The sequence below is a fragment of the Priestia sp. Y58 genome (genome assembly GCF_029522095.1).
Classification (GTDB): domain Bacteria; phylum Bacillota; class Bacilli; order Bacillales; family Bacillaceae_H; genus Priestia; species Priestia megaterium_E.
The window spans coordinates 1-54,119 of sequence record NZ_JAKWFL010000001.1 but is presented as its reverse complement, the minus strand read 5'-3'; the positions used below and the strand labels follow the sequence as shown (position 1 = coordinate 54,119).

At 37.9% G+C, this 54,119-nt stretch carries 71 protein-coding genes, 1 pseudogene and 1 riboswitch (1 of these 73 running past the window's edge); of the genes and pseudogenes, 46 read left to right on the top strand and 26 right to left on the bottom strand.

Features of this window, described 5'->3' with window-relative positions:
• Both MMB68_RS00355 and spoIIP read right to left on the bottom strand, forming a co-directional pair.
• Positions 1-53 carry the 5' end (the start) of a hypothetical protein gene (locus MMB68_RS00355; protein WP_260506658.1) on the bottom strand. 127 nt of this gene lie to the left of the window's left edge, so 53 of the gene's 180 nt are visible here — the first part of the coding sequence; the start codon lies at positions 51-53; its stop codon lies beyond the left edge, outside the window.
• Positions 54-186: 133 nt separating this feature from the next.
• Positions 187-1,371, bottom strand: coding sequence for a stage II sporulation protein P (gene spoIIP / locus MMB68_RS00350; RefSeq protein ID WP_025750039.1), 1,185 nt, complete (start codon positions 1,369-1,371; stop codon positions 187-189).
• A gap of 190 nt (positions 1,372-1,561) precedes the next feature.
• Here spoIIP and MMB68_RS00345 point away from each other — a divergent pair, with 190 nt between their 5' ends.
• Positions 1,562-1,714 carry a hypothetical protein gene (locus MMB68_RS00345; protein ID WP_221783749.1) on the top strand — a complete coding sequence of 51 codons (153 nt, stop codon included), beginning with the start codon at positions 1,562-1,564 and terminating at the stop codon, positions 1,712-1,714.
• Positions 1,715-1,740: 26 nt separating this feature from the next.
• Here MMB68_RS00345 and MMB68_RS00340 read toward each other — a convergent pair whose 3' ends face one another.
• The gene (locus MMB68_RS00340) at positions 1,741-2,127 is read right to left on the bottom strand and encodes a VOC family protein (RefSeq protein ID WP_221783751.1); all 387 of its coding nucleotides are present in this window, start codon (positions 2,125-2,127) and stop codon (positions 1,741-1,743) included.
• Positions 2,128-2,299: 172 nt separating this feature from the next.
• On the opposite strand from MMB68_RS00340, the gene MMB68_RS00335 reads away from it, so the two are divergent.
• On the top strand, positions 2,300-2,827 hold the full coding sequence (locus tag MMB68_RS00335; RefSeq protein ID WP_221783753.1) for a YcxB family protein: 528 nt from the start codon (positions 2,300-2,302) through the stop codon (positions 2,825-2,827).
• Between the two features lie 58 nt (positions 2,828-2,885).
• Here MMB68_RS00335 and MMB68_RS00330 read toward each other — a convergent pair whose 3' ends face one another.
• The 3 genes from MMB68_RS00330 to pruA all read right to left on the bottom strand — a co-directional run bounded on the left by MMB68_RS00330 (position 2,886) and on the right by pruA (position 6,418).
• Positions 2,886-3,689 (bottom strand): YwqG family protein, encoded by an 804-nt coding sequence (locus tag MMB68_RS00330; protein WP_269871364.1) that lies wholly within the window; start codon positions 3,687-3,689, stop codon positions 2,886-2,888.
• A gap of 173 nt (positions 3,690-3,862) precedes the next feature.
• Positions 3,863-4,777, bottom strand: coding sequence for a proline dehydrogenase family protein (locus MMB68_RS00325; protein WP_221783756.1), 915 nt, complete (start codon positions 4,775-4,777; stop codon positions 3,863-3,865).
• A 72-nt stretch (positions 4,778-4,849) separates the two neighbouring features.
• On the bottom strand, positions 4,850-6,418 hold the full coding sequence (gene pruA, locus MMB68_RS00320) for an L-glutamate gamma-semialdehyde dehydrogenase (protein WP_221783758.1): 1,569 nt from the start codon (positions 6,416-6,418) through the stop codon (positions 4,850-4,852).
• Positions 6,419-6,948: 530 nt separating this feature from the next.
• Here pruA and MMB68_RS00315 point away from each other — a divergent pair.
• From MMB68_RS00315 to MMB68_RS00305, 3 genes are all read left to right on the top strand, one after another.
• Positions 6,949-8,343 carry an amino acid permease gene (locus MMB68_RS00315; protein ID WP_013058507.1) on the top strand — a complete coding sequence of 465 codons (1,395 nt, stop codon included), beginning with the start codon at positions 6,949-6,951 and terminating at the stop codon, positions 8,341-8,343.
• 40 nt (positions 8,344-8,383) lie between these two features.
• Positions 8,384-9,772: an amino acid permease gene (locus MMB68_RS00310; protein ID WP_016765133.1), complete on the top strand. Its 1,389-nt coding sequence runs from the start codon at positions 8,384-8,386 to the stop codon at positions 9,770-9,772.
• Positions 9,773-10,145: 373 nt separating this feature from the next.
• The gene (locus MMB68_RS00305; RefSeq protein ID WP_098999647.1) at positions 10,146-10,259 is read left to right on the top strand and encodes a YjcZ family sporulation protein; all 114 of its coding nucleotides are present in this window, start codon (positions 10,146-10,148) and stop codon (positions 10,257-10,259) included.
• A gap of 40 nt (positions 10,260-10,299) precedes the next feature.
• Here the strand turns inward: MMB68_RS00305 and MMB68_RS00300 are convergent, their stop codons facing one another.
• Positions 10,300-10,650 carry a hypothetical protein gene (locus tag MMB68_RS00300; RefSeq protein ID WP_277547997.1) on the bottom strand — a complete coding sequence of 117 codons (351 nt, stop codon included), beginning with the start codon at positions 10,648-10,650 and terminating at the stop codon, positions 10,300-10,302.
• 6 nt (positions 10,651-10,656) lie between these two features.
• Positions 10,657-10,974, bottom strand: a complete 318-nt coding sequence (locus MMB68_RS00295; RefSeq protein ID WP_277547995.1) for a hypothetical protein — start codon at positions 10,972-10,974, stop codon at positions 10,657-10,659.
• Between the two features lie 106 nt (positions 10,975-11,080).
• Between MMB68_RS00295 and MMB68_RS00290 the strand changes: the two genes are divergently transcribed.
• From MMB68_RS00290 to sigH, 4 genes are all read left to right on the top strand, one after another.
• A complete protein-coding gene (locus MMB68_RS00290; protein WP_260506659.1) occupies positions 11,081-11,632 on the top strand; it encodes a histidine phosphatase family protein in 552 nt (183 codons plus the stop codon).
• A gap of 327 nt (positions 11,633-11,959) precedes the next feature.
• Positions 11,960-12,160: a cold-shock protein gene (locus MMB68_RS00285; protein WP_013058502.1), complete on the top strand. Its 201-nt coding sequence runs from the start codon at positions 11,960-11,962 to the stop codon at positions 12,158-12,160.
• 77 nt (positions 12,161-12,237) lie between these two features.
• Positions 12,238-12,393 (top strand): DUF3934 family protein, encoded by a 156-nt coding sequence (locus MMB68_RS00280; RefSeq protein WP_162837669.1) that lies wholly within the window; start codon positions 12,238-12,240, stop codon positions 12,391-12,393.
• A 385-nt stretch (positions 12,394-12,778) separates the two neighbouring features.
• Positions 12,779-13,429, top strand: coding sequence for an RNA polymerase sporulation sigma factor SigH (gene sigH / locus MMB68_RS00275; RefSeq protein WP_013058500.1), 651 nt, complete (start codon positions 12,779-12,781; stop codon positions 13,427-13,429).
• A 21-nt stretch (positions 13,430-13,450) separates the two neighbouring features.
• On the opposite strand, the gene MMB68_RS00270 is transcribed toward sigH, so the two are convergent.
• The gene (locus MMB68_RS00270) at positions 13,451-13,879 is read right to left on the bottom strand and encodes a hypothetical protein (RefSeq protein WP_260506660.1); all 429 of its coding nucleotides are present in this window, start codon (positions 13,877-13,879) and stop codon (positions 13,451-13,453) included.
• A gap of 253 nt (positions 13,880-14,132) precedes the next feature.
• Here MMB68_RS00270 and MMB68_RS00265 point away from each other — a divergent pair, with 253 nt between their 5' ends.
• From MMB68_RS00265 to MMB68_RS00255, 3 genes are all read left to right on the top strand, one after another.
• On the top strand, positions 14,133-14,585 hold the full coding sequence (locus MMB68_RS00265; RefSeq protein ID WP_221783764.1) for a MarR family winged helix-turn-helix transcriptional regulator: 453 nt from the start codon (positions 14,133-14,135) through the stop codon (positions 14,583-14,585).
• A complete protein-coding gene (locus MMB68_RS00260; protein ID WP_221783766.1) occupies positions 14,554-15,753 on the top strand; it encodes an MFS transporter in 1,200 nt (399 codons plus the stop codon). Before MMB68_RS00265 ends, MMB68_RS00260 begins: the two co-directional genes overlap by 32 nt.
• Before the next feature lie 179 nt (positions 15,754-15,932).
• Positions 15,933-17,183 carry a C40 family peptidase gene (locus tag MMB68_RS00255; protein ID WP_221783767.1) on the top strand — a complete coding sequence of 417 codons (1,251 nt, stop codon included), beginning with the start codon at positions 15,933-15,935 and terminating at the stop codon, positions 17,181-17,183.
• A gap of 39 nt (positions 17,184-17,222) precedes the next feature.
• On the opposite strand, the gene MMB68_RS00250 is transcribed toward MMB68_RS00255, so the two are convergent.
• Positions 17,223-17,762 (bottom strand): DUF2199 domain-containing protein, encoded by a 540-nt coding sequence (locus MMB68_RS00250; protein WP_221783769.1) that lies wholly within the window; start codon positions 17,760-17,762, stop codon positions 17,223-17,225.
• Between the two features lie 152 nt (positions 17,763-17,914).
• On the opposite strand from MMB68_RS00250, the gene MMB68_RS00245 reads away from it, so the two are divergent.
• The 4 genes from MMB68_RS00245 (at position 17,915) to MMB68_RS00230 (ending at position 20,255) form a co-directional block, all read left to right on the top strand.
• Positions 17,915-18,580: a sigma-70 family RNA polymerase sigma factor gene (locus MMB68_RS00245; RefSeq protein ID WP_264408432.1), complete on the top strand. Its 666-nt coding sequence runs from the start codon at positions 17,915-17,917 to the stop codon at positions 18,578-18,580.
• A gap of 29 nt (positions 18,581-18,609) precedes the next feature.
• Positions 18,610-19,191 carry an ATP-dependent Clp endopeptidase proteolytic subunit ClpP gene (gene clpP / locus MMB68_RS00240; RefSeq protein ID WP_221783772.1) on the top strand — a complete coding sequence of 194 codons (582 nt, stop codon included), beginning with the start codon at positions 18,610-18,612 and terminating at the stop codon, positions 19,189-19,191.
• Positions 19,192-19,336: 145 nt separating this feature from the next.
• The gene (locus MMB68_RS00235) at positions 19,337-19,981 is read left to right on the top strand and encodes a Bax inhibitor-1/YccA family protein (protein ID WP_014458757.1); all 645 of its coding nucleotides are present in this window, start codon (positions 19,337-19,339) and stop codon (positions 19,979-19,981) included.
• Positions 19,982-20,120: 139 nt separating this feature from the next.
• A complete protein-coding gene (locus MMB68_RS00230; protein WP_255256922.1) occupies positions 20,121-20,255 on the top strand; it encodes a hypothetical protein in 135 nt (44 codons plus the stop codon).
• 83 nt (positions 20,256-20,338) lie between these two features.
• Here MMB68_RS00230 and MMB68_RS00225 read toward each other — a convergent pair whose 3' ends face one another.
• Positions 20,339-20,581, bottom strand: a complete 243-nt coding sequence (locus MMB68_RS00225; protein ID WP_025750022.1) for a hypothetical protein — start codon at positions 20,579-20,581, stop codon at positions 20,339-20,341.
• Between the two features lie 118 nt (positions 20,582-20,699).
• Here MMB68_RS00225 and MMB68_RS00220 point away from each other — a divergent pair, with 118 nt between their 5' ends.
• Positions 20,700-21,152 (top strand): hypothetical protein, encoded by a 453-nt coding sequence (locus MMB68_RS00220; protein WP_221783774.1) that lies wholly within the window; start codon positions 20,700-20,702, stop codon positions 21,150-21,152.
• Positions 21,153-21,289: 137 nt separating this feature from the next.
• Positions 21,290-21,973, top strand: coding sequence for a hypothetical protein (locus MMB68_RS00215; RefSeq protein ID WP_260507765.1), 684 nt, complete (start codon positions 21,290-21,292; stop codon positions 21,971-21,973).
• 335 nt (positions 21,974-22,308) lie between these two features.
• Here MMB68_RS00215 and MMB68_RS00210 read toward each other — a convergent pair whose 3' ends face one another.
• Both MMB68_RS00210 and MMB68_RS00205 read right to left on the bottom strand, forming a co-directional pair.
• Positions 22,309-23,625 (bottom strand): CitMHS family transporter, encoded by a 1,317-nt coding sequence (locus tag MMB68_RS00210; protein ID WP_034267599.1) that lies wholly within the window; start codon positions 23,623-23,625, stop codon positions 22,309-22,311.
• Between the two features lie 296 nt (positions 23,626-23,921).
• On the bottom strand, positions 23,922-24,782 hold the full coding sequence (locus MMB68_RS00205; RefSeq protein ID WP_221783778.1) for a LysR family transcriptional regulator: 861 nt from the start codon (positions 24,780-24,782) through the stop codon (positions 23,922-23,924).
• Positions 24,783-24,966: 184 nt separating this feature from the next.
• Between MMB68_RS00205 and MMB68_RS00200 the strand changes: the two genes are divergently transcribed.
• The 3 genes from MMB68_RS00200 to MMB68_RS00190 all read left to right on the top strand — a co-directional run bounded on the left by MMB68_RS00200 (position 24,967) and on the right by MMB68_RS00190 (position 27,693).
• Complete coding sequence (locus MMB68_RS00200; RefSeq protein WP_277548361.1) at positions 24,967-26,094, top strand: 2-methylaconitate cis-trans isomerase PrpF family protein; 1,128 nt, start codon at positions 24,967-24,969, stop codon at positions 26,092-26,094.
• Between the two features lie 94 nt (positions 26,095-26,188).
• The gene (locus MMB68_RS00195) at positions 26,189-26,854 is read left to right on the top strand and encodes a cyclase family protein (protein WP_221783780.1); all 666 of its coding nucleotides are present in this window, start codon (positions 26,189-26,191) and stop codon (positions 26,852-26,854) included.
• Entirely contained in the window at positions 26,851-27,693 is an 843-nt protein-coding gene (locus MMB68_RS00190; RefSeq protein WP_277547987.1) for a GNAT family N-acetyltransferase, read from the top strand. Before MMB68_RS00195 ends, MMB68_RS00190 begins: the two co-directional genes overlap by 4 nt.
• Before the next feature lie 27 nt (positions 27,694-27,720).
• Here MMB68_RS00190 and MMB68_RS00185 read toward each other — a convergent pair whose 3' ends face one another.
• Entirely contained in the window at positions 27,721-28,299 is a 579-nt protein-coding gene (locus tag MMB68_RS00185) for a YjgB family protein (RefSeq protein ID WP_277548357.1), read from the bottom strand.
• A gap of 416 nt (positions 28,300-28,715) precedes the next feature.
• Here MMB68_RS00185 and MMB68_RS00180 point away from each other — a divergent pair, with 416 nt between their 5' ends.
• From MMB68_RS00180 to MMB68_RS00170, 3 genes are all read left to right on the top strand, one after another.
• Positions 28,716-30,326, top strand: a complete 1,611-nt coding sequence (locus tag MMB68_RS00180; protein WP_277547985.1) for a putative polysaccharide biosynthesis protein — start codon at positions 28,716-28,718, stop codon at positions 30,324-30,326.
• A gap of 19 nt (positions 30,327-30,345) precedes the next feature.
• On the top strand, positions 30,346-30,714 hold the full coding sequence (locus MMB68_RS00175) for a hypothetical protein (RefSeq protein ID WP_277547982.1): 369 nt from the start codon (positions 30,346-30,348) through the stop codon (positions 30,712-30,714).
• A 144-nt stretch (positions 30,715-30,858) separates the two neighbouring features.
• Positions 30,859-30,965, top strand: a riboswitch (SAM riboswitch).
• Between the two features lie 75 nt (positions 30,966-31,040).
• On the top strand, positions 31,041-31,703 hold the full coding sequence (locus MMB68_RS00170; protein WP_221783837.1) for a sulfite oxidase-like oxidoreductase: 663 nt from the start codon (positions 31,041-31,043) through the stop codon (positions 31,701-31,703).
• Positions 31,704-31,736: 33 nt separating this feature from the next.
• Here MMB68_RS00170 and MMB68_RS00165 read toward each other — a convergent pair whose 3' ends face one another.
• Positions 31,737-32,249, bottom strand: a complete 513-nt coding sequence (locus tag MMB68_RS00165; RefSeq protein WP_221783790.1) for a MogA/MoaB family molybdenum cofactor biosynthesis protein — start codon at positions 32,247-32,249, stop codon at positions 31,737-31,739.
• Positions 32,250-32,261: 12 nt separating this feature from the next.
• Positions 32,262-32,750, bottom strand: coding sequence for a cyclic pyranopterin monophosphate synthase MoaC (gene moaC / locus MMB68_RS00160; protein WP_277547981.1), 489 nt, complete (start codon positions 32,748-32,750; stop codon positions 32,262-32,264).
• 114 nt (positions 32,751-32,864) lie between these two features.
• On the opposite strand from moaC, the gene MMB68_RS00155 reads away from it, so the two are divergent.
• Positions 32,865-34,130: a molybdopterin molybdotransferase MoeA gene (locus MMB68_RS00155; protein WP_277547980.1), complete on the top strand. Its 1,266-nt coding sequence runs from the start codon at positions 32,865-32,867 to the stop codon at positions 34,128-34,130.
• 14 nt (positions 34,131-34,144) lie between these two features.
• On the opposite strand, the gene MMB68_RS00150 is transcribed toward MMB68_RS00155, so the two are convergent.
• On the bottom strand, positions 34,145-34,264 hold the full coding sequence (locus MMB68_RS00150) for a YvrJ family protein (RefSeq protein WP_308123116.1): 120 nt from the start codon (positions 34,262-34,264) through the stop codon (positions 34,145-34,147).
• A 446-nt stretch (positions 34,265-34,710) separates the two neighbouring features.
• The gene (locus MMB68_RS00145) at positions 34,711-35,142 is read right to left on the bottom strand and encodes a terpene synthase (RefSeq protein ID WP_221783796.1); all 432 of its coding nucleotides are present in this window, start codon (positions 35,140-35,142) and stop codon (positions 34,711-34,713) included.
• Positions 35,143-35,293: 151 nt separating this feature from the next.
• Here MMB68_RS00145 and MMB68_RS00140 point away from each other — a divergent pair, with 151 nt between their 5' ends.
• The 3 genes from MMB68_RS00140 (at position 35,294) to MMB68_RS00130 (ending at position 37,123) form a co-directional block, all read left to right on the top strand.
• Positions 35,294-35,821: a GNAT family N-acetyltransferase gene (locus MMB68_RS00140; RefSeq protein ID WP_277547977.1), complete on the top strand. Its 528-nt coding sequence runs from the start codon at positions 35,294-35,296 to the stop codon at positions 35,819-35,821.
• A gap of 81 nt (positions 35,822-35,902) precedes the next feature.
• Positions 35,903-36,685, top strand: coding sequence for a GNAT family N-acetyltransferase (locus MMB68_RS00135; RefSeq protein WP_277547974.1), 783 nt, complete (start codon positions 35,903-35,905; stop codon positions 36,683-36,685).
• Between the two features lie 252 nt (positions 36,686-36,937).
• Positions 36,938-37,123, top strand: a complete 186-nt coding sequence (locus tag MMB68_RS00130; protein ID WP_277547972.1) for a hypothetical protein — start codon at positions 36,938-36,940, stop codon at positions 37,121-37,123.
• A 124-nt stretch (positions 37,124-37,247) separates the two neighbouring features.
• Here the strand turns inward: MMB68_RS00130 and MMB68_RS00125 are convergent, their stop codons facing one another.
• Positions 37,248-37,625 (bottom strand): winged helix-turn-helix transcriptional regulator, encoded by a 378-nt coding sequence (locus MMB68_RS00125; protein ID WP_277547969.1) that lies wholly within the window; start codon positions 37,623-37,625, stop codon positions 37,248-37,250.
• A 119-nt stretch (positions 37,626-37,744) separates the two neighbouring features.
• Between MMB68_RS00125 and MMB68_RS00120 the strand changes: the two genes are divergently transcribed.
• From MMB68_RS00120 to MMB68_RS00095, 6 genes are all read left to right on the top strand, one after another.
• Complete coding sequence (locus tag MMB68_RS00120; protein WP_277547967.1) at positions 37,745-38,338, top strand: NAD(P)H-dependent oxidoreductase; 594 nt, start codon at positions 37,745-37,747, stop codon at positions 38,336-38,338.
• A gap of 160 nt (positions 38,339-38,498) precedes the next feature.
• Positions 38,499-38,690, top strand: a complete 192-nt coding sequence (locus MMB68_RS00115; protein ID WP_221783802.1) for a hypothetical protein — start codon at positions 38,499-38,501, stop codon at positions 38,688-38,690.
• A gap of 120 nt (positions 38,691-38,810) precedes the next feature.
• On the top strand, positions 38,811-39,677 hold the full coding sequence (locus MMB68_RS00110) for a pentapeptide repeat-containing protein (protein WP_048019289.1): 867 nt from the start codon (positions 38,811-38,813) through the stop codon (positions 39,675-39,677).
• Positions 39,678-39,827: 150 nt separating this feature from the next.
• A complete protein-coding gene (locus MMB68_RS00105) occupies positions 39,828-40,286 on the top strand; it encodes an AraC family transcriptional regulator (RefSeq protein ID WP_269871372.1) in 459 nt (152 codons plus the stop codon).
• A gap of 445 nt (positions 40,287-40,731) precedes the next feature.
• Entirely contained in the window at positions 40,732-41,301 is a 570-nt protein-coding gene (locus tag MMB68_RS00100; protein WP_064472004.1) for an MEDS domain-containing protein, read from the top strand.
• A gap of 249 nt (positions 41,302-41,550) precedes the next feature.
• The gene (locus MMB68_RS00095) at positions 41,551-42,423 is read left to right on the top strand and encodes an AraC family transcriptional regulator (RefSeq protein WP_269871373.1); all 873 of its coding nucleotides are present in this window, start codon (positions 41,551-41,553) and stop codon (positions 42,421-42,423) included.
• 236 nt (positions 42,424-42,659) lie between these two features.
• Here the strand turns inward: MMB68_RS00095 and MMB68_RS00090 are convergent, their stop codons facing one another.
• Entirely contained in the window at positions 42,660-43,001 is a 342-nt protein-coding gene (locus MMB68_RS00090) for an SPW repeat protein (protein ID WP_264408419.1), read from the bottom strand.
• Between the two features lie 193 nt (positions 43,002-43,194).
• On the opposite strand from MMB68_RS00090, the gene MMB68_RS27505 reads away from it, so the two are divergent.
• Positions 43,195-43,461 carry a DUF3973 domain-containing protein gene (locus MMB68_RS27505; RefSeq protein WP_014458786.1) on the top strand — a complete coding sequence of 89 codons (267 nt, stop codon included), beginning with the start codon at positions 43,195-43,197 and terminating at the stop codon, positions 43,459-43,461.
• Between the two features lie 43 nt (positions 43,462-43,504).
• Here MMB68_RS27505 and MMB68_RS00085 read toward each other — a convergent pair whose 3' ends face one another.
• Positions 43,505-44,146, bottom strand: coding sequence for a DUF1232 domain-containing protein (locus MMB68_RS00085; protein ID WP_182421240.1), 642 nt, complete (start codon positions 44,144-44,146; stop codon positions 43,505-43,507).
• A gap of 119 nt (positions 44,147-44,265) precedes the next feature.
• Here MMB68_RS00085 and MMB68_RS00080 point away from each other — a divergent pair, with 119 nt between their 5' ends.
• A complete protein-coding gene (locus MMB68_RS00080) occupies positions 44,266-44,847 on the top strand; it encodes a manganese efflux pump (protein WP_208733001.1) in 582 nt (193 codons plus the stop codon).
• A 116-nt stretch (positions 44,848-44,963) separates the two neighbouring features.
• Here the strand turns inward: MMB68_RS00080 and MMB68_RS00075 are convergent, their stop codons facing one another.
• Entirely contained in the window at positions 44,964-45,416 is a 453-nt protein-coding gene (locus tag MMB68_RS00075) for a DUF4288 domain-containing protein (RefSeq protein WP_209367526.1), read from the bottom strand.
• Positions 45,417-45,584: 168 nt separating this feature from the next.
• Here MMB68_RS00075 and MMB68_RS00070 point away from each other — a divergent pair, with 168 nt between their 5' ends.
• From MMB68_RS00070 to MMB68_RS00060, 3 genes are all read left to right on the top strand, one after another.
• The gene (locus MMB68_RS00070; protein ID WP_277547963.1) at positions 45,585-46,082 is read left to right on the top strand and encodes an ankyrin repeat domain-containing protein; all 498 of its coding nucleotides are present in this window, start codon (positions 45,585-45,587) and stop codon (positions 46,080-46,082) included.
• 101 nt (positions 46,083-46,183) lie between these two features.
• Complete coding sequence (locus tag MMB68_RS00065; RefSeq protein ID WP_221783841.1) at positions 46,184-46,678, top strand: DUF3267 domain-containing protein; 495 nt, start codon at positions 46,184-46,186, stop codon at positions 46,676-46,678.
• A 426-nt stretch (positions 46,679-47,104) separates the two neighbouring features.
• Positions 47,105-47,506: a hypothetical protein gene (locus MMB68_RS00060; RefSeq protein ID WP_140451118.1), complete on the top strand. Its 402-nt coding sequence runs from the start codon at positions 47,105-47,107 to the stop codon at positions 47,504-47,506.
• 85 nt (positions 47,507-47,591) lie between these two features.
• Here MMB68_RS00060 and MMB68_RS00055 read toward each other — a convergent pair whose 3' ends face one another.
• Positions 47,592-48,026: a hypothetical protein gene (locus tag MMB68_RS00055; protein WP_140451119.1), complete on the bottom strand. Its 435-nt coding sequence runs from the start codon at positions 48,024-48,026 to the stop codon at positions 47,592-47,594.
• A gap of 109 nt (positions 48,027-48,135) precedes the next feature.
• Between MMB68_RS00055 and MMB68_RS00050 the strand changes: the two genes are divergently transcribed.
• The 7 genes from MMB68_RS00050 to MMB68_RS00020 all read left to right on the top strand — a co-directional run bounded on the left by MMB68_RS00050 (position 48,136) and on the right by MMB68_RS00020 (position 51,165).
• Positions 48,136-48,321 (top strand): hypothetical protein, encoded by a 186-nt coding sequence (locus tag MMB68_RS00050; RefSeq protein ID WP_221781048.1) that lies wholly within the window; start codon positions 48,136-48,138, stop codon positions 48,319-48,321.
• 71 nt (positions 48,322-48,392) lie between these two features.
• On the top strand, positions 48,393-48,674 hold the full coding sequence (locus MMB68_RS00045; RefSeq protein WP_277547956.1) for a DNA-binding protein: 282 nt from the start codon (positions 48,393-48,395) through the stop codon (positions 48,672-48,674).
• Between the two features lie 209 nt (positions 48,675-48,883).
• Positions 48,884-49,183: a DUF2089 family protein gene (locus MMB68_RS00040; protein ID WP_063247138.1), complete on the top strand. Its 300-nt coding sequence runs from the start codon at positions 48,884-48,886 to the stop codon at positions 49,181-49,183.
• On the top strand, positions 49,183-49,473 hold the full coding sequence (locus tag MMB68_RS00035) for a hypothetical protein (RefSeq protein WP_063247137.1): 291 nt from the start codon (positions 49,183-49,185) through the stop codon (positions 49,471-49,473). The genes MMB68_RS00040 and MMB68_RS00035 overlap by 1 nt, the downstream gene beginning before the upstream one ends.
• A gap of 27 nt (positions 49,474-49,500) precedes the next feature.
• Complete coding sequence (locus MMB68_RS00030; protein WP_063247136.1) at positions 49,501-49,776, top strand: hypothetical protein; 276 nt, start codon at positions 49,501-49,503, stop codon at positions 49,774-49,776.
• A gap of 216 nt (positions 49,777-49,992) precedes the next feature.
• On the top strand, positions 49,993-50,526 hold the full coding sequence (locus MMB68_RS00025; protein WP_277547952.1) for a hypothetical protein: 534 nt from the start codon (positions 49,993-49,995) through the stop codon (positions 50,524-50,526).
• Positions 50,527-50,646: 120 nt separating this feature from the next.
• Positions 50,647-51,165: a YfiT family bacillithiol transferase gene (locus tag MMB68_RS00020; RefSeq protein ID WP_221783819.1), complete on the top strand. Its 519-nt coding sequence runs from the start codon at positions 50,647-50,649 to the stop codon at positions 51,163-51,165.
• A gap of 204 nt (positions 51,166-51,369) precedes the next feature.
• On the opposite strand, the gene MMB68_RS00015 is transcribed toward MMB68_RS00020, so the two are convergent.
• From MMB68_RS00015 to MMB68_RS00005, 3 genes and pseudogenes are all read right to left on the bottom strand, one after another.
• Positions 51,370-51,840 carry an inorganic phosphate transporter gene (locus MMB68_RS00015; protein ID WP_221783821.1) on the bottom strand — a complete coding sequence of 157 codons (471 nt, stop codon included), beginning with the start codon at positions 51,838-51,840 and terminating at the stop codon, positions 51,370-51,372.
• 4 nt (positions 51,841-51,844) lie between these two features.
• Positions 51,845-52,633: a hypothetical protein gene (locus tag MMB68_RS00010; protein ID WP_221783823.1), complete on the bottom strand. Its 789-nt coding sequence runs from the start codon at positions 52,631-52,633 to the stop codon at positions 51,845-51,847.
• A gap of 354 nt (positions 52,634-52,987) precedes the next feature.
• Positions 52,988-54,119 (bottom strand): annotated as a pseudogene (locus tag MMB68_RS00005) (IS3 family transposase); the annotation flags it as partial.

Genomic DNA, 54,119 nt, shown 5'->3' with positions numbered 1-54,119 from the left:
GTCTCATCTGTTCCGCTTTTCCCGCAGGAGTCTTCGCCTTGCCCTCCAATCAACCGCTAGAAGTACCTACATACATGAAACCTATGTTCACCATGACAACAAAAATACGAACTATTAATAAATAATCGCGATCAATATTTCGTATTTCAATTTAACTAAAATACTTTTGTCCCAGCCTCTTTTTATTTACTGCGCATTCACTTTTTCAGCTTGCCAATAATACTCGCTGAACACATCAGAAAAGGCTTTGACAGTGTTTGTGAGTTCTTCCATATTGTTATCGACGCCGCCGACTTCAATTAAAATGGAGCGGTCGGATAAGTCTTGATTATATAACCCATTATTGCCGCTTGTTTTCTTTTTGCTTAATACTCCGCGGCTAAGGCCTGGATATTTTTCCTCTAACTTTTCATGAATCGCTTTGGCCATTTTCACGTTTTCATCAAATTTCGGGTTCGCTTCGCCTAATACAATCATCATTTTAGCGTATGATTTGCCGTTAATAGCAGCCGTTGTTTTTTCTTGGCGCAGTGAATCGCGATGAATATCAATTAAATAATCGACGTCTTTGTTTTGCTGAAGAGCCGTTTCCACCACGCTGCGAGACATCATATAGGCTCGTCCTGTACCCCAGCCTTTTTCATTCAGCTTTTGTGTCATATTAGTTGTATCTACTTCCGAACCGATTCCGTCTGCTTTTAATTCCATTCCTAGCATTTGACCAACGAGCGTGATGTTGGTTTTGTTATCAACTGCTTTATTTTCGTTTGCTTCACCTTGCATACCAAGCAAAGGGAAATAAGATTCCCAGCTGTGCGTGTGGTAGATGTACACAACTTTTCTGTCTCCCGTGCTTTGCTTGGCCTGTGTTTGAGACTGTTTTTTGCTTTCTTCGTACGTTTTGCTTTCAGCAGGATCCAAATCACGCTCTCCTGAAATGCTTTCGAGCGGAGGAGCCGATTCATGGGGAATTGTGGTATAATCCGTTCCTTCACCGGCTAACAGAATGTGGGAATCAAAAATAGAAAAGCCGGGCAGTTCTGATCCAAATAGACTTCTTGTATCTGCCACACGAATGTTCGTCGCCAGCTGCAGAGCGACAGAAGAGAGAGGAGGCGGAGAGAAATCTTCTTCAAAGGCATGAGAGAAATGATGATTTTCCGTATGCATGAAGTAGAACAAGCTTTGGGCTTTATAATTTGATAGTGCTTGATAGACAACGTTCGAGCGCAGCGTATGCTGAAGAGTTGAATACGTGACGGTAAAAATAGCGGCAGATGTTAAGAGAACAAATAGTATAGCGATAATTAATGATTTATAAGAAAGAATCCAAAAAAGCTTTTTAGGCTTTTCAGTGAACTTGTTTTTCATAGAGTAAGCCTCCTCTAATAAAATTTTGAAATCAGCGGATGAGAACTCTAAGAGGAGAATGTTATGTATCTACTATTTACTCTATTAAAAAGAAATAGAAATATGATAGAAACCATAATATTTAACACAATATAAAAAAGGTTATAGTAGGGCATACTATAAAAAAACGGTGCGTATTGGAGCTGGTTAGATGAATGATTCATGGATCTATCATCATTTTATTAATACATTTTTATTTCCTTTAACGATGTTTGGCGTGGCATTTTGTTTGCTGGGGCTATTGCTGTACATGCTGTGGAAAGAAAAGCAAAAAGAAGGACCAAAAGAAAACAAGAGCTCTTAAATAAGAGCTCTTGTTTTGTCAAACATTCAGTTAGAAAAAGGGAGATTTACTTTCTCTAAGAACTCCATTCGGTTGTCAAAAGGATCCGCCACGTAAATTCTTTCGACGCCGGGAATGTTTTGGTCTTCTATAAAAGAAATACCGAAGCTAGTCAGATGATCTTTGAACGCAGGTAGATTTTTAACGTGAAAGCCTGGATGCGCTTTTTTTGCAGGTGAAAAGGCAGGTTCAACACCAATATGCAGCTGATAAGAACCAAATTCAAACCACACGCCGCCGCGCTTTTTTAGTCTTTCCGGCTTTTCGACTTCTGTTAATCCAAGAACAGTTCCGAAAAAGTGTCGTGCTTCGCTTTCTGAATTCGGTGGTGCAGCTAGCTGAATATGATCAATATGCGTCAGTGTAAAAGTCATAAACATTCCTCCCTAAATGGTAGAGTACTAGTTAAGTTTACGTGATGTATAGCTGTAAATAAATGATAAAAAGTTGATGTGTTTCATAAGAAAAACTTATTATTTTATATACATATAACACCAAATGAGGTATATTTTATTTTGTTGTTATTTAAGAGAATTGGAGATTAATATGGAATATCACTATACGTTAACCAAAGATGATTACGTAGCTTTTAACATGCATCACGCTCAACATTCGGAAAGAGTACAAAAAGTGCTGAGAGTTCAGCGATGGATGTCGCTTATTTTTCTTCTTATTCCTTTGCTTGTTTCGTGGATTGAAGGAGAGTTTTTAGTTGGCATGTTCGCAGCGTTTGCGCTGCTTACGGTGCTGTGGTTTTTATTTTATCCGAAGTATTTTTACGGCAGTATTAAAAAGAACATTATAAAGGTGATGAATGAAGAAGGTAACAGCAGTCTGACGGGTGAGCATACTATAATGGTTACGGAAGATGGCTTGGTAGAGAAAAGCTCAAAAGGAGAAGTGAAGACTCCTTGGTCAAGCATCACTCAAATTAGAGAAACCGATGAACATATCTTTATCCTTGTTAATGCAATGAGCGGATACGTTATTCCTACAAGCGCATTTGCAGATGTAAAAGCGCTAAAGCAGTTTAAAGAAACGCTGAATGCTGCAAGAGCCGAAAAAACAGGCTGAATAGAAATAATAATGTGAAAAAAAGCCCTCCTAGATACTTTTCTAAGAGGGCGTCTTTTTAACAGCAGTCCCAGTTGTACAAAACATCTCTAAAGTTACGGTTGCGAAGGTCTTCTTCTTTAATGAAGAAGTTGGCCACTCCCGCATCACCAAACATAATATCCGCTTCGTCGTCCATGGCGAATTGAAGAAGCAAAACGTTGTATGCTCGCAGTGCTTCATCGTAGTCTCGAGGATCGCTTTGAGTGAAAAAAGCGTATCCGCCCATTTTATGATACTCACCCGTAAGCTCATCCCAGTAGATTTCTTCCGTTTCTTCATCGTCAAATAAACCTGATTCTATATCATTATATCGATAGTCAGTAGGGGAAACGGGTTCGATTCTTATTTCAAACTGTAAACCTACTTCTTGAGGAATAGGGAACATATCTCGGTCAACGTCCTCTAGGTACGTAAAATCGGTTGTTAACTTGTTTTCGTCGGTTGTTACGTCTTCATAAAAAACGACGCGAAAGTCTTTTTGAGCCGTAGGATGGTCGAAATCAAGACCGTACACATCACCGCTGCTTTTGTTATCAGCCCCGCAAATGAAAAATTGAAGCATGCCTTGAATGGGCATATTTTCATAGGAAGGAACTTCAGAAAAATTGATTTGTGCCATCAGGAGCATCGGCTTGCCCTGAGAATCAAGAGGATGATTTGCTTCTAGGGGAAGGTAAGGGTTGCCGCCAAACTTGCTTTCATATAATTTTGGACTGTTCATGACCGTATTGATGTGGATGTAAGGCTTACATGTTTTTTCGATTTCTTTTCGGTAAGGTTCTAGCTTAGGAGGCAGTGCTAATTTTGACAGAGGATTCATATGTACTCTCCTTTTTGGTTGGAATAAAAAGAACGTTTGTTCGTATCTTTATTTTACCTTACTACATACTGAAAGGGAAGAGAAATCGTATAAAAAAATCCCTTTGCAGAAGCATCTACAAAGGGCACAAAGAAATGATAGCGTTTTCATTACGAAACTTACTAAATGAATGCTTATTTAGAAAAGAAACCTTTTAAAGCAAATGCGACGTTTTGCGGTCTTTCTGCTAAGCGGCGCATAAAGTAGCCAAACCAGTCGTTGCCAAATGGAACGTATACGCGCATTGTATAGCCTTCTTTTGCAAGGCTAAGCTGCATATCCGTTCGGAATCCGTATAGCATTTGAAATTCAAACTGCGTGCGCGGGATGTTGTTTTTGTGAGCGAACTCTTTTACTTTTGCAATAATATTGTGGTCGTGAGATGCGATGGCCGTGTATGTTCCGCTCAGCAAATGCTCTTCAATAATTCGCATATAGTTCTCGTCAATTTGGGCTTTGTCTTGAAACGCCACGGTTGGTGATTCTTGATACGCGCCTTTTACCAATCGAAGAGGAATGCCTTTTAACTCTTTTACATCTTGTTCAGCGCGGAAAAGATAAGCTTGAATAACCGTTCCGACATTATCAAACGTCTCGCGAAGCTCTCGTAAAATATCTAGCGTCATTTGACAGTGGGCATAGTCTTCCATGTCAATTCGAACAAAGTTATCGTATTTTTTCGCTGTTTCAACAATACGGCGCATGTTCTCAACGCAAAAATTGCGGTCAATATCTAAACCAAGCTGCGTCATTTTGACAGATAAGTTGCACGTTACACCGGCTTGGCCCATAGCTTCTAGCGTTCTGACATTATATTGAGTCGCTTCAATGGCTTCTTCTCTGCTTGAAACAAATTCCCCTAAATGATCAAGCGTACAAACAAGTCCTTTTTCATTCAGTTCCCGTACTTTTTTGATCGCATGTTCAATTGTGTCGCCAGCTACCACTTGAGCTGCACCAAAGCGAAGACCCCATTTTTTCGCCGCTTTGTTTAGCGCTTTATTTTGGGAAGCGTGAAGAAACACATTTTTAGATACCTCTGCTAACATAAATATCTCCCCCTATAGAAAAAATCCCTTGTTGTTTTAAGATAGAGCAGCCTAAGGCTGCTCTACTGAGTATTAAAGCGTTGTGCTTGTTGTTTTTGCTTGTAAGTGCAGAATCAAGTAATCAGGACCGCCAGCTTTTGAATCTGTTCCTGACATATTAAATCCGCCAAACGGCTGGTACCCAACGATGGCACCTGTACAACCGCGATTGAAGTAAAGGTTTCCGACGTGGAACTCTTCTTTTGCTCGCTCGATGTGCTCAGGCGTATTTGAAAGAAGGGCACCTGTTAAACCGTAGTCTGTGTTGTTCGCAATTTCCATCATATGATCGAAGTCGCGCGCTTTGCAGAATGCTACGACTGGGCCGAAGATTTCTTCTTGCATTAAACGTGCTTTTTCATCTACATCTGCAATGATCGTAGGCTGAATGAAGTAGCCTTTTGAATCATCTGCTTCTCCGCCCGTCATTAAACGGCCTTCTTCTTTACCGATTTCAATGTACTTTGTAATTTTGTTGAAAGAAGCTTGGTCAATCACAGGTCCCATATACGTGTTCACATCTTCAGGGCTGCCCATTGTTAATGTTTTTGTCAGCGCAACTGCTTTTTCAAGAACGATATCGTACACGTCTTGGTGAACAACTGCACGAGAGCCCGCTGAACACTTTTGTCCAGAGAAGCCAAATGCTGAATATACAATAGAAGAAGCAGCTAAATCTAAATCAGCATCTTTATCTACAACGACCGTGTCTTTTCCGCCCATTTCAGCAATAACGCGTTTTAGCCAGATTTGACCAGGCTGTACTTTTGCTGCGCGTTCATAGATGCGGCAGCCTACTTCACGAGAGCCCGTAAATGAAACAAAGCGTGTTTTTGGATGATCTACTAAATAGTCGCCAATTTCGCTTCCGCTTCCCGGTACGTAGTTCAGTACGCCGTCTGGAAGGCCAGCTTCTTTCATTACTTCTACAAACTTTGCTGCGATAACCGGTGTGTTGTTAGCCGGTTTTAATAGAACCGTATTTCCTGCTACGATTGCTGCTGCTGCTGTTCCTGCCATGATCGCTAGCGGGAAGTTAAACGGTGAAATAATAACGCCGACACCAAGCGGAATGTAGTTAAATTTATTTTCTTCACCTTCGCGGCTCTCAACAGGCGCGCCGTCCTTTAGCTGCACCATTTGGCGAGCGTAGTATTCAAGGAAGTCAATTGCTTCTGCTGTATCAGCATCTGCTTCTTTCCACGGTTTTCCTGCCTCTTTTACAAGATAAGCTGAAAATTCATGCTTGCGGCGGCGAATGATGTCCGCTGCACGGAAAAGAATGTCAGCGCGAGCTTCTGGCGCTTCTTTTTTCCACGTATTAAAGGTAGAAAGTGCTGCTTGCATTGCTTTTTCAGCCAAGTCTTGATCTGCTTTTGACACGCGGCCAATAACTTCTGCTTTATTAGCTGGATTAATTGACTGGATTTGCTCTTCTGTTGTAATTAATTCTTCGCCAATTACAAGAGGATAGTCCTTTCCAAGCTCTGATTGTACAAGTTCTAGTGCTGATTCAAACGCATCTTTGTTTTCTGCAATCGTAAAGTCTGTGAAAGGTTCGTGTTTGTATTGTTTGATTTCGTTAATATTCATTGTGTTCATTTTCATTACCCCTTTTTTAGAAAATTTTCAACATAATTAATATTCCAACACCCTATACCTGTATTATAATCACCTTATTCTCGTTTTGTACATAGTTTTTTAACAAAAATGTTCAAAAATTTTAAAAAATAAACACTTTTGTTTAAAGATCCAATGAATCTATGGTTTTTATAGTGATTTTGAACAAAACGAAAGAAAGGAGTGTTGGTAAAGTATAATAAAAGATGTTTTGAAGTAAAGATTTACGATAGAAGAAAGAGTTTATCGTTAGTAAATGAAAATGATCTTCCTTTCAAAAAAACAATAGACAAAGTTGTTCAAAATAAATTATCATATAATTCGAAAAGTAATTTTGTCGAATGAAGCTATCTTTTGCGTTAAGTGAAGGCTTCATTTGAATGTACAGATAGAGGGAGGGTAGGAAAACGGCAGTTATTTGTCCACAATATTGTAAGGGCTTACATATTTAACGCGCGATGCGAAGAACGTGTAATTCTTTAAATGACGGTTTTTATGAGGAGGATTTTAACATGAGTCATCAACCGCCTGAGTTAAAAAAAGAATTAAAAATTCGACACATAACCATGATTTCTTTAGGAGGAATCATTGGTGCCGGTTTGTTCATTGGAAGCGGATCACTCATTAACGCAGCAGGTCCTGGTTCCATTTTTTCGTACGCGTTTGCCGGTTTGCTGGTGATTTTAGTTATGCGAATGCTGGGGGAAATGTCTACGGCTAATCCTTCAAGTGGATCGTTCGCGACCTATGCGAGAGAAGCTCTTGGGCCGTGGGCTGGCTACACAATCGGCTGGCTGTACTGGTTTTTCTGGGTAATTGTTATTGCTGTTGAAGCGATTGCCGGCTCAACAATTATTCAATATTGGTTTCCATCTCTACCGTCTTGGGGCGTGAGTCTCATCCTGACGTTTTTATTAACACTAACGAACTTATACTCTGTTAAATCATTTGGTGAATTTGAATACTGGTTTTCGCTTATTAAAGTAGTTAGTTTAGTGCTGTTTTTACTTTTAGGAGGAGCGATCATCCTCGGTTTAATACCGGGAGTAGAGTCTCCGGGAGCATCGAACCTTCTTCACAGAGGCGGATTTCTTCCAAATGGAATCAGCTCCGTCTTTTTAGGAGTGGCGATTGTGATGTTTTCTTTTATGGGAACAGAAATTGTCGCAACAGCCGCTGGAGAATCGGCTCAGCCTGAGCGAGCGATCACTATCGCAACAAATACCGTTATTTATCGTATTTTAATTTTTTATCTTGGGTCGATTTTAATCTTAGTAACGATCCTTCCGTGGGATTCTTCAAGCTTGATGAAAAGTCCGTTCGTTTCGATATTAGAGTTGGTAAACGTTCCGGCAGCGGCTCAAATTATGAACTTTATCGTACTGACTGCCGTTTTGTCTTGCTTAAATTCAGGTCTATACACGAGTTCTCGTATGCTTTACTCAATGGCGCAAAAAGGAGACGCGCCGCGCATGTTTTTGAAAGTGAATAAAAAAGGCATTCCGTTCAATGCCATTGTAGGATGTACCGTGATTTCTTACATCAGCGTTGGTTTTAACTATCTTTCACCCGATAAAATCTTTTTATTTTTAGTAAACGCATCGGGAGGCGTAGCGCTTCTTGTGTACCTTGTTATTGCTTTTTCACAGCTTCGCATGAGAAAGAAATACGAAAAAGAAAAGCCGGAAGCCTTAAAAATCAGAATGTGGCTGTTTCCTTATTTAACGTATGGAACGATTGCGGCAATCACAAGTATCTTTATTGCGATGGCATTTATTGATTCACTTCGCACTCAGTTTTATCTCACGCTGCTGATTGCTGTATTTGTGGTATGTTCGTACTTCTTTATGAAAAAGAAAAAAGATGATAGTTCTCTATCAGGACAGGGGAATAAAAGAATTTCTTAATAGAATAGAAAATCATCACGAGGGGCTAGGGGGAAGTAAATTGGCAAACAAAGAGTTAAAAAGAGGGCTTGAATCTCGTCATATCCAAATGATTGCTCTTGGAGGAACGATTGGGGTAGGGTTATTCATGGGTTCAGCAAGCACCATTAAATGGACGGGGCCATCCGTCCTGCTTGCGTATGCTATTTGCGGCGTTTTTATTTTCTTTATTATGCGTGCAATGGGGGAAATGCTTTACTTAGAGCCAAGTACGGGTTCGTTTGCGACATTTGGTCATAAATATATTCATCCGTTAGCTGGTTACATCACGGCTTGGAGCAACTGGTTTCAATGGGTAATTGTCGGCATGGCAGAGATTATTGCAGTCGGAGCTTATATGCAGTACTGGTTCCCGCATTTACCGGCGTGGGTTCCGGGAATTGTCGCCATGGTCATTCTGGGTGGGGCCAATTTAATTTCGGTGAAATCGTTTGGAGAGTTTGAGTTTTGGTTTGCAATGATTAAAATTGTTACGATTGTTCTCATGATTATTGCCGGTCTTGGCCTTATTTTCTTTGGTCTTGGAAACGGCGGCGAAGCGCTTGGTCTGTCGAATTTGTGGGCAAACGGCGGTTTCTTTACAGGCGGATGGTCAGGCTTTTTCTTTGCCCTGTCGCTTGTTATTGCTGCCTATCAAGGAGTAGAGCTTATTGGAATTACAGCAGGAGAAGCAAAAGACCCTAAAAAAACGTTAACAAGTGCAATTCAAAGTTTAATTTGGCGTATTTTAATTTTTTATATCGGCGCCATCTTTGTGATTGTAACGGTGTATCCGTGGAACGAGCTGGATTCGCTTGGCAGTCCTTTTGTCTCTACATTTGCTAAAGTAGGAATTACAGCAGCGGCGGGCATTATCAACTTTGTTGTCATCACAGCGGCAATGTCTGGGTGCAACAGCGGAATTTTTAGTGCGGGACGTATGCTTTACACGCTAGGTGTAAACGGTCAGGCTCCGGCTTTTTTTACAAAGGTTTCTCGAAACGGTGTGCCTATTTATAGTACTGTTGCGGTAATGATTGGCTTAGCTGCGGGCGTTGTCTTAAACTATATTGCACCGCCAAACGTTTTTGTGTACGTGTACAGTGCGAGCGTGCTTCCAGGTATGATTCCGTGGTTTGTGATTCTTATCAGTCAAATTCGTTTTCGAAAAGCAAAAGGAGCGGCGATGGACCAACATCCATTTAAAATGCCTTTTGCTCCTGTGACGAACTACGTAACCATCGCATTTTTACTTATGGTGCTTGTAGGCATGTGGTTTAATGATGAAACGCGCATATCGCTGATTGTCGGCATTATCTTTTTAGCTATTGTTGTGCTGAGCTACTATGTACTAGGTATCGGTAAACGTACGGAAGTACGGTCTTCTGAAAGGCGTAAGCTAGTGAAATAAATGATTTTGTAAGAAAGGCTGAAAAGCGTTTTAGTTTAAGGAGAAGATCCGAACGATGAATGTAACGCGTTCGGATTTTTTTATTGGTATGGTGAACGTAAGTTTCAGCTCATGTATCTTATTTGTTCGTCTTTAGATTGGGTTGATTTAATTATGTCTTAATCTCTTTTGGACAGAGGAGAAGAAGCGAAGTCAGCGCTTTTCTTAGGGTGTTTTCTTCTTTTATTGATGAGGTGCATGGCAAGAAGGAAAAAGAAAAAAGAAAAAACCAGAGTCAAATCGGCGTGTTCAGGCATAAGATAATCCAACTCAAGCGAAATGCAAGCTGCATTTTTCTTGAGGAAAGAGTAAATAAAGAAAAGGAAGTGTTCTTATGTCTGGAAACGCTGGATATGGTCATGGATCTGGTTTTGCTTTATTAGTTGTATTATTTATTTTATTAGTGATCATCGGCTGCAGCTGCTACGGCGGAGGCTTGGGCTGGTAATTCACTCATTTCAAAAGCCCTATAAGGGCTTTTTCTATGCTTATAAATAACGTTTTTTTCCGTTTTGATAAATGTTGATGTGAAAGACGTTTACTTCACTCATAAAGATTTTAGAAGGAAAGTCTGCTGCTTTGACAGATGAAGTGATTTCGACAGTTTGATACGTTTTTGGTTCCAACCTAACAGTATGAAGCTTAGGCTTATTCATCATCACTAAAAAAGGGGTATCTTCTTTAAAATAGGAGCGTTCATCTAGTGCTACTTCAAATGTAATAGGCTTTGAGCTGTGATTTTCAAATGAAAGGTCACAGGTGCCCGTTAATACGGTTTCTTTTTTATTTCTCTCAAATGTACAAATGCTGTTTTCCGCATCGTAAGAAACGGCATACATACCTGGTCATACGGTCTTTTGCATCGCTTCAACCATATGACCAGGACCCGATATGACAATAAACGCAGCTAAAATTGTAAGTTTTAAACGATGCCGATTTAAACTTTTGTAAAGGGCAAAAAGACCAAGTAAAAGTATAATTCCCCACGCATTGCTAGCATATTGAATTCCCGTCATTGTATCTTCATTTCCATAGAGGGGAAGACCTAAAAAAGAAAAGACAGAATGACTGAGCGGCGTTGAGTTAGGAAAAGGGATGTTTAAAATAAAAACAGCTAGTAAAAAGGTGAGTCCTTTTATTAAAAGTGATCGTTCACGAATCATGTGGTTCCTCCTTAGCTATAAATCACGTATCATTATATACTATTATTATCTTATTTTGTAATTAATGGTTATTTTTCTGTGCGTGGAGGGAAGATGAATAAAAACTTTGTTATTAGTTAGGCATTGTGAAGCAGAAGGGCAAGAAGCAAAAGCATCATTGACGGAACAAGGCATACAGCAGGCCCAGCAGTTAATAGGTTATTTGAACAAGCTGAGTTATCCCATTGATAAAATTATTTCAAGTCCGTACAAACGAGCCGTTCAAACAATTGAACCTTATGCAAAAGATACCGGTCTGCCTCTTCATATAAATATAAGGCTAGAAGAAAGGCGTTTAAGCGGACAGCCTCTTTTCAACTGGATAGAAGTATTGAAAAAAACTTTTGATGACATAGACTTTAAGGTAGACGGAGGAGAATCGACGAAAGAAGCCACGGCCCGCGTCTTGGAGCTGCTTGAAGAAGTAATGAATGAAAAAGAGAAAACGACTCTGTTTGTTACGCACGGCAATTTGATGACGTTAATCCTCAGATATTTTGATCCGAAGTTTGGGTTTAGTGAATGGTCGCGTTTAACAAATCCCGATGTATATCAAATTGATCTCCAAAAGAAGAACGTTTCCATTACAAGGCTTTGGAACGAGCAGAAAACAAATTGATGAAATAAAAGATTTTTTGTGCATTTGTGCAGACGATAAGTTTAGCTCAATATAAAAACCTTCTGCCGCATCATAATTCAGAAATGTTGGTAACCTCAAAGCTGCCCCGTAGGCTTTTAGCAGATACATAATTAGGATATAGCCTGTCTTAGAACAGAAACTTGCTATTTCTAAATTGATATGTTACACTAAGGTTAATTATTTTTGTTCGGTATGAAATTGAAAGAAGAGAAATATTCTTCAATAGAAATTTTTATCTGGAAATAGTACGATTGAGCAAGGGTAGTAATATATGCGTGGAGTAATTCCACCACTGGAGGAAATAGTATGACTGAAGGTACAGTAAAATGGTTTAATGCAGAAAAAGGTTTCGGTTTCATCGAAATTGAAGGCGGAGAAGATGTATTCGTACATTTCAGCGCAATTCAAGGCGACGGATTCAAATCTTTAGATGAAGGTCAAAAAGTGACTTTCGACATCGAGCAAGGTCAACGCGGTGCACAAGCTGCTAACGTTGTAAAAGCATAATTTTATGCAATCCAAAAAAGACTCCGACTTTGGACGGGGTCTTTTTTTATTGTAGCAAACACGCAGGTAACGGAGGAATACGTATGAGTAAAGCAAAAGGTAAAGGCGGCACGGGGCGAGGCACCGGCAAAAAAGGGTGGAACCGCTGGCAGGCCAGTGCAAAAAAGAAGAAAAATGCAAAGCCTTATAAAAGCAAGGGAACAAAAAATGCTGATAAGCCGGAAGGCAACTAATCCTATATGCGCAGTATCATCTGCAACTTCGACTTACTCTGCTTGAGTAAGTTTATTTAATATGGAATTATTTTTTTATTGCTTTTTTGACAGATTGCTGTCACTATATGAAATAATAAAGTGATTTGTGTGAATTTTCTATAAAAATTGATTTTTTTTGCAAACACTTTCATATTTCGACAACCTTTTTGATTTTTATCGGTTATACTTCTTTATAATAGATTATAGAAAGATGCAGGGGAGCATAAAGTGAGAGAGGAAAGCGACAGTTTACTCTGTACGCTTTTTACGTTTCTGGACCGTATTGCAGTAGCGTCGTAACAAGTAGATCATGCATCAGTTTAGAACACATCAAAACTCAACTAAGTGTAACGGGGGGATATGAGTGAGCGTAGGCATCGTAATTGAAAAAGTTCAAAATTATGCTATGTTAGAAGATCATGTTTTGGTTGAAATGGTTCACAGCGGAGACGAAAAATCATTGGAGTATTTAATCAACAAGTATCAAAATCTTGTGAGGGGTAAAGCAAGAAAATACTTTTTGATTGGTGCTGAAAAAGAAGATATCGTCCAAGAAGGAATGATTGGACTGTACAAAGCAATTCGCGACTTTAATGAAGACAAGCTAACATCTTTTAAAGGTTTTGCGGAGTTATGTATCACAAGACAAATTATTACGGCGATTAAAACGGCTACTCGTCAAAAGCACGGTCCGTTAAATTCGTACATTTCATTGGACAAGCCTCTGTATGATGAAGAATCAAACTATACGCTGATGGATATGATTCCTGGCGATCAAATTGCTAATCCGGAAGCGGTGCTGATTCATCAAGAAAAAGTGGAAGACCGCGAGTTAAAAATTGCGGAAACACTTAGTGAATTGGAAAGAAAAGCATTGACGCTGTATATGGATGGCCATTCATACGCTGAAATTTCGAAAGAATTAAATACGCACGTCAAGTCAATTGACAACGCGCTGCAGCGTATCAAAAGAAAGTTAGGTCGAGACGTAGAAAGCAGACAAGCTATTTCATAATAGGCAAAAAACAGCCGGACCTCAAAGGGGTTTCGGCTCTTTTTCACGGTCTTTTAAAATGTCTTGAATAATTTCAATATGAACAGAAGCCCACGATTGTTCACGGAAATGAAGAAACACGCTTGGAATGAGAATAAAAACATACAGCACGACAAAAATAATCCAAAGCCAGCTGCCGTCTTTAAATAAAAATTGCTGCAGCCGCTGCGAAAATAAAAAAAAGAGCCAAGGCAAGGCAGAAACAAGGATAGGGATGACGCCGGAGCCGTTTTTTTCTTTGGTCATTCGGTAATACACCTTTCGCAAAGTAGCGCTGTCGAGCGTAAGGTAAAGCTGCCGGATTTCTTCCATTTCCGCTAATTCATCAATTTCTTCTGCGTTTTGGTTTTGATGAGCCGCTTTTTTCAATTTAAGGTAGACTTTATGAGCATCGCCGCGCAGTGAAAACATATACCAGCCTCCCGCATATTGTTTCGTCTTCTTTAACAGAGTTTGCAGGTGCATGTAAATATATACAAAAAGTTTCGTGATGCAAAAGAATAAGAAAACAGAAGTGAAAGCGTAAATCATTAGTAGAAAAAGAGAGAAAAAAGCTGGTTTTCGCTCTTTTTAGCCGCCTTTACACATCAAGCAGCAGCACATATACTAATAAAAGAACAATTAGTTACCTAGGTAAATAAAATGAAAAGGTGAGGTGGGAAAAGTGAATAACTTGGTGTTTCATGAGCTTCATCAAAAGTCGAGATTGTCTATTAAAGAAGTAAATGAAGTGTTAAAAGCGTACGGGCTATACAGCTCACAGTATTCAATTTTATTTTGTTTAAAGCGATTCGGCTCAATGACGCAAACGGAGATTTGGCAGTATTTAAATGTCGAAGCGCCAACGGTGACCCGCACGTTAACAAGGCTTGAAAAAAGCGGATGGATCGTTCGAAAAGCAGGCAGTGATAAACGAGAGCGCATCGTTTATTTATCTCCTCAAGCGAAGAAAAAGCTTCCGGAAATTCAGCAAGAAATTGAGCGTTTAGAAGAAAATTTGCTGATTGCTTTATCCGACAGCGAACAAGATCAGCTTATTTCGTTATTAAAGAAAATTTGTAAATCTACAGAAAAGGGTGAAATGAATGAAGAACCAGCAGGAGCCAATCTGGACTAAAAGCTTTATCAGCATTGCAATTACCAACTTTTTTATTTTTGTCGTGTTTTATGCATTGCTAACGCTGCTGCCGATTTATGTATTAGACGCCTTAGAAGGCACGAGTACGCAGGCAGGGCTTGTTGTTACCATCTTTTTATTATCTGCGATTATTGTTAGACCATTTTCAGGGAAAGTCATTGAAAACATTGGAAAGAAAAAAACGCTTGTATTTAGTACCCTCATTTTTGCGCTTTCTTCCTTCTTATATATGTTCATCCACCATTTTAACGTGCTTTTATTACTGCGCTTCTTTCAAGGAATTTCATTCAGCTTAGCAACAACCGTCACCGGAGCGATTGCAGCGGATTTAGTTCCCGCTAAACGACGAGGAGAAGGGCTTGGCTACTTCGGAATGTCAATGAACTTAGCCGTTGTTGCAGGGCCGTTTTTAGCATTAACGCTTCATCAATACATGGCATACAACATTATTTTCCTTGTATTTGGCGTGATTATGCTCGTTGGCTGGCTGTGCGGAATGATGGTCAAAAATCTTCAAGAAAACGCTGCTCCGTCAGTAAAGAAATCATTTTCACTGAGCGATTTGTTTGAAAAGAAATCCATGCCGATTTCATCTGTAGGTATTCTCGTTTCTTTTTCGTATGCAAGTATTATTTCTTTTATTTCTGTGTACGCACAGTCGCTTGGATTGATTAAAACAGCAAGCTTTTTCTTTGTCGTATTCGCAGCTGCGATGCTGATTTCACGACCGTTTACAGGAAGATTATTTGATAAATCTGGACCAAACATTGTGATTATTCCATCGTGTATTGTCTTTGCGATTGGTCTATTTAGCTTAAGCTTTACACATTCTTCTTGGATGCTGCTGTTTTCAGGTGCGTTAGTAGGGCTGGGCTACGGAACGCTGCTTCCTAGCTTCCAAACGCTTGCAATTCAAGCGGCGCCTGCTCACCGAAGCGCATATGCAACTGCCACGTTCTTTACGTTTTATGATAGCGGTATTGCGGTTGGTTCATTTGTATTAGGAATTGCAGCAGGTGCTTTAGGGTATTCAAAACTATACTTTGCGCTTGGTATTTTTGTTCTCTTGATTACACTTTACTACAAGTGGATTGCAAATTTACGTCAAAAACAAAAAGCAGCAAATATCCAAGTGGGCATGAAATAAAAAAGCTCGGCGTAATATGCGCCGAGTTTTTTTATGGATTTTTTACAGGACTTTGGAAGGGAAGCATATTTAAGTCAAAAGGTACTAGCCAATTCTTATCCATCTGCACCATACTTTAACAGAGGAACCATTTACATATAAAACTTCTTGGATGAAATAAAAAACAAAGGAGAACAAAGATGAAAGTAATGAAACCTCTTATGGTCACAGCGTTAGGGCTTAGTCTTGCCACTTTTTATGAAGGCGCTTTTCCTGCAGAAAAAGCTGTGCAAGTACAGGCTGCCACAGATGAAAACGTGATTGCTGACAAAGCAAAAACGTATGAAGGAGCCGATTATACACCTGGAGGAGAGACGCTAAGCGAAGGGTTTGACAGCTCTGGCTTCGTTCAATATGTGTTTAAGCAAGCGCTTGACACAACGCTGCCTCGTTCCGTGAAAGAACAGTCAGAGCTTGGAACAGACGTCGATAAAAACGAGCTGCAGGCAGGCGATGTATTGTTTTTTGACACGGATGAAAACGGTGAAGTGAACGTAGCCGCTATTTATATCGGAGACGATGAGATGATTTATGCATCTTCTTCAGACGGAAAAGTCGTGGTGAAAAACATTTCAAGCAGTGCCTATTGGTCATCACATTTTGCCAAAGCAAAGCGCATTACAGGAGCACCGGAAATTGCAAAAGATAATGAAGTGATTGCAGAAGCGCTAAAGCATCTCGGCACGCCATATGTATTTGGAGGCGATTCTCCAACGGACGGTTTTGACTGCTCTGCATTTGTGGCGTATGTATTTCAGCACGCATCGGACGTCTACCTTCCGAGATCAACCGATCAGCAGTGGCAAGTTGGAGAAAAAGTTGCTCGCACAGATTTAAAGCCAGGAGACGTTATCTTTTTTAAAGATACGTATCGTGAAGGGATTTCACACGTCGGCATTTATGCAGGCGGCAATCAGTTTATTCATGCCAAGCGCAGCGAAAATGTGACGGTGGATTACCTGACAAGCAGCTACTGGACGTCTAAGTACGCAGGAGCAAGGCGCTACGATGACTTATCGCTGTCAAAAGACAATCCATTTGTGACGGAATCTCTTAAATATGTAGGAGAAGTACCTTACGCACAAGGTGGGACAAGTCCTTCTACAGGCTTTGATACGGCTGGTTTTGTTCGATACATTTATAAAGAAGCAGCTGGAAAAGACATTCCGCGCTATGCGAGTCAGCAGTGGGAAGCAGGAGAAACCATTTCACAATCTGACTTGAAGCCAGGAGATCTCGTCTTTTTTGAAGGAAGTTCACTTATTCCATCTATCTATATTGGAAATGACTATGTCGTTCACGTATCCACATCTGAGGGTGTGAAAATTACAAACTATAAAGTAGACAGCTACTGGGCGCCTAAATACTACGGAGCAAAGCGCATGCCATAAAGGTAAAAAACCAAGACAGTCTGGGGCTGTCTTGGTTTTTTAATAGGTAGCCAATTGTTTTTGTATGTCTTTGATTCGCTCTAGCGTTATCCCTTCCCGCTGCTCGACGGCTAAAGGGTGATCGGTTGGCTCTAACTCGATGAGCGGTCTTGTTCCAACAGGTCTTGTATGCACATTTGTTTTCAAATTTAACGTTTCGGGATAGCCTGGAATTGAAACTGAAAACCAGCCGAAATAAGGCGGTTCATTTTCTCTTTTGTCACTTTCCCATAAATCGATCATTCGATGAAAATTTTCTTCGCTTAAAGAAACCCATATGTTCCAAGTGAAAAATTCTTCTTCATTAAGAACAGGAATTTCAACACAGCCTCTTACGAAAAAATGTTCTTGATTCATGATACAAATCTCTGAATATAGTTCAAAGTCGTTTTGTCTTTCATCGTCTGACGCGTCATAATAGTAAATAGGAGCTTCACTTGTATAGCTCATAGGCAAAGCGGGCTGAGGGTGTTCACAGGTTAAGTCTTTATAGTGAAGTTTGTTCGTTTTCTTCTTGCCATATAATCGTCTTCTTCGCATATAATTTTAGACTCCTCAGATAAAAGTATCTTCATTATAATACAAAAAAATGGCTGCTTAAGCGTATAATGTGTAAAAAAGTTTGATTCCCCGTATCTTTTGAACTTCCTTTAATCGTTTAGTAAATAGAGAGTGCAAAAGGAGTGAAAATCATGTCACATTCAAAAAAAATTGAAACACAAACAGAAAGCTTTAACGATGCCTGCTGGAACGAGCATTACCCAAAATTGCAGCAGTACTGCCGTTTTTTAACGCAAAATGCGTGGGACGGAGACGATATTGCCCAAGAAACGTTTTTAAAAGCTCAGCGATATAAAGGTGAAGAGCACAAGCTGTCTTCCGCGCTGTTAAATAAAATTGCGTATCACCACTGGATTGATCTGCTGAGAAAACGAAAGCGTGAAGTAATAGCCGCAGAAGAAGTTTTGGACCAACAAGACGGCAAGCAGGCGTTTGATATGAAAGGACACTCGGTCGAGCTGCTCCTTAGTCAGTTTACGCCAAAGCAAGCGGTTATCTTTTTCTTAAAAGAAGGCTTTCACTATCAGCTAAAAGAAATAGCGTTGATTTTACAAACGTCAGAAACAGCGGTGAAAAGCAATTTACATCGTGCTAAGCAGCGGTTAGAAAAAGGCGGTGAGCCGTTTTCTACAGATTCTTTTTGGGATGAAAAAGAGCGTAAAGAGCTGTCAGAACTGTTTTATAAAACGTTAGAAGCGCAGGACCCAGCACTTTTGATTCGGGCTTTGCCTTCCTTAAAAAGCGTCATTCAAAAACCAACGTATACTCCGACATGCACTCTCTGCATGGCTGCATAGCCATATTACGTGTGATAAGGAGGATATATATGAGTACGATTCCATATGTAATTGAACAAAGCAACCGCGGTGAACGTTCGTATGATATTTATTCGAGGCTGTTAAAAGATCGAATTATTTTAATTGGTGATGAAATCAATGATCATATTGCCAACAGCGTGGTCGCGCAGCTGCTGTTTCTTGCGGCAGATGATCCTAAAAAAGATATTTCACTTTATATTAACAGCCCCGGAGGTTCCACTTCAGCAGGGTTTGCGATTTATGATACCATGCAGTACATCGAGCCGGACGTTCAAACGATTTGCACGGGCATGGCCGCTTCTTTTGGCGCACTGCTTCTCCTAGCAGGAGCAAAAGGAAAGCGCTATGCACTTCCGAACAGTGAAGTTATGATTCATCAGCCGCTAGGAGGGGCTAGAGGGCAGGCGACTGAAATTGAAATTAGTGCCCGGCGGATTTTAAAATTGAAGCAGCATATTAATGAAATCATATCAACACGAACGGGACAGCCGGTTGAAAAAGTGGCAAACGATACGGAACGAGATTATTTTATGAGTGCTGAAGAAGCAAAGGAGTATGGAATTATTGACGGTATTCTCTTGCCAAAATAAAGTGGTGACAAAGAAGCATAGGCTGCAGCGTCTATGCTTTTTTGTCTATAAAAATAAGAAAAAAGACCTTAGTATTATCTTTATTTTTCTTTAAAAGGTAGGTATTATATAAAATATAACAGATTTTAGAAAGAAGGTTTTACACATGCAAGAAGTGATTGGAGTAGAGCAGCGGTCTCTGTTTCAAAAAGTATTAGTAACATTTATTTTTTCGTTATTTATTTCAACAGTTGGCTTATATGTAGGTCAATATGTGCCGCCGGCTTATTTCCTTCCGTTAGCGATTGCTGAAATTGTGATGCTGGTTGCCGCATTTATGTTACGAAAGAAAAAAAGCGTAGGATATGGCTTTACATATGCTTTTTCATTTATATCAGGCATCACGCTGTTTCCGATTGTCAGCTACTATGCATCAGTAGCGGGGGCGCAAGTCGTTCTTTATGCGTTTGGAAGCACGTTCGTTATTTTTACGGTGATGGGTGTAATTGGCGCAAAAACAAAAAAAGATCTAGGGTTTTTAGGCAGCTTCCTATTAGTGGCGCTGTTAGCACTAGTCTGTATCAGCATTTTCTCGCTGTTTAGTCCCTTAACAACGCCTGGACTCATGGCATTCTCAGTGATTGGTACCATCGTTTTCTCACTTTACGTGCTGTATGATTTCAATAAAATGAAGCACGGTGAAATCACGGAAGAGCTTGTTCCACTGCTGGCACTATCTCTTTATTTAGACTTTATTAATCTATTCATCAACTTGCTTCGCTTTTTCGGTATTTTAGGTAGCGATGATTAATAAGAAATAGGCTGGGACAAAAGTGTTCTAACTGAAGGGTGATCCGAACGGTGAAGATTCTTGATGGAGAATCTTCACCGTTCGGATTTTTTATTGGTAAGATGAGCGTAGGTGTCATCCATTTAGATGCTTCTAGCTGTTGATTGGAGGGCAAGGCGGAGACTCCTGCGGGAGAAGCGGAATAGGTGAGACCCCGCAGGAGCGGAAGCGACGAGGAGGCTCAGCGGCCGCCCGCGGAAAGCGAAGCCTTGCACGGAAATCAACAGCGGTATAATAAGCAGTCCACCTCATGTATCCAATCTGTTGATCTTTAGATGGGGTTGATGTAGTTATATCACAATCTCTTTTTTGTTTTAGTTATTCTCCGCCATCCCCATCTCCATCCTCGCTAACGTCATCCTCTGTTTTTTCATAGTTTGGTCCGGTAGCGTAAGGTTCTTTAAAAAACTTTTCAAGCCACGTGGAGCTTGTAGCGACCGCGCCGTTTTTAGCATGAATAAATTCACTGATTGTATATATTTCAACGACTTGCTTTCGATATTTCCGAAATAAAAATGCGCTGGCAACAACGCCAATGCTGATGATTATATACGTATTCATGAAATCCTCCTTGTAAAAGGGTTAGTGTAAATCATAATTGTGAAGATTTTTTAATATTTTCCCTTATGGTTATTTTTGGTATTGTGTATTTATGATGAAAAACAAGAGGAGGGGAAGTATGAATAAAGTAGCTGGTACGGCGCTATTATTTTTCTTACTAGTTGGTTGCAATCAAGAAAAGGTAACTGTATCCACACCTAATGATGAACAAGTTCCAGTGTCAGGAAGCATTGTGGTTAATGACAAAGAGTATGAAATGCGAGTAGGAGAATATGAATGGAACGGTGACGATGGTGCGCACATAACCAAAACGGATTCTTACTCACCAAAAGAGGTTGCTAAAGAATTTGATGACCTTACGCTAGAGAAAGATACCAAAGTTAAAATTCTACTAAAAAACAATCCAAAACTTACCGTCTATCAACTAAACAAAAATAATCAAAAAGAAAAAATTAAAATAAGGGATAATCATATTGAAGTGTCTTCAAAGAGCGGTTATTATCTTTACGAAGTATCGGGTAAATGGCCTCATGGAAAGGCAACTTATTTATTTGATGTGAATGTGAAATAGCGATCGGATATTTGGGAGTTATAATGAACTGCTATACATGCACGAATCTAAAACAAGTTCGTTTAGTGGTGCGAGCCTTTGAAAAAATGGTAGTATAGAGCAGGTAAATAGAGAACGTAAATTTTTTGGAAGGATGCATGTTAGTGGTGAATTTTAAAGAGTTTTTTACTATTTCTTCGTATGAAGTAATGGAGCATTTGAGTCGAAAAGAAAATGGAAAGAATATAGATGAATACGAAGTGCTGTTGTATAACGAAAGCGTCAGTCAAACGGAAAATGTAAAAATCAAATTCAAAAAGACGAACGATGAAATAGAAGTGGAAAAAGTACAAACGCTCTCTTACTTTGATCAACAGTGTCCCAAACACCCCTGTAAGATTTGCGGCAGTGAAGTGATGGTAAAAGAGAACAGCACTGAAGAACTAAATGTTTACGTACACAATTGTTCATTTAACTATGAAGAAATAGAGTGCTGTTTAAGAGAACTAGTACAAAATGAACTTTTACAGGATAGATTTACTCAAGAAGAATTCGACCGGAACTATGGAGTTAACTACCGGGATGACGCTAACCAGCAATATAGCTTTTACGATACCCAGCAAAGAGATACTTTTTACACCATCTTTAACGATAGTGTCTATCACACATCCTACGCAGGACCACAAGAGCTCCGCTGCAAGTTTTGCGGGATGGATGAAGAGCTGCTTGTTGTAGACGGAGCCTTCTATCAAAAATGCTCAGTGCTAACTCCACATACAAATCAAATTATTGATATGATTGAAGCAAGGAAACAAAACGAACCAGACGTAACAAAACGTTGATGAGAGAAAAGTGGGCCGGAGCTTGAGAAGAACATAAAAAAGAAGCTTCCTTTTGAGCGAAAGGAAGCTTATCAAGTTTGTACCTATAGGGTTGAGTGGTGCATAATTAAATGGCTACCGGAATAACCGATGAATCATTAAAGTAAACAACTTCTGAAAGAATGGTGCAGCCTTTCAGGTTTTTGAGCTGAGAAAGGGCTTCTTCTTTGCTATCAAACTCGTACATTCTCATCTCACCTTTTCTGACATAACACGTAATTACATACATTTTAGAAGTACCTCCACCTATCATTTATCAATTTATTAATAAAAAGCCATAACGGCTTTTATTCCTATTAAAATAGTGTAAGTGCGCCTGTGACAATAGCAAGGACAATCAGAACAAGAGACGTTAAAACGGCCCATTTAAATGCAAAGCGCTGATGTTCACCAAGATCAACACCTACCATACCTACAAGTAAGAAAGTAGACGCAACGAGTGGACTTAACAGATGAACAGGTTGTCCGAGTACTGAAGCTCGCGCGATTTCCATCGGATCAATTCCGTAAGAAGCCGCTGTTTCAGCGAATATTGGTAAAACACCGAAGTAATAAGCGTCGTTACTCATCACAAATGTAAACGGCATGCTTGTTAAAGCAACGATTGTCGGTAAAAACGAACCGAGTGAATCAGGAACTAAATGAATTAACAGGCTTGCCATTTCGTCAACCATTTTAGTGCCGGATAGTATTCCTGTAAAAATACCGGCTGCAAAAACAAGGGCTGCAACGGTTAGTGCGTTGCCTGCATGAGCCATTAAACGTTCTTTTTGATCCTCAAGTTTTGGATAGTTAATCATAAGAGCAAGCGCAAAACCAATCATAAATAAAACAGAAACGGACCAAATACCAGAAACTAATACGACCATAAGTGCAATGGTTAAAGCTAAGTTAATCCAGATTTTTTTAGGCTGTGTAATATCTTCTTGAGAAGTCAAAGACGCGTCTTCAGCAAAAGCAAGCGAGCTTTTTAATTCAAACTGCTCGATGTCAATAGCACCAAGTCGTCTGCGCTCTTTTTTTCCAAGAATATAGCCCGTAAAAATCACCCACAAAGCTCCGCCAATTAACGTTGGAAGAAGTGGAATAAAGAACTCTGATGCATCGAGATGAAGGGCAACAATCGCACGAGTAGCCGGTCCTCCCCAAGGCGTCATGCTGCTCATAATACTAAGAGAAAGCATCGCAACCGTCGTTAACACTAACGGACTCATATTTAGGCGTTTATAAAGTGGAAGAAGAGCAGAAACCGTAATCATATAAGTGGTTGTGCCGTCTCCGTCTAGTGCAACTAAAAGCGATAGAAGAGCGGTTCCGATGACGATTTTAAGCGGATCGCCTTTTACGATTTTTAACAGCTGCTTAATTAATGGATCAAACAGGCCGGCATCAATCATAACCCCGAAATATAAGATGGCGAACAGCAGCATCGCAGCTGACGGAGCTACTTGTTTTAATCCTTCTAGCATCATGTCTCCGACGCCTTTGCCAAACCCTCCAATCACCGCAAAAAGAAGTGGAATCACCATTAAAGCTACGATAGGAGACATCCTTTTTGACATAATGAGATACGTAAAGACAATAATCATTGTAAAACCTAGTAGTGCTAGCATTCAAACAACCTCCTTTATTTTCCCTCTTTTCTCTGAAAGCGTTTTCTTTTAGAGTAAAAAAACGTGACTAACATCTCTCATCCCCATGTATGAGTCGTAGTTTGATTATTAAGAATTTTTAAAGCCGCTCTTTACTCCCGCTGATGTTTCTTGTTTTCATGTTAGTACATTTTTAAAAATAAAGGAAATATAGGTTTTTTTAGAAAGTTCATAAAAAATTTTTATAATAGTAGTCTAGAAAAAAGCTTGGTCCAAAAGGGAGGTTCTTCCAAGACGCAAACTTTTTAGCTTTTGGTTTATTTTTCACTTAGCTTTAAAAAGTCAATAAATGCTTTCACGACCGATAAATTCAAGTAAGAAGGATCATACATGAGCCACGTGTTTCGAAGCAAAGGTGATTCATCTCGGTACGAAAGTCCGTATGTATATAAGTTGTCGCTGGAGTGAAGGCAAATTTCAGGTAAAATTGCAAAGCCTAAATCATTTTTGACCATTTCTTTGGCCGTTTCTTGCCGGTCAACTTCCATTGCCACAAACGGAGGCTCTGAAAACTTGTCATGCCACCAGTCTTGAATGAGATCTTTTAGCGACGTATCGGTTTTATAGTTAATATAAGGCAAGTTCGGCAAGTCATTGATCGCAATCTCTTTTTTCGAAATTAAGCAGAGCCGTTCTTTCGTCAGCAGTGATTTTTCTCCGTTCCACGGGTAATTGCCTCGTAAAATACCAACGTGCACACGCGAAGAGTCTAATAGATTCATAACTTGCGTACTCCAGCCCGTATTGACGCTGAACTGTACATTTGGGTAGTGAAGAGAAAATTGTTTTAAAATCTTTGGGAGTTTATGCTGTGCAAAGTTACTCGATACTCCTAAGCGAAGCGTGCCCGTAACGGTTTCGCTCATATTACGCATGCTGTCTTTTGTTTCCTGCAGCTGCTTCCACATATTTTCCGCATAGCGAACGAGATGCTCACCTTCAGATGTAAACTCAATTCCTTTTTTCGTTTTGAAAAAAAGCGTCACGCCAAATTCTTCTTCAAGATTTTTAAGGCGGTAGCTTAAAGAAGGCTGCGATACGTAGAGTCTTTCAGCCGTTCGCGTAATGTTCTTTTCTTCATGAAGCGTTTTAATTAATATCCAATCTTTTTGATCCATCCTAATTCCCCCTTGTATTTAGATTATAAAAAAATTTTTAAAAAGACAATAAATTTTATGTATTTTACTTATGACCACCTCTATTATACGATAAATGGCAAATGAACCGGTTCTAAATAGTAAAAAAATAAAATGGTTTGATGAACGCCTCGGCGTTTGTTAGTAGGGGAGAAAGGTGATTAAGATGACGCGTATTCCTGTAACGGTTATGAGAGGTGGAACGAGTAAAGGGGTCTTTATTAACCATGAAGAAATGCCTGTAAACAAATCGGATTGGGAACCGTTTTTGCTAGATATAATGGGAAGTCCGGATCAACGTCAAATTGACGGGCTGGGCGGAGCCAATTCGCTGACGAGTAAAATCGCGATTATTAAAAAATCAGATTTAGAAGAAGCTGACGTAGATTACACGTTTGCGCAGGTCAGCATCAGCGAATCCCTCGTTGATTTTAAAGGAAACTGCGGCAATATCTCCTCAGCAGTCGGACCTTATGCAATTGAACAAGGACTTGTACAAGCTGTGGAACCCGTGACTAAAGTGCGGATCTATAATACAAATACCAAAAAAGTAATCGTAGCGGAAGTAGAAGTAGAAAACGGGAAAGTGAAAACAGAAGGATCGTGTATGATTCCTGGAGTGCCAGGTACGGGTTCACCCATTTATCTTTCGTTTGAAAACGGAGAAGGAGCCGTTACCGGAAAACTGCTTCCGACCGGGAACGCTATTGATCTTCTGCAAACATCCATCGGGACAGTAAAAGCATCAATTGTTGATGTAGGAAATCCGCTTGTATTTGTGAAAGCAGCGGATATTGGCCTAAAGGGAACAGAACTTCCGCATGAATACACGGAAAAACAGCTGAAGCTATTTGAAGAAATTCGCTCCATTGCAGCGGAAAAAGCGGGGCTTGCACCTCGAGACAAAGCAACTAAACTATCACCAGCTGTTCCGAAAATGACGATTATTTCTCCTCCAATGGACCACCGTGACGGAACTGGAAGAGAAAAATCTGCTTCTCAAATGGACGTATTAATTCGCATGATGTCGATGCAAAAACCGCATCAAACGCTTGCGATTACAGGAGCGATTTGTACGACAGCAGCTATTTATACAAAAGGCACGCTTCTGTCAGAAATAGTTCAACTAAAAGGCGATACTGTTCGACTTGCTCATCCGATGGGAATTATGGAAACTAGTGTGGATCTGAAAGGTGGACAGGTTAACGGAATCAAAGTAGTGCGTACAGCCCGTCTTATTTTTGAGGGATTTGTTTATACAAAGCATACGTACGATGTATGTTTATCAAGTTAGTAACGTTCTCTAAAAAAAGCTCTTTCTAGGAAACTAGGAAGAGCTTTTTTATGTTAGAATATTTTTACTGAATATTGAAAAAGTAGGTGGGAGTATGAAAAAAATAACGTATATTGATTTAAGCCACGTCATTGAAGACGGAGTTATCACACATAAAGGCTTGCCGGCACCAATCATTTGCGATTATTTGAGCCGAGAAGAGTCTAAAAAGCTTTATGAACCAGGGACTGAATTTCAAATCGGTAAAATTGAAATGGTTACAAATACGGGTACATATATTGACGTGCCGTTTCACAGATACAAAGACGGAGCGGATTTAGCTCAAACGGCTATTGATAAAACAGCCGGGCTGGAAGGAATAGTCGTTTCAGTCGATCCGACTTTAACGGCTATTGATGAATCTCATTTTCAGCATATAGATGTAAAAGGCAAAGCAGTATTAATTCACACGGGATGGGATCGCTACTGGAATACAGATGATTATTTAGAAAACCATCCATACTTAACGGAAAGCGCAGCAGCTTATTTAGTGTCTCAACAGCCGGCTCTTGTTGGAATTGATTCGATGAATATTGACGATACAAAAGGAAAAGCAAGACCAGCTCATACGCTGCTGTTAGGAGCGGACATTGTAATTGCTGAACACTTATGTCACTTAGATCAACTAACGCAGTCCTTTTTATTTTACGCCGTGCCTCCTAAAATAAAAGGAGCCGGAACGTTTCCGGTAAGAGCATTTGCGGAGGTAGAAAGAAAATGATCCAGTTACATAGATATAGAGAAGTGCAGGAATTTAAAAATCAAGTAGAGCCGCTTTTATCAAAGAATGAAGTTCTTCATAACTTAGCGCTCGGCATTTTACACAGCTTAAATGAAAGCAGCAAACCAAATTTTATGGGTGTTATTTTAAAAGACAGTCGTGCTGCGCTTGTGTTACTGCAAACCCATCCTAAGCAAATCATCCTGTCTCAAATACAGAAGCTAACGAAGGGTGAACTAAGCGAAGCGGCAGAGCTGTTACAAGAAATCGACATACCGGGCATAGTTGGAGAAAGACAAACGGTTTTATATCTTTCTCAAAAAATAGCAGATTTAAAAAATCAAGAGGCTTCTTTGAAAATGGATCAGCGCATTTATCGGTTAGACAAAGTAAAAAAAACTGCGGATGCTGAAGGAATGCTGGTAAAAGCAAGGTTGGAGCACCTTCCGCTCGTGACAGAATGGATTTGGGAGTTTATGGGCGTCATTGGAGAGCCTGTATCAAAAGAACAGGCTGCCAAAACAGGAGAAGCTTTTATTAAAGCAGAACGGTTATTTTTATGGGAAGTGAACGGCAAGTGTGTGTCGATTGCCAATGCTACGCGTCCAACGACTCATAACATTACGATTAACTTTGTATACACGCCTCAAAAAGAACGTAAAAAAGGCTATGCCTCAAGCTGTGTGTCCACACTTTCTCAGCTTATGCTAGACAGCGGTTTTCAAACAACAAGCCTATACACAGATATGACAAATCCTACGTCTAACAAGATTTATATGGAGATTGGGTATGAACACGTAGCCGATTCCGCCTTAGTTTTATTTCATGAAAAAAAGTAGCAGGCTGTCTGCTACTTTTTCTATTACTTAAGGTTTTTTAACTAAATTAACGTGATTTAATGTTTTGCTATCATCAAAAATAAATTCAAGATCATAGGCGCCGGCGTGATAGGTGTACTTCGTTTGAGTCGTACCATCACCTTTTACTTTGCTTGTAAAGTTCGGCTGACCTAATTCTTTCTTTAAGTTAGCTTGCGTGATGGACCCTAGATTTGTTTGACGCTCTACATTCGTACCAAAATAGCGAATTTCGTTGATGACGTTATTTTGGTCATAGCCAAATGCGTATCCAGGATGGCCCATTTCCGCATGATAGTAGTCAAAGTTATTTGATGAACCTTCAGGTGGAGGACCAAACTGATCTCGAACATCTTGACGCAGGGTTTTGCCAATTTTAAAGTCTGCTGTTAATCGCGGCACTTCACCTTTTACTGCGGCGTTATAAATTTCGTTGATATTTTTTACAGCTGTTTGACTTTGACTGCTTGCTTCTTGAGATGTAGCTGCGTGTGCTGGTGTATCAAGCTGAGCTACAGGAGCAAATCCAAACGCAGCAATTCCTGTAATCGTTGCAGCAGCAGCTGCTTTTGAAAAACGTTGTTTCATTTTCACAATCGTTTCCTCCTTTTATTTATATACATCGATTTAGCACTCCGGATCCACCTAAAGAGCAGGTAGGTCCGGAGTGCTAGACCTAAGCGTCTGCCGCCCCCCTTGCGGGGGCGGCAGCATCCGCATAGGTGAACCTTTGTGGGAGTAGTCAAGGAGTCTTAGTTGAGTTGGTAACTGATATATATAATGTAACACGTCTTTTAGAATGTAAACGTCAGGTGAAGTGAAAAGCGGAAAACGATTCATTTATCCTAGGTGAAAAGATTGGTTTATATTCCTTTACTAGGTAAAAAAACGTAATATAGAGAGGGTTCTAATGCTTTATAAAAAACTGGATAATAATTGTAATTATGATACAATAAATCAAGTATTTGTTAAAAATATAATATTTATTGCTGGAGTTTTGATGTATGGAAAAAAATTTGATGAGAGGTACGCTTTTATTAACAGCGTCTTCTTTGTTAACAAAGATTTTAGGCTTTATTTATATTATTCCTTTCACAGCCTTAGTGGGAACGTCAGGTTATGCACTTTATAAGTATGCATACGGTCCATATACATTGATGCTAAGCTTGTCGACAATGGGTCTTCCGCTTGCTGTTTCGAAGTATGTATCGAAATATAACGGTCTTGGAGACTACCGTGCGGGACAAGATCTGTTAAAAGCAGGACTTCTATTAATGATGATAACGGGCATAATAGGTTTCTTAGTCCTCTATACGATGGCACCGTGGCTCGCTGAACTAGTCATTAACGGAAAAGATTCCTCAGGAAATAGTCAAAAAGACGTAGTGTACGTCATTCGAATGGTAAGCTTTGCTTTAATTATTATCCCGCCTATGAGTCTATTACGAGGCTACTTTCAAGGTAACCAGTCTATGGGACCGTCCGCGCTGAGTACAATTATTGAGCAAATTGTGCGCGTGTTGTTTATTCTAGTAGGAGCATACGCTGTCATTCATCTTTTTCATGGTACTATGACAAAAGCTGTTGGAATTGGTACGTTTGGAGCGTTTATTGGAGGCGTAGGGGGAATAGGGATTCTCGGTGCTGTTTATGTAAAACGCAAGCGGTTAATTATGAAAGAAGTGAACAGCGGAAAGAATAATAAATCCGTTTCATTTTCTTTGATGTTCAAAGAGCTTGTAACGTACGCTGTTCCGTTTGTATTAGTTGGTTTAGCTATTCCTATCTATCAAAATATTGATACGTTTACGATTAACATGCTCTTTCAATCAATAGGATATGGACAAGCTAAAGCCGAAACGATCAACTCCGTCATTGGATTAGCCCAGATTTTGGTGATGGTGCCGGTATCGTTAGCGACTGCCTTCAGCATGTCGCTGATTCCGGGCATTACGTCTTCTTTTGTACAAGGAAATTTACGGGAAGTAAAAGGGAAAATTACAAAAACGCTGCAGCTGCTGTTGTTTTTTACTCTTCCTGCTGCCGTGGGGCTTTGTTTATTAGGCAAGCCGGTATATATGATGATTTTTGGAGCGAAAAACAGTCCTGAAATCGGTGGAGTTGTTTTACAATGGTATGCGCCTGCTGCGATTCTTTTTGCTCTTTTTACCGTAACAGCCGCAATTCTCCAAGGAATTAATCAACAAAAGAAGCTAATTTTAGGCTTGGGCTTAGGAATTGTTGTGAAGATAGTATTAAACGTACTGTTGGTTTCAAGCTTAAAAGAAATTGGACCGGTTGTCGCGACTTACGGAGGGTATGGTGTATCGGTTATATATAACTTCTATTTAATTGAAAAATCTATTTCTTACCGAGTTCAATCACTGGGACAAGCTGCGTTGACACCTGTTTTATTAGTAAGTGTGATGTCAGCCGCTGTAATTATCGGCAATTATACTTCTCACTATTTTTTAGAAAATAAGCTGTCTGCATCTTCACTTGCGATTAGCACATCTTGTATTTCAATTGCTTTAGGTGCTGCCGTGTATCTAGGACTTGGCGTAAAAACAAGTTTAGGGCAATCTGTTGTATTAAATAGAAGAAAAAGAATGTAAATGTAAAGGAGAGAAAGGTGTGTCAAAACGATTTTTACTAACCGTAGCGGCTGGAGGATGTATCATCATTTTCGGCGCGCTGCTGCTATTAAATTGGGAAAGAGTGTTTGGCGATTATCGTCCGATTCAAACAGCAACAGCTGTATTCAAGTTAGAGGTGGGAAGTCAAGGTGTAGCAAAGACTACGGATTCAGATGATGCTCTTCACTATATGGTGAAAAAAGGACATTTAGATGAATATATTCATATGATGAACGAAAAAGGCTATGTGTTAAAAGAAAAAGATATTGATCATAACCGACTTGTTTTTAACGATGGACAAGAGGATGAGCAAATTTACTACAAGCGCTTTGCTAGGAAGTATACGATGATTGATGGAGAAGGGTAAAGGCTTTATATGGTATTTTAGTAGACTAAAACCTTATAACCCTATCTGTTTTTAAAGTTTTTTGGCGAAAAAGAAAAATAATATTGACAATTATGACAAAAAGCTTAATACTGACTTTATTACATAAAACAAATACAATTTGTTTCCTTATCAAGAGAGGTGGAGGGACTGGCCCTGTGAAACCCGGCAACCGCTGTCTATGACAGAATGGTGCCAAATCCTTAAGAGTGTATCGCTCTTAGAGATAAGGAAGAAGCTGAAACAAAGCTCTTCCTTATTTATTTAAGGAAGGGCTTTTTATGTACAAAAAACAACGAGGTGATTATTTGAACAAAGCAGACCGTATTAAACGAATGAAAACACCAGAAATTGATCCAAAGTATGAAGGACGAGTGCCTCCGGGGCAAGTAGTGACAGAGCGCTTTCCTATTTTGCATGAAGGCGACGTGCCGGAGTATAACTTAGAGGAGTGGACGCTTCGCGTGTTTGGGTTGGTAGACAAAGAAGTGACGCTTTCGTATCAAGATATATTGAACATGCCGCAAACAACGGTGAAATGTGATATTCACTGCGTAACGAGATGGACAAGACTTGATAATGAATTTACGGGCGTGCTGTTTACAGACTTTTTAAAAGCAGTTGGCGTGGAGTTGAAAAGTAAATACATCATGCTGCACGGAGATAATGACTATACGTCAAATATTGAAGTAAAAGATTTACTGAGAGCCGATATTCTTCTCGCTCATTCCTTTAACGGAGAGCCGCTTACAGCTAAGCACGGATATCCGCTGCGATTGGTTGTTCCGCATTTGTACTTTTGGAAAAGTGTTAAATGGCTTCGAGGCTTTGAAGCTATTGATGAAAATCATCCTGGCTTTTGGGAGCAAAACGGCTTTCATCTTAGAGGAGATCCGTTTAAAGAAGAGCGTTTTTCTGGAGAAGATTTAGGCATTCCAGAAGATGAGTGGGTACATAAAGACTATGATTAATAAAAATGCCTATGCACGCGCATAGGCATTTTGTCAGCGCTGGCGGTTTAATTCCCACACAACGTGGCGAAGTTCAGGCAAAATCAGTTTGGTCATAGCTAGACGAACAGCACCGCTTGATCCTGGTGTAGAAAAAACGGCTTTTTCGTTAATCGTCCCGGCAATTGCCCGGCTCATAATCGCTGCGCTGCCAATGTCTTCGGTGTAGCTCAGCATGCGAAACAGCTCGCCAAACCCAACGATTTCTTTATGAATCAGCGCTTGAACGGCTTCAATCGTAACGTCTCGTTTTGTAATGCCAGTCCCGCCGTTTGTGAGAACAACGTCAATGTCCTCATCACTGCATCCGGCAAGTATCGCTTGTTGAATCGACGTTTGGTCGTCTTTTACAATTTCATAGGAAGCGACTTGCATGTCATGTTCTTTCAGAAGTTGGATCATCAGCGCACCGCTTTTATCGGTTTCTTTTGTACGTGTGTCGGATACCGTAATGACTTTGCAGCGAACGGGCTGAGTTGCTTTAGATTTATGTTCATGTACGCTCATTATGTACCTCCTTTACGCTTCCGTACGCTTGTAGTCACCGTTTTTGCCGCCTGATTTTTCAAGCAGATACGTTTCGCCGATAATCATGCCTTTATCAATGGCTTTGCACATATCATAAACGGTTAGAGCGCAGGCAGAAGCGGCGGTTAAAGCTTCCATTTCAACGCCCGTTGAGCCTTCCGTTTTAACAGTTGCTTCTATTAATAAACGGTATTGATCATTGCTTGTATCCCAGTCAAATGAAAGGTTTACGCCTTTTAATAAAAGGGGGTGACACATCGGAATAATGTCAGACGTGCGTTTTGCAGCCATGATTCCCGCTATTTGTGCGACAGCAAGCACGTCGCCTTTTCCGATCTTATGTTCTACAATGGCTTCGTGAATTCCTTTGTTAACAAGTATGCTTGAACGAGCGGTTGCAGCGCGGCGAGTGATAGATTTTTCGCTAATATCGACCATGTTGGCACGGCCTTGGTCATTAAAATGTGTAAAAGAAGACATCGGTGTTTTCATCCTTTTTCAGTAAATTTTGTTGTATGATAGAAATAGTGAGATATGCTATGATTTTACACCATAGCGCAAAAAGTGAACAGACATAAAGGAAGTGAAGAATGTATGTTAGAAAGCAGAACACCTATTTCAATTCCTGAAGCAATTGAAAAAGTCATGACATATAAAAGAAAAGGCAGCATCGAACGCGTATCGATCACCGAAAGCTACGGACGCTATTTAGGAGAAGATATTGTCGCCGACCAAAACGTGCCTCATTTTAATAAATCGCTTTATGACGGCTTTGCAGTTCGAGCGCAAGACTGCATAGAAGTCTCAATTGAACATCCTGTAGAGTTCGAAGTTGTAGGTGAAATCGGCGCTGGCTCTGTTTTTGAAGAAGAAGTAAAGCCGTTTCAAGCGGTGCGTATTATGACAGGAGCGCAAGTGCCTCATTCATGTGATGCGGTTGTGATGCTTGAAGTAACGAAGTCATATGAAAAAGAAGGAAAAACGTATATGGCGTTAAGCAGGCCGGCTTCAAAGTGGGAACACATTGCGTTAAAAGGAGAAGAAACAAAAAAAGGAGACGTGCTCGTTTCAAAAGGAACGCGCATCAATCCGGGCGTCACGGCTTTTTTAGCTACGTTTGGCTATGCGGATGTAGCCGTGGTGAAGCAGCCGGTGGTTGGCGTGTTAACAACGGGAAGCGAACTGCTTGATGTAAATGAACCGTTAGAACCAGGGAAAATCCGAAACAGCAACTCCTATATGGCACTTGCACAAATCGTAAGAAGCGGGGGAATTCCGAAATATTTAGGGAAGCTTGAAGATGATTTTGACCGCTGCTATGAAGCGGTAGAAAAAGCGCTCGAAGAAGTGGATATTTTACTGACAACCGGCGGGGTATCCGTTGGGGACTATGATTATTTGCCAGCTATTTATGAAAAGCTTGGTGCGAATGTGCTGTTTAACAAGATTGCGATGCGACCGGGAAGCGTCACAACAGTCGCAGAACGAAACGGACAGCTGCTGTTTGGACTATCAGGAAACCCATCTGCTTGCTATGTCGGGTTCGAACTGTTTGTTCGTCCAATTGTTCGCAGCTTTTTACATTCACCACTGCCTCATTTACATAAAACAAAAGCGGTGTTAAACGGACGTTTTAAAGAGCCTAATGCATTTACGAGAATGGTGCGAGGAGAAATTACAGACGAAGGCGGAAGGCTTGTTGTAACGCCAGTTGGAATGGACAAGTCAGGCGCTATTTCGTCATTAGCTGCAGCAAACGCCTTGATTGTTCTTCCAGGCGGAGAGCATGGGTATGATAAAGGAACAGAAGTGAACGTACTGCATCTTGAAAACGAAGGCACGAGTTCGCTTTGGATATAAAAATAGCAGTCTGCTTATTGCTTGTCCTTTTTTTCAATAAGAACTTGAAGCAGCTCTGTAATTGGATCTAATTTGCTTTCAATGCGAACAAGTAAGTAAAAAGACAGGGCAATTGGAAAGCCTAAATCTTTAATATAGCTAACTAAGTTTTCTATAATAGCATACCTCCTTTACTTAGAAGATATATTATAATATGTGATTTCTAAGTATTTGTTCGCAGGGGATACGCCCATTTTTAAGACAAAAGTCCTTGGGAAATAAGAAAAAACAGCCTCGGCATTGGCAAGCGAGGCTGCTTTTTGTAAGGGTTCATTCACACGTATTCAAGTGTGAACGATTATTGGAATTAAACTATAACATATTTTAAAATATAAATAATACTTTTGATGTGTTCTAACATATGAATAAGAGGTGCGCTTTTAATTCATCGATTTAATTGGTCCTCCTAATGAAAAATCAACTAAATTAAGGATGTATAAAAAGCTGCATATTCTATAAAAGTGACTTTTTCAGAACTCTTACTTCCCTAAGGGTTCTCTTTTTTGCTGTGTGCCTAAGAGGGTGGTTTGTGTACACGGTCTTAATCCTGAGATAAATAAATCCAGTTGATTTCATCAAGTTCTTCAATACTATAATTTGAACCTATATTCTTTAACATTTTATTGAAGAATTTTAGATTAACTTCATGATCATACAAATCTTCTTGAATGTATTCCTTAATAATAAAGTTTGTTAAATTTGTATTATTAACAAAATCTGAAAAGAACGACGTTATAAGGTCTGAATCTTCTTCGTTTAATTTTTCATCATTAATGATCGAAATCCTAAAAACGTTTAAAATTGCGTCAATATCTTCTGCATCCATATAACATAACGGATCTAGTTTTTTATCTTCTTCTGTAAATGGATTTCGAGTGTCTTCAATAACTACATAAGATATAATTCTTCCATTTCTTGATACATGGAAGATTTCTAAATCACGCAATTTTAAATTTCTATGAAGTGATATCATAAGTTCCTCCTATTAAAATGTTGATTTACGATATTTTAATAAATTAGATATTGGTAAATCTAAAAAGTATAGTATTCAGTTTACAGTAAAATAATCTTGTGTGGTATTAATTAACAAATATATAAACGTAAAAAGAGAAGAGGATACGTATATGAGAGAGTATTTCTTGAAAACGAAAAGGTTAGGATTTTCCATTTGGCATAGTGATGATGTTAAATATGCAAACTCTCTTTGGCGAGATGAAAACGTAACGAAATTTATTGTGGCAAATGGAAAAATGTCTGTCGAGGAAGTACGAAATAGACTTGATAGAGAAATAGATATGTATCGTCAACATAACATTCAGTACTGGCCTGTTTTTTTACTCCAAACGAACGAACATGTAGGTTGCTGCGGTGTGCGACCTTACAATATTCAAGGTAAAACTCTAGAGTTTGGCATACACTTAAAACGTGCTTATTGGGGAAAGGGAATAGCTCAAGAAGCAAGTCAAGCAGTCATAGATTACTCTTTTACTAACCTTGAGGTAAACAGTTTATTTGCTGGGCATAACCCAAAAAATAGAGACTCTGCAAGATTGCTGAATAAACTAGGGTTTAAATACACGCATGATGAGTTTTATAAACCTACGGGGTTGCAACATCCTTCTTATTTACTAAAGAAGGATAGCGGCAGTTAATTTTTTAAATAGCCTAGGACATGTTTTATGTTAACTAGAAAAAAATAGATAAACAAATACTTTATTAAGGAGGGAGATCAAATGCATTGTTTAGAGCCAAAAGATTATCATAAGATACACAACATTTTAAAAGCATCATTTAAGACTCCTACATTTGCTTTTTCTGTCGTAAATCATGTTATTGAAGGATCTGTGTACGTAAATGATAGTATGAGGCCAACGTCAGGATTTCTTAGAATACGTGCAGGCGACTATTACGTATTTGGTCAAGGAAATGACTTAGTGTTTAATAAATCTCTCTATCGTTATTTTGTTGAGAATGTTTATGGTAAGGAAAAACGTTTTACTGTTTTTACTCCATCGGCCGACTGGGAGGCTTTTTTTGACGAGACTTTCCAACCGTACGTAAAGAAAATGATGCGTTCTAAGTATAGATTTGTTCCTTCAAAAGTTCCTTCTAGGTATAACCTTCCCGATCTTTATGAGTTAAAAGATTTTAACTCTGACGCTTTAAGAAAAAGTGAGAATTTTAATGAATCATATATAGTGGATTACTGGGGATCAGAAAGTCATTTTCTGAAAAATGGATTAGGAGTTTGTGTTATCCATAAAGAAAATATTGTCGCTGAATGTGTGTCGATTTTTCATAGTGGAACAATAGCTGAAATCGATATTGTGACTAATCCTAGCTATAGAGGACAAGGATTGGGGAAAATAGTGGGTCAAGAATTTATAAATAAGTGTTTAGAAAAGAATGTTATGCCTGCTTGGGATTGCGATAATAATAATAAAGCATCGAAAGTATTAGCTAGTAAACTTGGATTTTCTAATGAAGAGAGGTACGCTTTATATGTATTAAAATGAAAAGCCCTAAAAATAGGGCTTTTTTGTACCGATTATACTTTTAAAGCAACAAAGTCTAGATAGAATAAGCATGTGTAAGCACTGTTCTAAAAGTATGTTAAAATGTAATTATAAGGAATAAGAGGGGGATATAGGGATGTTAACGGCAGCAGTTGTAACTGTTTCAATTTTATCTTTAGCTTGGATTGTTGGGCAAAAAGAGCAGACAGAAAAATAATAATTTAGAAGAAAAAGCAGGTGAGGTGGGCATATATGCAAAGACAGCAAAGCATTACTGTACTTTTATTAATGCTAGGAATAGCAGCCATTTCTTTAGGGATGGCTTTGAAAGATGTATTCGAGCACTCTCCTACGGTGGGCTGGCTTCTAGGAACCGCAATATTAATAGGTAACTCTATTTATACAGGTGTACAAATTAAAAAGAAAAGTCATACATAATTAATTTTTTAAGTGCTTGGATAATATTTATCCAAGCACTTTTTTAGCTTATTACATTACAGTAACTACTCGTGTATAGGCCATATCTAAAGTACACTAATCTATTAATAAATATAATTTATATTTAAATTTCTTCTTTTTCTATTGATCTCGCATTAATAATTCTGTTCTTATGCGTTTCTCCCCAGTCTTTCATAAGCAAAATGATTGGTTCGAGAGATCTTCCGAATTCGGTTAGGGAGTACTCTACTTTTGGGGGGATTTCTTTATAGATTTCACGGTGAACAATCCCGTCTTTTTCTAACTCTCTTAATTGTAAAGTCAGCATGCGCTGTGTAATGGCAGGATATAGTTTTCGGAACTCATTAAAACGTTTCTTTCCATCAATGAGATGATAAAGTATAATCCCTTTCCATTTTCCACCTATTACGTCTAATGTGGTTTCGACCGGGCACCCGACTTTACTGGGGGAATAATCGAAGCCTACTTTTTGGTTTCTCATCCATTTTCACTCCCTGTAGTATACAGTTTTATACTATGTTTAATTAATGTGCGTACTTCCTCTAATTTATTACAAAATATACAATATAATCATACCAAAAATAACAAGGAGGTCTATATATGAAAACATTATTACTCATTGCACATCCACATATTGAATCTTCTCGAGTAAATAAAAAATGGAAGGAATCAGCTTTGAATCAAACGGATGTAACGGTTCATGATCTTTATGAAACATATTGTGATCAACCCATTGATGTGAAGTTTGAACAGCAGCTGCTTCTTGCTCATGATCGTATTGTTTTTCAGTTTCCATTATACTGGTACAGCAGCCCGCCACTTTTAAAACAGTGGTTTGATGAAGTGTTTACCTTTGGGTGGGCTCATGGCCCTGGCGGAACGAAGCTTACGGGAAAGGAGTGGGTGTTGGCTATTTCCATCGGTTCGCCTGAACATTCTTATCAAGCGGGTGGGTATAATTTATTTTCAGTAAGCGAAATAACAAAGCCATTCCAGGCATCTGCTAGTTTAGTTGGCATGACCTACCTTCCTCCTTTTATTGAATATCGTTCAAATAAAATCAGTGACTATGATATCACTCAAAGTTCAATTCGCTATGTAAAGCATATTACAAATACAGAATTAAATCCGAAAATTCGTTTTCGTAATTATTTAAAACAGCTAGACGAAAGTACCTTGTCTGTTAATGAATAAACAAAGGGAAAAAGAAAGAGCATCTAATGTGGTGATTAGATGCTCTTTTTAATACTTAGAAGCAGCATATGGCATACATTCTATTTTCTGAATAATTGAAGGTTTTGAGAGGACATAATCGTATAAATATAGAACTGAGTAGTAAGTCACTACCTGTTATATGATTAAAGATTCTTGGTTTACAGTGCAAACGATTGATGATAAAACTTATGCCATTAGCGAATATGGGCATTGGGAAAAAGTCCATTCTTTTTTGCTTATCGGAGAAAATAAAGCTGTGCTTATAGATACAGGGCTTGGGATTGATAGCATAATGTATTTATTAGCAATAGAAGGTACTGTAAATAGTTAACTTTCTTTAAGGGTTACGAAAGAATTTACTAAAAAAAATCTGTATTTTACACATTAAATATAAGGTGAAATTAACTTTATTTTCCTTTTGGTCGCTATTAACATGAGAGGAATGGTTGTTTTGTCTAATAAATTAGAAATAAATAATGATATTCGAGATAATTTACGTTCCAACTGTTCAAGTTGTTTTGGTTTGTGCTGCGTAGCTTTACCTTATGCACAATCTGCTGATTTCGCATTTAATAAAGATGGCGCGACCCCTTGTCGTCATTTACAGTCAAACTATTCATGTTCCATTCATAAAAACCTTATCACTACGGGATTCAAAGGCTGTGTGGGGTATGAATGTTTTGGTGCAGGTCAAAGAGTTTCTCAAGTTATATATATAGGAAATGATTGGAGAGCTAACAAAACAAGGGCTAAAGAAATGTTTGAGGTATTTCCTATTGTTCAGCAGCTGCATGAAATGCTGTGGTATTTAAGTGAGGCACTCCAATTTCAAGCTACAAAACCAATTCACAATGATTTGAAAATTTCTTTTGAAGAAACTGAAAGCCTGATCAAACAAAGCCCAGAGGATATTTTAAAAATTGATGTACATGAACATCGAATGAAAGTGAAGGACTTGCTTGTACGTACAAGTGAATTGGTGCGTCCTAAAACATCTAATAAAAAGTTGGGAAAGAAATTCAAGCGTAGTAGTGACTATATCGGTGCTAAGCTAAGAAGAGCTAATTTTAGAGGAGCTAATTTAAAGGGAGCGTTATTTATAGCTGCTGATCTTAGAGATGCTGATCTCCGATTAACTGATCTTATTGGTGCAGACTTTAGGGATGCTGATTTGAGCGGTGCCGACCTGACAGGAAGTATTTTTCTTACTCAGGCACAAGTGAATGCGGCAAAGGGAAATGTACATACAAAGTTGCCGTCTGCTTTAGCAATCCCAGAACATTGGGTAAAAGGAGGAGCTCAAGGACTAGTTCGATAGTTCTTGAGCTCCTTTTTTATGCTTAGAACCGCGCTTATATAAACTGTGTTTATATAAATGGTAAATTTTTAAAAAATTAAGTGATTATCTTTTTAAATAGTGATAACTTTTTCATTGTAGTAAATATTGATGAAAAAGGGGCAGAGTGAGATGAATATGAAGATTGATACTTTACCAAATTACCGAATTGCATATGTGAGACAAGTTGGGCCATATGGTCCTCATAATGTTAAAGTGATGGAGAAGTTAAAACGTTTGGCTAAAAAGAAGGGATTGTTTACTAAAGATTCAATAATTCTGAGCATCGCACGGGACAATCCTGAAGAAACAGCTCCTGAGAATTGTCGCTATGATGCCGGTATCGTCATTTCTAGTGAATATCACGTTGACGATGATTTTAGTGAAGATCAATTAGTAGGGGGACAGTATGCAATATACAAAGTTAAGCATACTGCAGAAGAAATTCAAAAAGCGTGGGCTACCATTTTTTCTGGCTTGTTAGAAGCGGGTTATGAAGTTGATCCGAGGCCAATCTTTGAACGATATTATGGTGACAACAATGAGATTGATTATTGTGATATTTGTGTACCTATAACATTAAAAAAATAACAGCTTTTTATTTGAAGATCCTGAACTTCGCTAGAAGTTTAAGATCTTTTTTCTACTTGTAACGCGTGTTATGATAGCTATTTTTTAGGCTATACAAACTAAAAAATAGATGGGCGGTGCTTTTATCCATGCTACGCGAAAATTTATTTGAAAGGATAAGTAAACTTAATTCTGTCATTATTTCTTGTTAGGGTTTAATCGTATTTGAAAAGGGGTATAGTATTCTTTAGTCAAGGCGCCAGAATAATTGCCGCAAATGTTATACCCTTTGCAATCGATATGGATACACTGTTCTAAAAGCAGCCGTACACTCTAAAACAAAGGGGAAAACATCTAGCTTTGACAGACAAGAATGCAAAGCGTAGAATTGTTCTAATGAATAGATAATTTACTATTTTAAGAGGCTTAAAATTTAGGTTGATTTTATATAAGGGAGCGTACATATTTGAAAAATCAGTTTGCTCAATTAATACAGAATAATGAAAGCGTTCATATTTACTATAATATTGACGACATGAGAAGTTACTTAGATAATCTTGTCTCTTATATTGTGTCGGGAATTGAACAGGAGAGGCATACGTTAGTTATAGAAAGTGAAAGATTAATTCCATTAATTTTTGAAAAGTTAGAGGAAATTCTAACTGAAGATCAATTAACATATATACATACTATTAATAATTTTGATTATTACTGTTCAAGTGGGAGTTTTCAGCCTGCTATCATCTTTGAACATCTCTCTCGACACTTAGATCCCTTCTATAAAAACAATAGATCTTTTCAAATATGGGCTCATGTAGAATGGGGACAGCAAGAAGGAATTGTACCTATTTTAGAAGAGTTTGAGAATGAAGCAGACAAATTAGTAAATAAAGGCGGATTACATTTAGTATGTGCTTATGATGAAGAGAGAGTACCAGAAGTTCTTAAACTTGCTTTAATGAAGTGCCATCCATACTTAATTTTAGAAAACAAAATTATCCCATCCAATTTATATATAATGACAGATGCAGTGTAATTGATATTTTAGTTGGGATTTACTACTGAAAACACACGTAAATAGAGAACAAATAAAGAGGCTTATAATTTAAGGCTCTTTATTTGTTGTTTTCTAAAGTTATTATGCTAGCTGAAATTGCATTTTGAATAGCTTGTTTACGTTTGTAGGAACTTATGAACAGAAGGAAAAAGCCTGCATAACTGTGCATGAAATGTCGGATAGCCTTATTCAAATCCTGCTATTCTGATAATAAGGGAGGTCATACAAATGGATGTGCTTAGAAATATGAATAGAGCTTTACACTATATTGAGGAGAATTTAACCAATGATATCGATTTTAGAGAAGTAGCAAGGCTGGCTCTTTGCTCTGAGTATCACTTTAAAAGAATGTTTTCTTTTCTTGCAGGTATTACTTTATCAGAATATATTCGCCGAAGACGACTTACACTTGCAGCATTTGAACTTAAAGATAGTAACATCAAAGTCATTGATGTTGCGATCAAGTACAATTACAGCTCACCGGATTCGTTTACAAGGGCTTTTCAAAATCTACACGGTATAACTCCTTCGGAAGCTAAAAAAAATGGGAGTTCACTTAAAGCATTTCCAAAAATGACCTTTCAGTTATCAATTAAAGGAGGAAATGAAATGAATTATCGAATTGAGGAAAAAGAGGCCTTTCATATCGTTGGTATTAAAGAAAGAGTTCCGATAATTTTTCATGGAGTTAACCCAAAGATTGCTGCTATGTGGGAAAGCTTGAACGATGAAACAATACGTAAATTAAAAGAACTTTCTAATGTTACACCATTAGGTTTGCTTAGTGCATCTGTGAACTTTTCTGAAGGGAGAATGGAGGAAAAAGGGCAGCTGGACCATTATATCGGTGTAGCCACAACTAAGGATTGTCCCAATCATTTAGTACAACTTGAAGTGCCAGCTGGAACATGGGCTGTATTCGAAGCAGTCGGACCATTTCCTGACACATTACAAGATGTATGGGGACGAATTTATTCAGAATGGTTTCCATCCTCAAATTATGAACAAGTAGAAGGACCGGAAATCTTATGGAATGAACATAAAAATGTAACGTCGCCAACCTTTAAAAGTGAAATATGGATACCCGTGTTAAAAAAGTAATGATGACTCCGTAATGGAGAGAAAAGGTAGATCGCAAATGTGATCTACCTTTTCTCTTTTATAGCTTTCTGTAAAGTACGTTACGCTGGCTAAACCTGTGTACGCTTTACATAAACAGCAGAAAAAGCTCTCTATTTCCGTAGGGAGCTTTTCTGCTAGGAGAATTATTTCTTACATAGTCGATACGTTGCGGTATCTTGAGTAGTTTCAGCAAAAAGTGGGATGTTATTCGCTTTTTAACTTACAGCTTTTAATTTTAATCTTGCTTTAGAGTTCAAGCTCCATAAACTAAGTAATACGGTCATTAACCCAAGTACGACGCTAGACCAAAGCACCCCGTCTGTTAATGAATAAGTAAAGGGAAAAAGAATAAACCATAATCCGGTAATGAGCGAAATCCAATTTTGCCATGAATTCCATCCGGGTTTAGTAACTCCCCAAAAAGACATAATCACTTGAAGGCTTCCAAATACAATACTTGCTGAAGTAGCCCCTGTATCGTATGAAAACCCAAGCATCCAAGGGGCAATAACAAACCAAATACCGATTACAGCGTTAATAATATCTCTTGTTTTCACCACTGTCCCTCCTCAATGTATGACACTCTCTATGATGTCATTATTGAACTATATGTTTGTAAGTGCCGTGTGTTGAGTAGTTATCAACGCCTATTGAGATTTTTTCAATTTTTATTGTAGGAACAAGCACTTCTGTTGATTCGTTCTCATAAGATGTTTCAAAATCAAGTATAAGAAAGAGAGTGGAAAACAAATGTACTATTGTGTTAATTGCTGCAGATTGCAAAATGAAAATCTTATTAAGAGTAAGCTATTTGAAAATGGAGTCTATATAGATCCATTTGTAGGAGAGAAAATTCCTTTAGGTATGTGTGCGCATAGATGTAACCATGAGTCATGCGAACCATGTGAAAAAGAAAAAATCATCAAAAAGATTGTGCCAAAGGAATTATCTAAATTAAAGAAAGCAATAGAGTATTTACCTGCTCATCGTTCAGAAAAAGTTCCGTTTTCACAGTAAATAGCTGCATGCCGCGTTCAGTTCCCTTAATAAAACTCAGTCTTTATTCCGTAAGTTGATTCATCACTAGTTGTACAGCTATTGCATCGTCTAAATAGCCGATTGGAAAGACGTAGTCTGGGATAATATCGGTAGGCAAAATAAAATACAATAGCGCACTTCCTAATGTAGAGCGCTTGGCAGCTGAGGTTTCTTCGTTACAATATTCAAGATACATTTGCTTTAGTTGATCAATGAAAGTGCCAACGCTGCCTACTTGCTCTATTTTGGATTGAAAGTTATTTATAATCATGCTGTGTCCTTCGTCGGTCTGTGCATATTGCTCATATTTTGTTAGTTCTTGTTTTACACGTTCAATCGTAAAGTTTGTATCCACTATATTAAAAGATTTAAGTATTTCTTGAATTTTATCAATGGAGTAATGAATGCCTGTTTCTACTTCATTTTCTGTAGTATTTGAAGCAGCTCCAGCAGGGTCAATTAATGCTTCAAGAGGAGTGTTTAAATAGTGCGCAAATTGCTTTAAATGATGTAGATTTGCTTGCTGCTTTCCGTTTATAATCCGTGAAATAGTTGCCGTATCGATCCCCGTAAGTGAGCTGAGCTTCCGCATAGATAAAGCATTTTCCTTTAATAAAGACCGTAACAACAAACCAAGGCTTTGGTCATTTTGAATCTTAGACATCGCGAGTCACCTCTTCATATTTTTCAACGCGCAGTAATCATTTTATTGAAGGTTTATCAACAATATATGCAACAAGTAAGCAAATTTCCTCAATATTATCATCAAAAGGAGAATACAAAATGGAATGGTTATTCATTTTAGGTTTTGCCCTATCATCAAGTATAGATAACTTTGGTGTAGGAATATCTTATGGAGTACGAAAAATCAGGATAAGATGGCTTTCTAATTTACTAATAGCGGCTATTTGTTTCCTCTTTAGCATGGTGGGAATTATGTTTGGCAAGTGGATTTCAACAATCTTACCGGGAGTGTTCCATGTTATTGTAGCCGTCGTATTATTAACGCTAATTGGAATTAGAATTATTTTATTAGTGGGATCTCAAAGAAATAACGGAAGTGATGAATTAGATAGTAAGGGTCAAGGAAACGTACGCTATATTGGATGGATTGAAAGCAGCGTTCTAGGTGTTGCACTTTCCGCCAATGCACTTACAAACGGTCTAGGAGCGGGTTTACTTGGATTGTCACCTTTAGCCATATCCCTTACATCAGCATTTGGTAGTTTTATAACGGTATGGCTAGGAGTAATGGTGGGGCAAAAAGCAGCAAATGTGCAAATCGGCAGCTTTACATTGGGTCAATGCGGAACGTTGATAAGCGGGATTACGATTTTAATTGTAGCTTTTACTCAAATATTTTAAAAGAAGAGACGCCATTTAAAGCAAGTGGCGTCTCTTCCTTATGTTTTAAGTTAGTACATTATGTTGATCAAGTTCGTATATCGTATACATCTTGTTTTTATATTTAATATGAATTTTTAATTAAAATCTCTATTCCTTAAAATGAAGTTTTTTCGTATCCGCTCTGTTTCATCTTCTGTAACTTCTGGATAGTGCCTAGATAAGACATTAGCTAAACTTTCTTCTTTAGGTATATGTAAAAAACGTGAATATACCTCCGTACCACTTGGGAACTCATCTTCTTCAAATAAGAGGAAGGCATCTAAACTCTCAATCAATTGGAAATTCACAGTCTGATCATAAACGTTGGTATAGCTGTCTTCACATTCTTTTGCTTTCTTTTCTGCAATTTCATAGGCTTGATCAAATGATTGGGCTTTAATTAATAAAATACTTTCTTCAAATATCTGATGTTCTTCATAATTTTGGTCAATCTTTTCTATATTAGGTTTACCGACTATTAAGTACTTATAAAGAACCTTTACTCCATACCATTGGACGTCTAGCTCTTCGCTATTAGTTGTTTTCATATCAACTCTCCATTCTTACCTAAAGGAACCATGATTATTAATTTTATCATCGTATTCCTTATCGTCCTTCTTACTTATATAACTGAGTTTGTATATCGTGTTCATCCACTAAGCTATGATAAAATGGAAATATAATCAAGGTATTTCTATATATTAGGGGGATGTAAAGTGGAATATATTGATCAAATAACAAATGCTGCAGTGAATGGAGAAAGTGAAGAGATAAAAGCTTTATTAAATAAAGAGCCATCTTTACTTAACGCTTTTAATTCAGATGGATGGACACCTTTACATTTAGCTTGTTATTTTGGGCAAATGGATAGTGCTAAGTTATTGTTGTCGCTAGGGGCGGATATTCATATTAAGGCTAAAAATTCGAATGAAAACATGCCTCTTCATGCAGCAGTAGCAAATAAGCAAATTCAAGCTGTAGACTTGTTGCTTACAAAAGGCGCAGATGTAAATGCAAAACAAAGCGGTGGATGGACTAGCCTTCATGAGGCCTCGGTGCTAGGAGATGAAAATATGATTAAACTTCTCATCGAAAAAGGTGCAGATATCGAGATACAAAAAGATGATTGGAAAACACCTTTAGAGGTTGCAGTAGAGAAAAAACAAGACAGCGCAGTTCATTTACTTACTCAGTATTTAAATAATAAAGCTTAATATAGAGTAGGAGATTTTATGTTAATGAAATTAGCGGAAGTTTACATGAAGGAGAGGGAACGCCTATCATCATTTGGTTTCGCCACTTGCCACAAATAAGCATGAACTTTTCTGAATGGACACCTTTTATCCAGAATACGTGGTATCGAAAACACTATATGAAGTTTGTATATTTACTTCAGATTATTATTCTATCAATACCTTATTTCTTTGGAGCAGGCTTTACTCGTATCAATCTATTTTATCTCATCATGACAGGCATCGCTGTCTTTGTTGCTCACGAATGTCTACACGTGTTAGTCATTCGTAAAAAAGGTGATATGAGCTTAACTTTTAGCGGAATATTTTTCTGGCTAAGCACAAATGCCGTTCTATCCAAAACGAGATATTGGCTTTTTATGAGCTTGCCTTTTGTTGTATTATCGGTAGTTCCTGCTATTATATCGTTCTATGTATCAGGAAATATCAAATCAATTCTATTATTTGTGTGTTGGATAAATACATTCATTTCTGGCTCAGATATCTATAACTCATTTTTAATTGCGATTAAACCGAAGAACTCGTTTTTTTGCAGAGGTTATTACCAAGTAAAGTAGTAGGACAGGGGTCTAATCGTACTAATACCTAAAAAAGGAGCACTTATAGTAATTGGGTGCTCTTTTTGTGCTGGTAAAACGGGCTGGAATTCCAAAATGAAAATATGGATTGTAATATTTACGGTGATAGGTAAGTAGAGAATTTTTTCTAAAGTTGCTCTCTTTGAAATTACTAATACCTTAAAGTGATTCAATAATTATGTAAAATATATTTGACATTATGAAATTTTTACCATAAACTATATATGTAAAAGATGTTTTACACTAAGAGGGATTAGTGAATACGTGTTAAGTCTTCAGAAAAAATGATTGATGCTATTGAGATTGTTAAGTATGACGCCAGTTAAGTTCTAGCTTTTTTATTGACAGAGAACTTTTATGTAAGTGTTGACGAAGTATTTTTTATGGAATCAGGAGGGATTCAAGGTGAATAGGGAGAGAAGAAACAATTTAGTTGGAGGTATTGTATTAGGGATTATTACTTTAGGGCTGCTTACTTTATACATGACGGATTTTATAAATGACAAGAAATTAAATCTAAATAGCATTCTAGGAATTGTCCTTTTATTAATTGCTTGGTTGCAATTTAGTACATGGGGCTCTGATAAAAAAGTACAAAAAGATGAAATGGGAAAGACAGTTGCTGCTATTAGTGCAAAGACAAGCTATCATATCCTAACAATAGCTCTTTTTGTTCTTTGGGTACTAGATCGAATTATTTTCGTCAGAAGAAATGATTTTGGAAATATCTCTTTATTTGTAGCGATATGTCTTTCTTTAATTATTTTTCCGATTGTCCAATTCTTTTCAGCAAAGCGATATAGATAAAAACTGAAAATTCTAGAACCACGGTGGTTCTAGAATTTTTAGTTTCTATAAGCAGCTAGATTGGTATAGACTATATACACACTATTTACTGCAAAAAATTCTTTTTTACTCTAGATTTCAATAAGATAGAGCAGATTCCAAACGGCACTGAGCAACTAAGAGAAAAAAAGAGGAATGGTTTAACTAAACTCAAGTTTATAAACAACTTACTATCATCTATTGAGATAAGTAGTGAAATAAGTATGGAGCTAATGACTGCAGTTATAACAGCGAACACAACATACCATACTAGTTCAACTATATGCTTATGCCTCGTTTGATTCTTTACAATGGCATCAATTATGAAAGAAGAAGGAATTCCTAATACAATTACAAACGGTGCAATATACATAAATCCAAACATTATTTGGTCTATAAAGTGATTTAAGCTCATTTGTTCGTAACCATCAGAAAAAGATAGTCCAGAAAGAACTAAGCTACCGCACAAGGTAGAAATAAAAAACGATATAACTGTATTCATGATTCTATAATCTCCCCGCTCATCAATAAGTCTATTTTAACATTTAAAAGTAAAACAAGTATAATTATGTTAAAATATAACTATATTTACTTTTTTGGTGGTGAAATAGGTGTATAATCGAAGCTTGGGTTTACTTTTAGTCGGCGCAGGAATAGTCTTTTTAATTTTAGCTTTAACATTACATATAGCTGGGTTATTATATGGTGTTATTTTAGGAAGCAGCATCGTATTAAATGTTTCAGGTACAGGTATACTTATGAAGTTTATAGCTGATAAAAAGCTGGCTAATCTGTAGAGGTCTTATAGAGTAAGGTCTCTTTTTTATGATGAAATTTATTTTATGAGAATGTTTGGGGGTATCCTACTTTGGAAATGAACTTTTTTTGGTTAGTGTTAGGATTAGCTGCCCTTGGTTATTTTATAGGCGATGGTTTAAAGAATTTCAGCAAACCTCAAAGAAAATCAAAATATCCTTATTTGATTAAAGAAAAAGATCTACACTATCACTTTCACTTAAGCAAAGGTGAGATTGAAGAACTGTTAACTAAATATCCCGGAGCTCCAAAAATAGAGTTGAAAGGGACTACATATTATCCGTATCATCAATTCGTTGACTGGCTGTCGTCTAATGAAATTTATAAGGTGTGACAGAGTCAAGTATTTAGTTTTTAAAGACTAAATGCTTCTTTTTTTGAAGATTGGATTCTAATGCCATCGTCACTAGAAATAAACGCTATATAAACTACAAACACTAATAAAATGAAACTTTATTTTATTAGTGTTTTTAATTTTATTAAAAAATACTTTAATTTTATTAAAGTTCATGGTATATTAAAAAAAGGAAGAGGTGGTTATATATGGATAATAGAGATGTTCCTTCGTGGATACTGTCGTTAGAAAGTGATGATGTAGAATTTATAAGAAAATTTGTATTAAATTCAGGTTCTTTAAAACAGCTTGCAAAAGACTACGAAGTGTCCTATCCAACTGTTCGTATACGTTTGGATCGTTTAATACAAAAGATTGAGATAAATGAAGAACATGATAAAGAAGAATTAATTAGCCTTGTTAAAAAGCTTGCTATTGAAGAGCGCATTAGCTTAGAAGATGCCAAGCTGATTATAGAGAAATATAAAGGTGAAAAGGGGATTAAGTAATGTCTGATTGGAGTACGATCGTAGTTATTGCTATTGCAATTTTAGGTCATCATTTTTTATCTACTCGAGCGAGTGTGTATTGGGGAGCTATCGTTCCAACCGCTTTTCTATCCTATTGTGGATGGAGATTGTTTACGAATCATCAAATACTAATGGATCATCCTATAAAAGCTCCTTTAGCCATACTTTTTGTGTTGTCTATATTCATTGTGGACTGGGGAACAGGAAGAGATTCTCATAAAAAGAAGCAGCAAAATGAATTAAATAAGATGAAAACTCAGGATATATAAAGGAATCTTTGAAAGGGAGATTAAATCATGCCTCATCATTTGTTATTTTTTGTACTGATATGTGCCGTTCATTACTTTTTATCTACTCGGGCGAGCGTATACTGGGGAGCGATTATGCCAACAGCTTACTTAGTATACTGCGGATGGATATTTACAGCTCACCAAATAAATCACCCAATCAAATTAATTTTATTGCTTTTATTTGGTTTAAGTATATTTCTCATCGAATGGGAAGAAGGAAGAAAGATTTTTAAAAAGAAGCAGCAAGATGAATTAAATAAAATGAAAACTCAGGATATATAAACTAGCATAAAGGCCAAAAAAGCAAAGAGAACATTCTCTTTGCTTTTTTTCTTTATCAAGGTTCACCATTATAAAGTGCAACAGTAGAACCCTTTAGAAATATACGTATGTCATCGTTAGCTGGGTTATCTTTGCTTGAAATCATTGTGGCATATTACATAAACTTTCAGTTTTAGGTAATAATATTTCCGAAACTACAGTTTGAGGAGAAAATTCATGCGTAAGTACAAAAGAAAATTGATCATTTCTTTAGCCGTGCTAATCTTTCCATGGTTAACCGCGCCTTTTATAGGAACAAAATCATTTGTCCGCTTTTTGCCTGTAGCTACTTTCGCTAACTTATTCATCATTGTGTTTACCGTTATTGCTAATCAGAAAAAATGGTTTAGAAACAACAATCCTTTATTTCCTAAGGCACCGATAGATTTTACTTATATTTTAGGTCCTCACTTAATAGGAACGCTTTGGATATTTAAGCTAACATACGGCTCTTTTCTAAAATACATATTTGCCAATACGGTGTTAGACTGGTTTAATATTTTCCCTTTTGGCGGTGCCTTGAAAAAAGCGGGTATATTTAAAATGAAAAGGATGTCGCCAAGCATGTACTGGGGAATGACTACGGTTTTAGCTGTTGTTTTATATGGATATCAGTACATCGTGGAAAAAGCGATTAGGCAAACAAATGATTCTCAATCAAGATTACAAGCGCTTAAAGCAACTATCCAAAAAGGATCTTCTCATCGCTGAAGGTCTTTTTTTATTTATTTTTAACACTTTATCTGTCTGTTTTTATTCTGAATATTCAAGTTTATTTTAAAGTAGAGTGCTATACTATATATTAACAAAACTAGAAAGGGAGGAAGAAGTATGTTTAATCAATATCCTATTGGGAAATTTACCGTGAAGGAAAATATTCAAAAAGAAGATATTCAAGGTTGGATTCATGACATTGGAGATGCACCAAAGCAATTAGCTTATGCTGTAGAAGGGCTGACAAACGAGCAGTTAGCTACGCCTTATCGAGAAGGCGGTTGGAAATTAAGTCAAGTTGTCCATCATTTAGCTGACTCACATATGAATGCTTATACTCGTTTTAAATTAGGCTTAACAGAGCAAGCACCTACTATTAAGGCCTATGATGAAGTAGCTTGGTCAACTCTGCCTGATAATGATTTACCGATAGAAGTTTCTCTTCAACTTTTTTCAGTTTTACATAAGCGTCTTCATAAAGTTTTAAACTCACTTGATGAAAAAGATTTGAAGAAAATGATCCACCATCCTGAAAACGGAGAAGTGACGATTGAGCAATTAATAGCTACTTATGCCTGGCATGGAAAGCATCATGTTGCTCATATTACGACATTAAGAAATCAAAGAGGTTGGTAGAGTGGCATTTAACATATGTTAGAACCAAAAAAGCTCTTTTTAAAAGCTTTTTTGGTTCTAATAAATTACATTATGCTAACTAAAGATTATACAGCTTAAAAACAGAAAAACTCCCTCAACGTGTTAAGGAAGTTATCTCTAATCCTGAATAGTAATTCATTCATCCTATACCTCGATATTATATTGGACGGTGATGACTTATTTTTATAAGCCATCAGATCTGACTTTTGAAACACCTAGGGCAAGGTTTTTCCACAAAGTTTGTTCAACCGCTTCGGCGTCTCCAGCATGACAATCAACAATGAGTATGACTTCTGAATGTTTGCCACGTAGAATTCGTTGATTTTTTCTAATTACTTTAAATATAAATAGTTTAATTCCTAATCCTAAGATAAATCCGATAAAAGCACTAATAATCCCCCAATAAATAGGGCCCCAGCTTAGTTTAAAACCAACGCTTGCACCAATAACTGAAAAGGCTGTGGCTAGAGCCATTCCTAAATCAATGAGAGAAACTCCATCTGCTCGATGAAGGCTATCAAAAATCCGACGATTTTCTGTTCGATTATTAAGAGGCACAATAAATATATCTTCTTTCTTTATCCCTTTTCTTTCTAGCTCCGAAACAGCTAATTCTATGTAACTGGAGTATTCGAATGTAGAAAAGATCTGCATATTTTCACTCCACCTTTTTTCCTTTCACAATACAAAAGCTTGGATGTTGATACGTTTGCTCGAAGAAGTTTTTTTGCTCTCTTTCCACAAGTTTATTATTCTCAACGGTATTCATATAGGAATCAAAGGTAGCAAAACCATATAGAGAAGGGAAAAATAACAACCATTCTTTATTTAAAACGGAAGTAGCCTGTTTTATTTCGCCTGAAAATAGAAGAGAAATCCCCTCAAGTAGATGGGAATAATAAAAGAAAACGACTGCCCAAATGATGACAAAGAAAGCACCAATGATCCGATGAATATAGAGTTGTCCTAGACCAGGCATCAAAAAGGACCAGGCAACGGATAGGATGGGATTCCGTTTATCTAAATAGTTTATTTCCATGGCTCCTATACTAAAGGAGTTGAACCGATGATTTTCTCTTTCAGCTAACACGTATATTTTATTTAAATCAACGGTTGTTCGGTAACTATCCCATATAGCAAAAATATAAACAGGAATATAAATAAGAAGCCATCTTGTATTAAGCACGTCTTTGGCCATATCAATGTTTCCTTGAAAAGAATAAATCATCGCTAAATTTACATGAGATTTAAGGTTTATGACGACCTCCCATATAAATAACACAAAGCCGCGAAGGTATTTAGAGAGTAGTAAGTGTCCAAAACCAGGAAAAGCTGCTGACCACCAAGCAACAATATAGGGGTTTCTTAAATGGATTTGAGTCGTTCCAAATATACTAACGTGAGCAATATAGCGTCTTGCAGTATTGTCATTTTTATAATTATTCATTTACGATCTCCTATGGATTGGAAGGAAATATACTTTTTATACCTATCATCAATATTTAATATGGTCTTGTTTATTTATTTTATGCAATCCACTGATATCCACTTAATCTTTATCGGAATAGAGAATTCGTGGACAAGAAAAAGCTCTTTGTTTTTTCATAAAGAGCTTTTTTACATGTTGTTTCTGAAAATTAGTATTATGTTGATAAAGAGGTGGTTAGATGCTTCACGGCGTCTTGACTCGTTTGTTCAAGATCTAGCATTATGTTCACTAAGTTTTTATATTCTATACAACATAAAAATGGGAAAAACTACTGCTCCTGTTGAACTGAACCCAAAAAGTTAGACACGTTATTTAGGCAGCTAATGAGGATTGAATTCTGTATTCTACAGGGGTCAATCCTTTTAATTTTTCTTTTATTCGCAGATGGTTGTAATAGAGGATATAGGCCTCTAATTCCTGTTTGAACTGTTCTATACTTTCAAATTCTTGTAGATAGAGTAACTCTGACTTTAATAGACCAAAGAAGTTTTCAATAACCGCATTATCTAAACAGTTACCCTTACGGGACATGCTTTGAGTAATGTTATTTCCCTTCAATAAATGCTGATATTTGGTCATTTGGTAGTGCCATCCTTGATCAGAATGAAGAATAGGGCAGTCTCCCTCATTTAAACAGTCAAATGCTTTATGTAACATCGTAGTGACCAGTGAAAATGCAGGTCTCTTGTCGATATGGTAGGAGATAATTTCCCCATTAAAAAGGTCCAAAATAGGCGATAAGTAAAGCTTCTCTCCGAATAAGTGAAACTCTGTGATATCGGTTACCCATTTTTCATTTGGTTTAGATGCTTTAAAATCACGTTTAAGGATATTTGGAGCGATTCTTCCTGTTCTCCCACGATAAGAGCGATACTTTTTGAGCCGAACGAGGCACTTTAAGCCTAGCTCTTTCATCAATCGACAGACCGTCTTATGATTAATAAGATAGCCTAGACGGTGTAATTCTAGCGTAATACGACGATAACCATACCTCCCTTTGTGTTTATGAAAGATATGATGAATGGTTTCTTTAACTTCTTTATATTTGTCAGGGCGCTTAAAGGCTTTTATCCAATAATAATACGTACTACGAGCGATTCCAGCTACTTTGATAAGGTCGACGACCTTATACTCATGCCTTAATTCAAACACTACTTGGGCTTTTTCTCGCTCTTTAATTCCCTTGATGTTTGTACTAAGGCGTTCAACTTTTTTAAATACGCATTTTCCATTCGTAAATATTCAAGTTCCTTTACTAGCTCTTCATTTGTTTTCTGTGAATCATTATTTTTAATCGGATTCTTCTTCACTTTTGGGGGCCTCCTGGTCTTGGCATACAGGCCGTCCATGCCCTGTTCTTCAAAGATCCTTCTCCATTTTATAACCGTTGAATATGAAGGGATATTAAATACAGAAGATGCTTCACGAATAGACGCTCCCGTTT

Excerpts from the sequence above, each read along its gene's own strand:
- MMB68_RS00270 (WP_260506660.1), bottom strand. The coding sequence starts at position 13,879 with ATGTTTTCACTGCGCGGCGATGCTCATAAAGTCTACCTTAAATTGAAA.
- spoIIP (WP_025750039.1), bottom strand. The coding sequence starts at position 1,371 with ATGAAAAACAAGTTCACTGAAAAGCCTAAAAAGCTTTTTTGGATTCTT.
- MMB68_RS00330 (WP_269871364.1), bottom strand. The coding sequence starts at position 3,689 with ATGAATCCTCTGTCAAAATTAGCACTGCCTCCTAAGCTAGAACCTTAC.
- MMB68_RS00095 (WP_269871373.1), top strand. The coding sequence starts at position 41,551 with ATGGATGTGCTTAGAAATATGAATAGAGCTTTACACTATATTGAGGAG.
- MMB68_RS00200 (WP_277548361.1), top strand. The coding sequence starts at position 24,967 with ATGACGCGTATTCCTGTAACGGTTATGAGAGGTGGAACGAGTAAAGGG.
- MMB68_RS00235 (WP_014458757.1), top strand. The coding sequence starts at position 19,337 with ATGCAAGAAGTGATTGGAGTAGAGCAGCGGTCTCTGTTTCAAAAAGTA.
- MMB68_RS00155 (WP_277547980.1), top strand. The coding sequence starts at position 32,865 with ATGTTAGAAAGCAGAACACCTATTTCAATTCCTGAAGCAATTGAAAAA.
- MMB68_RS00040 (WP_063247138.1), top strand. The coding sequence starts at position 48,884 with ATGGATAATAGAGATGTTCCTTCGTGGATACTGTCGTTAGAAAGTGAT.
- MMB68_RS00020 (WP_221783819.1), top strand. The coding sequence starts at position 50,647 with ATGTTTAATCAATATCCTATTGGGAAATTTACCGTGAAGGAAAATATT.
- MMB68_RS00030 (WP_063247136.1), top strand. The coding sequence starts at position 49,501 with ATGCCTCATCATTTGTTATTTTTTGTACTGATATGTGCCGTTCATTAC.
- MMB68_RS00305 (WP_098999647.1), top strand. The coding sequence starts at position 10,146 with ATGTCTGGAAACGCTGGATATGGTCATGGATCTGGTTTTGCTTTATTA.
- MMB68_RS00190 (WP_277547987.1), top strand. The coding sequence starts at position 26,851 with ATGATCCAGTTACATAGATATAGAGAAGTGCAGGAATTTAAAAATCAA.
- MMB68_RS00215 (WP_260507765.1), top strand. The coding sequence starts at position 21,290 with ATGTTAGTGGTGAATTTTAAAGAGTTTTTTACTATTTCTTCGTATGAA.
- MMB68_RS00325 (WP_221783756.1), bottom strand. The coding sequence starts at position 4,777 with ATGTTAGCAGAGGTATCTAAAAATGTGTTTCTTCACGCTTCCCAAAAT.
- MMB68_RS00340 (WP_221783751.1), bottom strand. The coding sequence starts at position 2,127 with ATGACTTTTACACTGACGCATATTGATCATATTCAGCTAGCTGCACCA.
- MMB68_RS00080 (WP_208733001.1), top strand. The coding sequence starts at position 44,266 with ATGGAATGGTTATTCATTTTAGGTTTTGCCCTATCATCAAGTATAGAT.
- MMB68_RS00130 (WP_277547972.1), top strand. The coding sequence starts at position 36,938 with ATGCAAAGACAGCAAAGCATTACTGTACTTTTATTAATGCTAGGAATA.
- MMB68_RS00245 (WP_264408432.1), top strand. The coding sequence starts at position 17,915 with ATGTCACATTCAAAAAAAATTGAAACACAAACAGAAAGCTTTAACGAT.
- MMB68_RS00025 (WP_277547952.1), top strand. The coding sequence starts at position 49,993 with ATGCGTAAGTACAAAAGAAAATTGATCATTTCTTTAGCCGTGCTAATC.
- MMB68_RS00295 (WP_277547995.1), bottom strand. The coding sequence starts at position 10,974 with ATGATTCGTGAACGATCACTTTTAATAAAAGGACTCACCTTTTTACTA.
- MMB68_RS00035 (WP_063247137.1), top strand. The coding sequence starts at position 49,183 with ATGTCTGATTGGAGTACGATCGTAGTTATTGCTATTGCAATTTTAGGT.
- MMB68_RS00075 (WP_209367526.1), bottom strand. The coding sequence starts at position 45,416 with ATGAAAACAACTAATAGCGAAGAGCTAGACGTCCAATGGTATGGAGTA.
- MMB68_RS00140 (WP_277547977.1), top strand. The coding sequence starts at position 35,294 with ATGAGAGAGTATTTCTTGAAAACGAAAAGGTTAGGATTTTCCATTTGG.
- MMB68_RS00115 (WP_221783802.1), top strand. The coding sequence starts at position 38,499 with ATGATTAAAGATTCTTGGTTTACAGTGCAAACGATTGATGATAAAACT.
- MMB68_RS00055 (WP_140451119.1), bottom strand. The coding sequence starts at position 48,026 with ATGAATACAGTTATATCGTTTTTTATTTCTACCTTGTGCGGTAGCTTA.
- MMB68_RS00260 (WP_221783766.1), top strand. The coding sequence starts at position 14,554 with ATGAAGAACCAGCAGGAGCCAATCTGGACTAAAAGCTTTATCAGCATT.
- moaC (WP_277547981.1), bottom strand. The coding sequence starts at position 32,750 with ATGTCTTCTTTTACACATTTTAATGACCAAGGCCGTGCCAACATGGTC.
- MMB68_RS00205 (WP_221783778.1), bottom strand. The coding sequence starts at position 24,782 with ATGGATCAAAAAGATTGGATATTAATTAAAACGCTTCATGAAGAAAAG.
- MMB68_RS00250 (WP_221783769.1), bottom strand. The coding sequence starts at position 17,762 with ATGCGAAGAAGACGATTATATGGCAAGAAGAAAACGAACAAACTTCAC.
- MMB68_RS00165 (WP_221783790.1), bottom strand. The coding sequence starts at position 32,249 with ATGAGCGTACATGAACATAAATCTAAAGCAACTCAGCCCGTTCGCTGC.
- MMB68_RS00210 (WP_034267599.1), bottom strand. The coding sequence starts at position 23,625 with ATGCTAGCACTACTAGGTTTTACAATGATTATTGTCTTTACGTATCTC.
- MMB68_RS00255 (WP_221783767.1), top strand. The coding sequence starts at position 15,933 with ATGAAAGTAATGAAACCTCTTATGGTCACAGCGTTAGGGCTTAGTCTT.
- clpP (WP_221783772.1), top strand. The coding sequence starts at position 18,610 with ATGAGTACGATTCCATATGTAATTGAACAAAGCAACCGCGGTGAACGT.
- MMB68_RS00120 (WP_277547967.1), top strand. The coding sequence starts at position 37,745 with ATGAAAACATTATTACTCATTGCACATCCACATATTGAATCTTCTCGA.
- MMB68_RS00285 (WP_013058502.1), top strand. The coding sequence starts at position 11,960 with ATGACTGAAGGTACAGTAAAATGGTTTAATGCAGAAAAAGGTTTCGGT.
- MMB68_RS00125 (WP_277547969.1), bottom strand. The coding sequence starts at position 37,625 with ATGAGAAACCAAAAAGTAGGCTTCGATTATTCCCCCAGTAAAGTCGGG.
- MMB68_RS00300 (WP_277547997.1), bottom strand. The coding sequence starts at position 10,650 with ATGTATGCCGTTTCTTACGATGCGGAAAACAGCATTTGTACATTTGAG.
- MMB68_RS00010 (WP_221783823.1), bottom strand. The coding sequence starts at position 52,633 with ATGAATAATTATAAAAATGACAATACTGCAAGACGCTATATTGCTCAC.
- MMB68_RS00225 (WP_025750022.1), bottom strand. The coding sequence starts at position 20,581 with ATGAATACGTATATAATCATCAGCATTGGCGTTGTTGCCAGCGCATTT.
- MMB68_RS00220 (WP_221783774.1), top strand. The coding sequence starts at position 20,700 with ATGAATAAAGTAGCTGGTACGGCGCTATTATTTTTCTTACTAGTTGGT.
- MMB68_RS00180 (WP_277547985.1), top strand. The coding sequence starts at position 28,716 with ATGGAAAAAAATTTGATGAGAGGTACGCTTTTATTAACAGCGTCTTCT.
- MMB68_RS00195 (WP_221783780.1), top strand. The coding sequence starts at position 26,189 with ATGAAAAAAATAACGTATATTGATTTAAGCCACGTCATTGAAGACGGA.
- MMB68_RS00135 (WP_277547974.1), top strand. The coding sequence starts at position 35,903 with ATGCATTGTTTAGAGCCAAAAGATTATCATAAGATACACAACATTTTA.
- MMB68_RS00335 (WP_221783753.1), top strand. The coding sequence starts at position 2,300 with ATGGAATATCACTATACGTTAACCAAAGATGATTACGTAGCTTTTAAC.
- MMB68_RS00085 (WP_182421240.1), bottom strand. The coding sequence starts at position 44,146 with ATGTCTAAGATTCAAAATGACCAAAGCCTTGGTTTGTTGTTACGGTCT.
- MMB68_RS00015 (WP_221783821.1), bottom strand. The coding sequence starts at position 51,840 with ATGCAGATCTTTTCTACATTCGAATACTCCAGTTACATAGAATTAGCT.
- MMB68_RS00315 (WP_013058507.1), top strand. The coding sequence starts at position 6,949 with ATGAGTCATCAACCGCCTGAGTTAAAAAAAGAATTAAAAATTCGACAC.
- MMB68_RS00065 (WP_221783841.1), top strand. The coding sequence starts at position 46,184 with ATGAACTTTTCTGAATGGACACCTTTTATCCAGAATACGTGGTATCGA.
- MMB68_RS00105 (WP_269871372.1), top strand. The coding sequence starts at position 39,828 with ATGAATATGAAGATTGATACTTTACCAAATTACCGAATTGCATATGTG.
- pruA (WP_221783758.1), bottom strand. The coding sequence starts at position 6,418 with ATGAACACAATGAATATTAACGAAATCAAACAATACAAACACGAACCT.
- MMB68_RS00185 (WP_277548357.1), bottom strand. The coding sequence starts at position 28,299 with ATGAAACAACGTTTTTCAAAAGCAGCTGCTGCTGCAACGATTACAGGA.
- MMB68_RS27505 (WP_014458786.1), top strand. The coding sequence starts at position 43,195 with ATGTACTATTGTGTTAATTGCTGCAGATTGCAAAATGAAAATCTTATT.
- MMB68_RS00145 (WP_221783796.1), bottom strand. The coding sequence starts at position 35,142 with ATGATATCACTTCATAGAAATTTAAAATTGCGTGATTTAGAAATCTTC.
- MMB68_RS00345 (WP_221783749.1), top strand. The coding sequence starts at position 1,562 with ATGAATGATTCATGGATCTATCATCATTTTATTAATACATTTTTATTT.